52 protein-coding genes and 2 tRNA genes (1 of these 54 running past the window's edge) are annotated in these 57671 nt (G+C 52.4%); 40 read left to right on the forward strand and 14 right to left on the reverse strand.

Annotated elements, in window-relative coordinates; genetic code table 11:
* Positions 1–75: 75 nt before the first annotated feature.
* Together thiE and thiM are read right to left on the reverse strand one after the other, a co-directional pair.
* Positions 76–732 (reverse strand): thiamine phosphate synthase, encoded by a 657-nt coding sequence (thiE, locus tag B5D23_RS05015; protein ID WP_078684326.1) that lies wholly within the window; start codon positions 730–732, stop codon positions 76–78.
* A complete protein-coding gene (thiM, locus tag B5D23_RS05020) occupies positions 732–1562 on the reverse strand; it encodes a hydroxyethylthiazole kinase (RefSeq protein ID WP_078684626.1) in 831 nt (276 codons plus the stop codon). Before thiM ends, thiE begins: the two co-directional genes overlap by 1 nt.
* 104 nt (positions 1563–1666) lie before the next feature.
* On the opposite strand from thiM, the gene B5D23_RS05025 reads away from it, so the two are divergent.
* The 3 genes from B5D23_RS05025 to B5D23_RS05035 are packed head-to-tail and all read left to right on the forward strand — an operon-like array spanning position 1667 to position 3654.
* Positions 1667–2407 carry an urease accessory protein UreH domain-containing protein gene (locus tag B5D23_RS05025; RefSeq protein ID WP_078684327.1) on the forward strand — a complete coding sequence of 247 codons (741 nt, stop codon included), beginning with the start codon at positions 1667–1669 and terminating at the stop codon, positions 2405–2407.
* A 17-nt stretch (positions 2408–2424) separates the two neighbouring features.
* The gene (locus tag B5D23_RS05030) at positions 2425–2841 is read left to right on the forward strand and encodes a MarR family winged helix-turn-helix transcriptional regulator (protein WP_078684328.1); all 417 of its coding nucleotides are present in this window, start codon (positions 2425–2427) and stop codon (positions 2839–2841) included.
* Positions 2842–2862: 21 nt separating this feature from the next.
* Positions 2863–3654 carry a substrate-binding periplasmic protein gene (locus B5D23_RS05035; RefSeq protein WP_078684329.1) on the forward strand — a complete coding sequence of 264 codons (792 nt, stop codon included), beginning with the start codon at positions 2863–2865 and terminating at the stop codon, positions 3652–3654.
* A gap of 64 nt (positions 3655–3718) precedes the next feature.
* Here the strand turns inward: B5D23_RS05035 and B5D23_RS05040 are convergent, their stop codons facing one another.
* Positions 3719–4963, reverse strand: coding sequence for an HD domain-containing protein (locus B5D23_RS05040; RefSeq protein WP_078684330.1), 1245 nt, complete (start codon positions 4961–4963; stop codon positions 3719–3721).
* A 241-nt stretch (positions 4964–5204) separates the two neighbouring features.
* On the opposite strand from B5D23_RS05040, the gene rplM reads away from it, so the two are divergent.
* The 4 genes from rplM to B5D23_RS05060 all read left to right on the forward strand — a co-directional run bounded on the left by rplM (position 5205) and on the right by B5D23_RS05060 (position 9274).
* Positions 5205–5633 (forward strand): 50S ribosomal protein L13, encoded by a 429-nt coding sequence (rplM, locus tag B5D23_RS05045; RefSeq protein ID WP_078684331.1) that lies wholly within the window; start codon positions 5205–5207, stop codon positions 5631–5633.
* Positions 5634–5660: 27 nt separating this feature from the next.
* On the forward strand, positions 5661–6056 hold the full coding sequence (gene rpsI / locus B5D23_RS05050) for a 30S ribosomal protein S9 (RefSeq protein WP_078684332.1): 396 nt from the start codon (positions 5661–5663) through the stop codon (positions 6054–6056).
* Positions 6057–6164: 108 nt separating this feature from the next.
* On the forward strand, positions 6165–7430 hold the full coding sequence (locus B5D23_RS05055; protein WP_078684333.1) for a radical SAM family protein: 1266 nt from the start codon (positions 6165–6167) through the stop codon (positions 7428–7430).
* A gap of 692 nt (positions 7431–8122) precedes the next feature.
* Positions 8123–9274: an iron-containing alcohol dehydrogenase gene (locus B5D23_RS05060; protein ID WP_078684334.1), complete on the forward strand. Its 1152-nt coding sequence runs from the start codon at positions 8123–8125 to the stop codon at positions 9272–9274.
* A gap of 179 nt (positions 9275–9453) precedes the next feature.
* Here the strand turns inward: B5D23_RS05060 and B5D23_RS05065 are convergent.
* Together B5D23_RS05065 and purM are read right to left on the reverse strand one after the other, a co-directional pair.
* A tRNA-Trp gene (locus tag B5D23_RS05065) sits at positions 9454–9530 on the reverse strand.
* A gap of 22 nt (positions 9531–9552) precedes the next feature.
* Positions 9553–10614, reverse strand: coding sequence for a phosphoribosylformylglycinamidine cyclo-ligase (gene purM / locus B5D23_RS05070; protein WP_078684335.1), 1062 nt, complete (start codon positions 10612–10614; stop codon positions 9553–9555).
* Positions 10615–10883: 269 nt separating this feature from the next.
* Here purM and B5D23_RS15010 point away from each other — a divergent pair, with 269 nt between their 5' ends.
* From B5D23_RS15010 to B5D23_RS05080, 3 genes are all read left to right on the forward strand, one after another.
* Positions 10884–11039 carry a hypothetical protein gene (locus tag B5D23_RS15010; protein WP_159445917.1) on the forward strand — a complete coding sequence of 52 codons (156 nt, stop codon included), beginning with the start codon at positions 10884–10886 and terminating at the stop codon, positions 11037–11039.
* A 27-nt stretch (positions 11040–11066) separates the two neighbouring features.
* Positions 11067–12074 carry an AmmeMemoRadiSam system radical SAM enzyme gene (amrS, locus tag B5D23_RS05075; protein WP_078684336.1) on the forward strand — a complete coding sequence of 336 codons (1008 nt, stop codon included), beginning with the start codon at positions 11067–11069 and terminating at the stop codon, positions 12072–12074.
* Positions 12075–12138: 64 nt separating this feature from the next.
* Positions 12139–12215: transfer RNA gene (locus tag B5D23_RS05080), tRNA-Pro, on the forward strand.
* A gap of 169 nt (positions 12216–12384) precedes the next feature.
* On the opposite strand, the gene B5D23_RS05085 is transcribed toward B5D23_RS05080, so the two are convergent.
* A complete protein-coding gene (locus tag B5D23_RS05085; RefSeq protein ID WP_078684337.1) occupies positions 12385–13407 on the reverse strand; it encodes a DUF2939 domain-containing protein in 1023 nt (340 codons plus the stop codon).
* A 403-nt stretch (positions 13408–13810) separates the two neighbouring features.
* Between B5D23_RS05085 and B5D23_RS05090 the strand changes: the two genes are divergently transcribed.
* Positions 13811–15469: an FmdE family protein gene (locus B5D23_RS05090; RefSeq protein WP_078684338.1), complete on the forward strand. Its 1659-nt coding sequence runs from the start codon at positions 13811–13813 to the stop codon at positions 15467–15469.
* Between the two features lie 14 nt (positions 15470–15483).
* Here the strand turns inward: B5D23_RS05090 and B5D23_RS05095 are convergent, their stop codons facing one another.
* Positions 15484–16341, reverse strand: a complete 858-nt coding sequence (locus B5D23_RS05095) for a helix-turn-helix transcriptional regulator (RefSeq protein ID WP_159445918.1) — start codon at positions 16339–16341, stop codon at positions 15484–15486.
* 132 nt (positions 16342–16473) lie between these two features.
* Here B5D23_RS05095 and B5D23_RS05100 point away from each other — a divergent pair, with 132 nt between their 5' ends.
* The 4 genes from B5D23_RS05100 (at position 16474) to lysA (ending at position 21185) form a co-directional block, all read left to right on the forward strand.
* Positions 16474–17559, forward strand: a complete 1086-nt coding sequence (locus B5D23_RS05100) for a linear amide C-N hydrolase (RefSeq protein ID WP_078684340.1) — start codon at positions 16474–16476, stop codon at positions 17557–17559.
* Positions 17560–18085: 526 nt separating this feature from the next.
* On the forward strand, positions 18086–19084 hold the full coding sequence (locus B5D23_RS05105; protein ID WP_078684341.1) for an HD-GYP domain-containing protein: 999 nt from the start codon (positions 18086–18088) through the stop codon (positions 19082–19084).
* 132 nt (positions 19085–19216) lie between these two features.
* Positions 19217–19921 (forward strand): TrmB family transcriptional regulator, encoded by a 705-nt coding sequence (locus tag B5D23_RS05110; protein ID WP_078684342.1) that lies wholly within the window; start codon positions 19217–19219, stop codon positions 19919–19921.
* Positions 19914–21185, forward strand: a complete 1272-nt coding sequence (lysA, locus tag B5D23_RS05115) for a diaminopimelate decarboxylase (protein WP_078684343.1) — start codon at positions 19914–19916, stop codon at positions 21183–21185. Before B5D23_RS05110 ends, lysA begins: the two co-directional genes overlap by 8 nt.
* A 208-nt stretch (positions 21186–21393) precedes the next feature.
* On the opposite strand, the gene B5D23_RS05120 is transcribed toward lysA, so the two are convergent.
* The 3 genes from B5D23_RS05120 to B5D23_RS05130 are packed head-to-tail and all read right to left on the reverse strand — an operon-like array spanning position 21394 to position 28092.
* On the reverse strand, positions 21394–22701 hold the full coding sequence (locus B5D23_RS05120; protein WP_078684344.1) for a mechanosensitive ion channel family protein: 1308 nt from the start codon (positions 22699–22701) through the stop codon (positions 21394–21396).
* Between the two features lie 22 nt (positions 22702–22723).
* Complete coding sequence (locus B5D23_RS05125; RefSeq protein WP_078684345.1) at positions 22724–23770, reverse strand: response regulator; 1047 nt, start codon at positions 23768–23770, stop codon at positions 22724–22726.
* 11 nt (positions 23771–23781) lie between these two features.
* Positions 23782–28092 carry a PAS domain S-box protein gene (locus B5D23_RS05130; protein WP_078684346.1) on the reverse strand — a complete coding sequence of 1437 codons (4311 nt, stop codon included), beginning with the start codon at positions 28090–28092 and terminating at the stop codon, positions 23782–23784.
* Between the two features lie 217 nt (positions 28093–28309).
* Between B5D23_RS05130 and B5D23_RS05135 the strand changes: the two genes are divergently transcribed.
* The 4 genes from B5D23_RS05135 (at position 28310) to B5D23_RS05150 (ending at position 31885) form a co-directional block, all read left to right on the forward strand.
* The gene (locus B5D23_RS05135; protein ID WP_078684347.1) at positions 28310–29059 is read left to right on the forward strand and encodes a hypothetical protein; all 750 of its coding nucleotides are present in this window, start codon (positions 28310–28312) and stop codon (positions 29057–29059) included.
* A gap of 15 nt (positions 29060–29074) precedes the next feature.
* Positions 29075–29584 carry a ribosome biogenesis factor YjgA gene (gene yjgA, locus B5D23_RS05140; protein ID WP_078684348.1) on the forward strand — a complete coding sequence of 170 codons (510 nt, stop codon included), beginning with the start codon at positions 29075–29077 and terminating at the stop codon, positions 29582–29584.
* Between the two features lie 232 nt (positions 29585–29816).
* Complete coding sequence (locus tag B5D23_RS05145) at positions 29817–31220, forward strand: NAD(P)/FAD-dependent oxidoreductase (protein WP_078684349.1); 1404 nt, start codon at positions 29817–29819, stop codon at positions 31218–31220.
* Positions 31221–31399: 179 nt separating this feature from the next.
* Positions 31400–31885, forward strand: a complete 486-nt coding sequence (locus tag B5D23_RS05150) for a hypothetical protein (protein WP_078684350.1) — start codon at positions 31400–31402, stop codon at positions 31883–31885.
* 51 nt (positions 31886–31936) lie between these two features.
* Here the strand turns inward: B5D23_RS05150 and B5D23_RS05155 are convergent, their stop codons facing one another.
* From B5D23_RS05155 to B5D23_RS05165, 3 genes are all read right to left on the reverse strand, one after another.
* Positions 31937–34252, reverse strand: coding sequence for a methyl-accepting chemotaxis protein (locus B5D23_RS05155; protein ID WP_078684351.1), 2316 nt, complete (start codon positions 34250–34252; stop codon positions 31937–31939).
* Positions 34253–34820: 568 nt separating this feature from the next.
* Positions 34821–36848: a methyl-accepting chemotaxis protein gene (locus tag B5D23_RS05160; protein WP_078684352.1), complete on the reverse strand. Its 2028-nt coding sequence runs from the start codon at positions 36846–36848 to the stop codon at positions 34821–34823.
* Positions 36849–36861: 13 nt separating this feature from the next.
* Complete coding sequence (locus B5D23_RS05165) at positions 36862–37311, reverse strand: cytochrome c family protein (protein WP_078684353.1); 450 nt, start codon at positions 37309–37311, stop codon at positions 36862–36864.
* A 448-nt stretch (positions 37312–37759) separates the two neighbouring features.
* On the opposite strand from B5D23_RS05165, the gene B5D23_RS05170 reads away from it, so the two are divergent.
* Positions 37760–38914: a response regulator gene (locus B5D23_RS05170; protein WP_159445920.1), complete on the forward strand. Its 1155-nt coding sequence runs from the start codon at positions 37760–37762 to the stop codon at positions 38912–38914.
* A gap of 52 nt (positions 38915–38966) precedes the next feature.
* Here the strand turns inward: B5D23_RS05170 and B5D23_RS05175 are convergent, their stop codons facing one another.
* Complete coding sequence (locus tag B5D23_RS05175; RefSeq protein ID WP_078684355.1) at positions 38967–39767, reverse strand: 2-amino-3,7-dideoxy-D-threo-hept-6-ulosonate synthase; 801 nt, start codon at positions 39765–39767, stop codon at positions 38967–38969.
* 380 nt (positions 39768–40147) lie between these two features.
* Here B5D23_RS05175 and B5D23_RS05180 point away from each other — a divergent pair, with 380 nt between their 5' ends.
* From B5D23_RS05180 to hemB, 20 genes are all read left to right on the forward strand, one after another.
* Entirely contained in the window at positions 40148–40915 is a 768-nt protein-coding gene (locus B5D23_RS05180) for a fumarylacetoacetate hydrolase family protein (RefSeq protein WP_159445921.1), read from the forward strand.
* Positions 40916–41085: 170 nt separating this feature from the next.
* Positions 41086–41865: a 30S ribosomal protein S2 gene (rpsB, locus tag B5D23_RS05185; RefSeq protein WP_078684357.1), complete on the forward strand. Its 780-nt coding sequence runs from the start codon at positions 41086–41088 to the stop codon at positions 41863–41865.
* Between the two features lie 2 nt (positions 41866–41867).
* On the forward strand, positions 41868–42473 hold the full coding sequence (gene tsf / locus B5D23_RS05190) for a translation elongation factor Ts (RefSeq protein ID WP_078684358.1): 606 nt from the start codon (positions 41868–41870) through the stop codon (positions 42471–42473).
* A gap of 109 nt (positions 42474–42582) precedes the next feature.
* Complete coding sequence (pyrH, locus tag B5D23_RS05195) at positions 42583–43305, forward strand: UMP kinase (RefSeq protein WP_078684359.1); 723 nt, start codon at positions 42583–42585, stop codon at positions 43303–43305.
* A 1-nt stretch (position 43306) separates the two neighbouring features.
* Positions 43307–43861, forward strand: coding sequence for a ribosome recycling factor (gene frr / locus B5D23_RS05200; protein ID WP_078684360.1), 555 nt, complete (start codon positions 43307–43309; stop codon positions 43859–43861).
* Positions 43862–44010: 149 nt separating this feature from the next.
* A complete protein-coding gene (gene uppS, locus B5D23_RS05205; protein WP_078684361.1) occupies positions 44011–44706 on the forward strand; it encodes a polyprenyl diphosphate synthase in 696 nt (231 codons plus the stop codon).
* Positions 44707–44736: 30 nt separating this feature from the next.
* A complete protein-coding gene (locus B5D23_RS05210) occupies positions 44737–45576 on the forward strand; it encodes a phosphatidate cytidylyltransferase (protein WP_078684362.1) in 840 nt (279 codons plus the stop codon).
* Between the two features lie 61 nt (positions 45577–45637).
* Positions 45638–46831, forward strand: coding sequence for a 1-deoxy-D-xylulose-5-phosphate reductoisomerase (gene dxr, locus B5D23_RS05215; protein WP_078684363.1), 1194 nt, complete (start codon positions 45638–45640; stop codon positions 46829–46831).
* 74 nt (positions 46832–46905) lie between these two features.
* Entirely contained in the window at positions 46906–47973 is a 1068-nt protein-coding gene (gene rseP / locus B5D23_RS05220; RefSeq protein WP_078684364.1) for an RIP metalloprotease RseP, read from the forward strand.
* Between the two features lie 21 nt (positions 47974–47994).
* Entirely contained in the window at positions 47995–48801 is an 807-nt protein-coding gene (tsaB, locus tag B5D23_RS05225) for a tRNA (adenosine(37)-N6)-threonylcarbamoyltransferase complex dimerization subunit type 1 TsaB (protein ID WP_078684365.1), read from the forward strand.
* 357 nt (positions 48802–49158) lie between these two features.
* Entirely contained in the window at positions 49159–50055 is an 897-nt protein-coding gene (locus B5D23_RS05230) for a flagellin N-terminal helical domain-containing protein (RefSeq protein WP_078684366.1), read from the forward strand.
* Positions 50056–50209: 154 nt separating this feature from the next.
* Positions 50210–51931: a flagellar filament capping protein FliD gene (fliD, locus tag B5D23_RS05235; RefSeq protein WP_078684367.1), complete on the forward strand. Its 1722-nt coding sequence runs from the start codon at positions 50210–50212 to the stop codon at positions 51929–51931.
* A gap of 18 nt (positions 51932–51949) precedes the next feature.
* Positions 51950–52651: a flagellar export chaperone FliS gene (gene fliS, locus B5D23_RS05240; RefSeq protein ID WP_078684368.1), complete on the forward strand. Its 702-nt coding sequence runs from the start codon at positions 51950–51952 to the stop codon at positions 52649–52651.
* Positions 52652–52905: 254 nt separating this feature from the next.
* Complete coding sequence (locus B5D23_RS05245; RefSeq protein WP_078684627.1) at positions 52906–53973, forward strand: YIP1 family protein; 1068 nt, start codon at positions 52906–52908, stop codon at positions 53971–53973.
* 18 nt (positions 53974–53991) lie between these two features.
* The gene (locus B5D23_RS05250) at positions 53992–54327 is read left to right on the forward strand and encodes a hypothetical protein (RefSeq protein WP_078684369.1); all 336 of its coding nucleotides are present in this window, start codon (positions 53992–53994) and stop codon (positions 54325–54327) included.
* Between the two features lie 96 nt (positions 54328–54423).
* Positions 54424–55098 carry a hypothetical protein gene (locus B5D23_RS05255; RefSeq protein ID WP_078684370.1) on the forward strand — a complete coding sequence of 225 codons (675 nt, stop codon included), beginning with the start codon at positions 54424–54426 and terminating at the stop codon, positions 55096–55098.
* A 57-nt stretch (positions 55099–55155) separates the two neighbouring features.
* On the forward strand, positions 55156–55857 hold the full coding sequence (locus B5D23_RS05260) for a 4Fe-4S binding protein (RefSeq protein ID WP_078684371.1): 702 nt from the start codon (positions 55156–55158) through the stop codon (positions 55855–55857).
* Between the two features lie 242 nt (positions 55858–56099).
* Positions 56100–57281 (forward strand): 12,18-didecarboxysiroheme deacetylase, encoded by a 1182-nt coding sequence (ahbC, locus tag B5D23_RS05265; RefSeq protein ID WP_078684372.1) that lies wholly within the window; start codon positions 56100–56102, stop codon positions 57279–57281.
* Positions 57248–57490, forward strand: a complete 243-nt coding sequence (locus B5D23_RS14910) for a hypothetical protein (RefSeq protein ID WP_144012552.1) — start codon at positions 57248–57250, stop codon at positions 57488–57490. Before ahbC ends, B5D23_RS14910 begins: the two co-directional genes overlap by 34 nt.
* A gap of 62 nt (positions 57491–57552) precedes the next feature.
* Positions 57553–57671: the beginning of a porphobilinogen synthase gene (gene hemB, locus B5D23_RS05270; RefSeq protein WP_200803629.1), read on the forward strand. It continues 877 nt past the right edge of the window; the window shows 119 of its 996 coding nt (coding positions 1–119); its start codon is at positions 57553–57555; its stop codon lies beyond the right edge, outside the window.

Raw genomic sequence — 57671 nt, forward strand, 5'->3', positions numbered from 1 at the left:
ACAAGTTTGAATTTCATTCACGCGAAGCGTGGAGGGAATTCAAACTCGATGAGGATACGTAAGGGAATCATTCCCTTACGCGGGGGTTTGGGGGCGGCGCCCCCAATCTTCCACAGCGCCTAATAATTGCTTCGTCGCGAGACGCGGATCAGACGCGGAGCAAATAGCGGAGACGACGGCGACACCGTCAGCGCCAGCCTGAATAAGCTCTGCGGCGTTGGCAGCAGTAACGCCACCAATGGCGACGAGGGGACGCGACGTGCTGGCGCGGAGATTGCGAAGCCCACCGAGTCCCCACGGGGGAGCGGTATCGAGCTTTGTTGGCGTGGAAAAGACAGGACTGACGCCGTAATAATCGACATCAAAAGCTTCTGCCTCACGAGCCTGCTCAAGGGTCTCGACAGAGAGACCGAGAATCGCGTTGCTGCCAAGGAGCGCACGAGCGTCGGAAGGATGCATGTCTGACTGCCCAACGTGCACACCGTCAGCCTTGCAGGCAAGGGCAACATCAACCCGGTCGTTAATGATGCACTTGGCACCGGTGCCCCGAAGAGCGGCCATGACGGCACGGGAAAGCTCGACAAACTCACGCGTGCTGGTCTGCTTCTCCCGAAGCTGAATAAGACGGGAACCACCCGCAACGGCCTGCTGAACAGTCTCCAAAATTCCACGAGCAGCGCATAGACGGGGGTCAGTGACAAGATAAACCCGCAGATCACATTCCCGAGACATTAGTCTTCCTCCACCTGCACACAGCCGAGCAAATCATCCTCATCAAGAGAATACAGGGCATCATAAAAATGAAGCTGAAGCGTTCCGGGACCAGCGGCGCGTGAAGCGGCCATAGCTCCGGCAGTGCTCATGACATGCATGGCGTGGACCGCAGCGTCAAACGGAGACTCCACAACAGCAAGCATCGCACCGACAAGGCTGGTCGCAGTGCAGCCGAGACCTGTAACGCGAGGCATAAGAGAACTGCCACCAATGACGCGTACGCCACGATCTCCGTCTGTCACGTAGTCCTCTGGACCACTGACACAGACAACGGCCTGCGCTTTGCGAGCCAGCCCCCTGGCAAGCTCTTTGACCTCAAGAGCGGCAAGCTGCGAGTCCACACCTTTTGTCTGTGTGTCTGCACCCTGCGGAGCCTCAATGCCAAGGGCCGCAGCAAGGGCCATTATCTCCGAACCATTGCCTCGTATCACGGCGGGAGAGGCACATTCAATGAGATCAAGCGACGTCTGGGTACGTAAGCGGGAAGCACCAGCTCCAACGGGGTCCAGCACAACAGGGACCTTTTTCGTGCTGGCAATTTCTCCAGCTTTTTTCATACTCTCAATCCACGGAGCGCTCAGCGTTCCAATATTGAGAACGAGCGCCTGTGAAATGGTCAGCATCTCATCCAGCTCCTCTGGAGCGTGCGCCATAAGAGGAGACGCACCAAGAGCGAGGAGCGCGTTGGCGGTGTTGTTCATAACAACAAAATTCGTGATGTTGAGGACAAGAGGTTGCGCTTTTCTGAGCGCAGAAACAGCATTCCAAACAGAACTTTTTTCAGTCATGACAGTACCTTTCTCAGTCTGATCCATATTTTATAAATTTTTGTTTGATACTCAAATAAAACAGGAGTAAGACATTTTGAGTTTCAAACAAAAGGAGTTTCACTATGCTTTCTTCTGTCTTCTGGGTTTCGATTCAAAGCAGCTTTGCAATTGGTCTGCTCCACGGCGTTAACCCCTGCGGGCATTCCTGGCTCGTGCTGACGCCCTTCATCAATCCGCAGGGCAAAGGGTCACGTTTACGAAAAATTACTGCAAGCTTTCTTTTGGGCACAGCACTCGCATGTCTGCTTCTGGGCCTCACACTCGGACAAATTTCTACGTTTATCCCTGCAGGATTTGCAACAGCGATTGAGCAGGGAATCAATATTCTGCTTATCATTCTTGGCCTGACCCTTGTCATCCGCCCCAACTTACTGCACAGTCATGACCACGAGCATTCCTGCTCTCATGGTCACCACCACGAACACGATGCGCAGCATCACCACGAGACTGCGCACGAAGAACACGGCCATGGTGGGCACACCCACAGTCACAGCATTGCGGACAGGGCCAGCGCATGGGGCATGTTTTCCTTTGGATTTATCAACATGCTTGTCCCCTGTCCCACAGCCGCCATCATGTTTTCCTACGCTCTTCAGTCACACTCCCCGGCACTGAGCAGCACTGTTTTCCTGAGCTACGCAATTGGAACAGCGCTCAGTGTAAGCCTTGTCGTGTATGGGCTTCAGCGGGCAGCACACTGGGCATCCTCGCTCAATAAACCGTGGCTTGAGCCTCTTGTCATGCGGCTGGTTGGACTTTTCATCATCTTGGTCGGAGCTTTTGCGCTGGTCTCTGGTCATTGACCATAACGAGCACCGCTATGAAAAATCTGGAAAAATTCACCAATGTTCTGACGGAGTTTTTCGAAAAATTCTCGTCATGGGAGCACGGAGTTGTTCGAAACAGCTCTTTGACGCTTCCCCAAATGCACACCATTGAAATACTGGGAACGCATGGCCGCCTGCGAATGAAAGAGCTGGCAGCCAAGATGGGCGTCACGACCGGGACACTCACTGTTCTTGTAGACAGGCTGGAAGACAAAAAATACGTCGAACGCCTTCCTCACGAGACAGACCGCCGTTCAATCGTTGTGGCCCTCACCGACCGTGGCCGGGAAGCCTTTGAGGAACATCACCGTCTTCATATGCTTCTGACCTCGGAACTGACGCAAGATTTTTCCGAAACAGAACTTGCAAGCCTGTGTGAACTTCTAGAGCGCATGAGCGCACGTATCTAAACCTGACGTATTCGAGTAGTCATGTCTGCACCTGAACTCCAAGGACCACAAGACACAGTGTGCAGAAAGGCATTGTGGGCAACCGTCCTTATTGTCCTGCTTTTCTGTCCTCTGGCATCAGCCAGCACATTAGCCACGGTTGTGTATACCCGCAACGAACCGTGGGCCATGACCCAAAAGGGAACTCCAGCAGGCGTTTCCATCGACATTCTGAAAGAAGCTGCATCCCGGGCAGACATTACATTGAATTTTCTGGAGGCTCCAGCCCGAGAAAAACAGCGCCTGCTTGCACAGGGAAACGCAGACCTGACCGTCAACGTGCGAGAGGGAGACAAGATCCTGCGCACGTGCGAAACAATTACCCCGGCCTACCTCACAGGCCGCCGCTTTGTGATCTATTCACTGCGGAACTCCGTGGGGAACTACCCGCGCTATGAAAAACTGCGCTGGCATTATGTTGGTATTGTACGGGGCAAGACCTACTTTGAGCCGTTCTATTCCGACAGAAGCATCGCCAAAAAACGATTCCGTACCCTGAGCGATGCCTTTTACCGACTCATGAGTCACAATGTTCATGCCGTTGCCGCGTCAGAGTGCGCAGGAGGCTACTGGCTGTCGCAGCATCAGGACCTGAGTCGGCACATATCGCGAACCCCGATTGCCTTTGATGAGTACCGGCCAATGTATATTGGGCTGTCCAAAAAATCTCCGAATCGAAAGGAGTTGCAGACCCAGCTAAGTCAGGCGCTTATCAGTATGCTTCAGGATGGAAGTATGAAAAGTATCCGAAGCAGGTATCATATGGGATTCTAAAAAGACGCAAAAAGCCACGGTCCATCTGGGCCGTGGCTTTCTTTTTTACGCGATAAAAACTGAGCTAATCAAAATCAGCCAACAGCGCGCCAATGTGCAGATTCTCTGAAAGCGCGGTGTTCTCATACACCTGCTTGATGCGCCAAAGGGCCTGCTGAAGCTGACTGGATGATATACCGTTATTCACAGCTGTGTAGGCTTCCACAAAGGCCGCAAGGTTGTCGCAGACCTTAATCAGCGCTCCATCCTTGGGGTCGTTCTCATCCTCAGTGTACTTCTCATTGAGTTCCTTTCGGGACACCTGACGAACAATGTCATCCCGACGAGCCGTGGGGACAAACTCAGAGCCAACCTCGGAGCCAAGGAAATAGCTCAGGCGCTCGGCAATGTCAGGATACCCGCCATCCCGGAGCCGACACAAGACACGGCGTTCAAGCTCACTGTCCTCGTATTCACGAATCAAACCACCAAGAGGTTCTACAGACTGCTTGACCGGCGAAATGATGTCTCTGGTCAGCACCTCTGGCAGGTCATGGAAGAGCGCAGAAAAAAAGTTGTTGACCCGCTGGGCCTCACTTGCGTCCACGACGATGCTGCAAAAATAGGAATAAGCAGCAACGGTAAAGAGATGGCCCAAGACAGACGTCTCTGGAATGCGGGGAGTCTGTGACCAGCGCGTCTGGAACCGGAGCTGCCCACACAAATAGGCAAAGTGCCCCAGAGTGCTTTCTGCACCTTCCAGCAAATCAGGAATACCGAGCAGTTCTCTGTACTGCTCAAGATCATCCTGAAACTTCTCGTCGATCTGCTGCTTTTCGTCATCCCAGACGCCGAGGTTTTTTATGAGACCAAACTCCCAGCTTGAGGCATACTGATGCGAGGCATCCAGAATCTGGGTTGCCAGACTGTCTGGACGTGGGGCAAGAAGCCGTTCTTCGAGCCTGCCCCAGAATTCTGGTCCGACAGGTTGCAATCGAGGGGCAAGTTGTCGCAAAACCCATTCCGTGAGCTGGCGGTAATGCGCCGGGTTTTCCTTGATGCGATAAAAAACGGGCGGCTTTATGTCAGTAATGACCAGACGGTAAAAATACTCCATCAGGCCACCCTCGATAATATCGAGTCCGAGCTTCCGGCGTTCTTCTGGAGACATTCCCCGCGAGTTCAGAACATACAAGGCCCATGCAACCATCATTTTGTGGCCCTGTTTATCAAGCTCACACAAATCTATTGGACGGAGTTTGTCATTCCAGCGTTTCATGTATGCACCGGAAAAAATGAACTGCAAAAGCCCTTTTCTAATGCTTGACATTTTGTCTCCAGAAAGTTTTATAAATTCTGGTCTACGGTATACGTGCCAAAACCGGAGTGCAAGCAGCGGCTTAAAGAATTTTTCAAAAAGCCAGCGTTCAGGGCTTCCCAAACGGAAAAGTTTCGGTTACTTTGTCCGTCCCCGTTATAATTTCGTCGCGCTCTCAGGGATCTTCAACCCCGAGAGTGTCAGATAAGTACTCACGGCACTTCGTTCCGATTGGACGAGGAGAGAATTTACAATGAAAACATACAGCCCCAAGCCTGAGGAAATCACCCACGAGTGGTTCGTGGTTGATGCCGAAGACAAGATTCTGGGCCGACTGGCTACTGAGATTGCTACGCGCCTGCGCGGTAAGCACAAGGCCGAGTTTGCACCCCACGTTGATTGTGGTGACTTTGTCGTTGTTATCAACGCAGAGAAGATCAAGGTTACTGGCAACAAGCTGGACCAGAAGATGTACTACCACCACACCGGCTACCCCGGAGGCATCCGCGAAGCTAGCCTTAAGGTTATGCTCGAGAAGAAGCCTGAAGATGTCATCATCAAGGCTGTCCGTGGCATGCTGCCGAAGAATCGCCTGAGCACACAGTTGCTGGCGAAGCTTAAGGTATACGCAGGGCCTGAGCACCCCCACACGGCTCAGCAGCCCAAGCCCCTGGACTTCTAGTTCGGTACAGCGAGGGAGATAAGCATTATGAGTCAAGATTTCTTTTACGGAACCGGTCGCAGAAAAACCTCTGTGGCCCGCACCCGTCTTTACGACAATGGCACCGGTCAGATCATCGTTAACGGACGTCCTTACGATGAGTTCTTCCCCCGTGCTACCCTGCAGATGATCATTCGTCAGCCTCTTAACCTGACGAAGAACATCGGCAAATTCGACATCAAAGTCCGCGTGAACGGTGGCGGCCAGGCCGGTCAGGCCCAGGCTATTCGCCACGGCATCACTCGCGCTCTGATGGAGTTTGATCCTGAACTCCGCGGCGGCCTCAAGAAGGCTGGCCTGGTTACCCGTGACGCTCGCGTCAAGGAACGTAAGAAGTACGGTAAGCGCGGCGCTCGTGCCAGCTTCCAGTTCTCCAAGCGTTAAACCAGTTTTCGCGCTTCGAATGTCCAAAGGGCGAATTCGCTTTCAGGCGGGTTCGCCCTTTTTCCATATTTCCGCAGTATTTTACTATAGAATAGAGGTCCTTCTGCCATGCCTCCAAAGATTCGGCCAAGCCTGCTGTATGCAGACAAAGACGGCAAAATTTACGACCATCCCGGCCTGTCCATGCTCACCCGACGTGGCGACGAGTTCGCTCAGCCCCGTCCAGACGATCTGACACCACTGCCTCCGGGAAGTGACCTGTTCCTTTTGCCGGGACGCCGGGCCGTTGGCTTTGATGAAGAAACTGGCGAGGCTATCGAACTCGAAGAAAATGCTGTAGCAGCCTTTGTATGCCCAGGCTACACCGTCACAGGCATTGCCGCTTATGACACGGACGAAGACGCGCCCATGCTTTCGCTGGCCGCCTTTGCCGCAGTCGGCTACGCCAATGGCAAATTCTGGGTTGCTGCCAAAAAAGTTGACGAAGACCGCAGACAGGTCTTTGACCACATCCCCAATTCCCGCATTGAGTCTGGCGCGCAGAAACTTCTGCGAACGTACCCAGACAACCGCCTGCTCGGCCACCTTGCCCGCTGCGCCCTGACCTTCTGTTGCCCGGCAGCAAAAAATCTCGCTCTGGGACGCTATGAAGCACCGCTTCCGACCTCCCAGACCTGCAATGCCCGCTGCATTGGCTGTATTTCTTACCAGCCCGAAGACTCTGGCTTTGAGTCTCCACAGAACCGCATCACCTTCCGCCCCACACCGCATGAAGTGACGGAAATCATGGCCCTGCACAACAAGCGCGAGAAAAAGCGCCCGGTCTATTCGTTTGGACAGGGATGTGAAGGCGAGCCGCTGACAGAAGCCAAGCTGCTGACCCAGTCCATCCAGATGTTCCGTGATGCAGGCGGCACAGGTACGGTCAACATCAACACCAATGCCAGCCGCACCGAGACCATTGAGCCTCTGGCCAAGGCAGGGCTGGACTCCATTCGCGTTTCCATGAACAGCGCCAACCCGTCGCTGTACAAGGCCTATTATCGCCCCAAGGGCTATGAGGGTCTGGAAAACGTCAAGGACACAATCCGAGAAGCCAAAAAGAACGGCATCTTTGTTTCCCTGAACTACTTTTTCTTCCCCGGTGTCAGCGACACCGAAAGCGAACTGGGCATGCTTCAGGACTTTGTGACCGACCTCAAAGTCGACTTCATCCAGTTGCGCAACCTGAACCTTGACCCAGAGCTGTACCTGAACCTTGCAGCTCCCTACGTTCCCGGTCCTTCAATGGGCTTTAAGAACTTCAAGCGCCGACTGAAAAAGGCCGCGCCGTGGGTCAACTTCGGATACTTCAATCCGTTCCTTGAAAAATAGCGACACGCGCCACAAAAAAGAGCAGTTCTTTTGGAACTGCTCTTTTTTTATGTTCAAGCAACTTGAAGAATAAGAATTTTGCCTTTTGTATTTTTATACAAGCAATATACTTTTCTTTATTTCAGAAGAATAACCTTTCTTTCTCTCTTGCATTGACACAATCTATCAGTAGCCCTATAGATATTCAAAAGCGAATATGCAGTGTTTAACAGAGATTTTATGTGTAAAAATTTTTTACACTATGTAAAAAAACTTTTAACACAGTATACATCCCTGTATGAGTGCCTTATGCAACCTCTCTGCTGGCACAGCTTTCCCTCTGTTTTACAACGCATTTTCTCTTCTGGTGTATGGTCATGCACCTGTCCGCGTCGTCCCGCATGCGGCATGTGCATCTGGAGCGCCCTTGTGTCCCCAAGAGCGCAACACCCACTCAACCGTTTCCTGTTTTTCTCGAACGGTACTTCTGGTGACCTCAGCCCAGACCTGTACATGACAAAACGCACTCTCTGGTTTTGTAACACAAAAGCCCCCTGTAGGCCTTTTTCTGGGTCCCCTGTCCCGTCTCAAAACCCAGAATACGAAACCACGTGGTTTTCCGCATCGCTGCATTCCCAAAGGTCACCAATGCAGAGGCAAGCCAAGCGCACGCGTTTATTCAAAACAGGCCATAATTCTCTATCGGAGGAACAATGAATCCTTTCACTTTTGAAAGTCCAACGCGCATGTTTTTCGGTGAAGGCCAGATTAAAAACCTTGCGAATGAAATCCCTCTCGATAAAAAAGTCCTCGTCACCTATGGCGGCGGCTCCATCAAAAAAAATGGCGTCTACGACCAGGTCAAAGACGCTCTCAAAAATCACAACTGGGATGAATTCCACGGCATCAAGTCCAATCCGCAGTACGATATTCTCATGGAAGCCGTCGCCAAGATTAAGGCCGAAGGCTTTGACTACCTTCTCGCGGTCGGTGGTGGCTCCGTCATTGACGGCACCAAATTCATCTCTGCTGCTGCCAAATGGAAAGGCGGTGATCCGTGGGACATCCTCACCGATCAGGCCCCTATTTCAGAAACGCTCCCCATTGGCGTTGTCCTGACTATTCCGGCAACGGGTTCCGAAACCAACGTGCTCGCCGTTATCTCGCGCGGCAAAGACAAACTCTGCCTCGCCTCCCCTCTCGTTCGCCCCAAATTCGCCATCATGGACCCCAAAGTCAGCCTCAGCCTCTCACCCCGTCAGGTTGCTAATGGCGTTGTCGATGCCTTTGTTCACGTCATGGAGCAGTACATGACCTACCCGGTTGGTGGAAAAGTACAGGACCGTTTCTCCGAGGGCGTGCTCTCAACGCTCGTCGAAGAAGGCCCCAAGGCGCTCGCCCACCCAGAGGACATGGACGTTCGCAACAACATCATGCTGGCAGCATCATGGGCACTCAACGGCCTCCTTGCCACTGGCGTTCCGCAGGACTGGTCCACACACTGGATTGGTCACGAAATCACCGGCATTTATGGCATCGATCATGGCCGCAGCCTAACAATTGTCTTCCCGGCCCTGCTCCAGTACTGCCGCAAGGACAAAGGGGACAAAATTGCCCAGTTTGGCGAACGCGTCTTTGGCATCACTTCTGGCAGTAAAGATGAACGCATCGACGCCACAATCGCCAAAACCATTGAATTCTTTAAAAGCATGGGCGTACCGACCCACCTGTCTGATGTTCAGCTCAACGAGAGCCACATTGACGAAGTGGTGCAGTACCTCGCCAAGCACAAGATGACCCACATGGGCGAACACGAGAAACTCGGCCCTGAAGACGCCCGAGAGATTCTCAAGCTCGCCCTCTAAAAGCATACAGCATCCCACCTCAACAAAGGGCAGTCCCTTCCACGGCTGCCCTTTTTCTTCCCCAGACTCCAGCCAGCGCCGAGCAAGGCCATAAAAAAAGCAGAACCAGTCAGGTCCTGCTCTCTTGGTCTTTGCCCACAAAAAAAGCCCCCACAAAAGTGGGGGCCTTACGGTCAATGTGGCAGGCCAGGTAGGATTCGAACCTACAGCATCCGGTTTTGGAGACCGGCGCTCTAGCCGTTAGAGCTACTGGCCTGCGCTACGTGATGAGTTTTCCCTCACCGCGCTTGGGCAAAATCCACAATAACCTGTTCTTTGTCAAGCTCTTTTTGATTTTTTATTTCACCAATCATCCAAGCTTTCTCTCCCATGCCCTGGGCACGGTTCATCACGTCTTCGGCAACATCTTCGGAAACGATCAGGATGTAGCCTATGCCGCAGTTAAAAATCTGCAGCATTTCAGGCCAGCTGAGTTCACCCTGTTCTTTGAGCCAGAAAAATACCGGAAGGATATCCCAGCTTCCAAAGTTGATGTCTGCCACAACGCCGCGAGGCAGGATTCTTGGAATGTTGTCATAGAAGCCGCCACCAGTCACATGGCACATGCCCTTTACGTCAATATCGCGGATGATATTGCGGACAGTCTCCACATAGATACGGGTTGGCTCCAGCAGGACTTCCGCCGCGGTACGGTCAGTACCCGGGAAAGGATCATCTCCTTTGAGTCCAGCCTTGTTCACAAGCTTGCGCACCAGTGAATAGCCATTGGAGTGGACACCAGAAGAAGCAAGACCGATAATCTTGTCGCCGGGGCGAATGGACGAACCGTCAACAATGTTGGCATTATCAACAACACCAACACAGAAGCCGGACAGGTCATACTCACCGGGCTTGTAGAAATCTGGCATCTCAGCAGTCTCGCCGCCAAGCAAAGCGCACTGGCCCTGCTTGCAGCCATCAACAACACCAGAAAGAACATTTTCTGCGGTGTCGACGTCGAGCTTGCCCGTTGCAAAATAGTCAAGGAAGAAAAGCGGTTTCGCACCCTGCACCAGAATGTCATTGACACTCATTGCCACAAGGTCGATACCAATTGTATCATGCCTGTTATACTGGAAGGCAAGATTCAGTTTGGTTCCAACGCCATCAGTTGAGGCGACGAGAACCGGCTCTTCCATGTTTGAAGAGTCCAGCTTGAAAAGACCGCCGAACCCACCAATGTCAGTCACAACTCCACCGGTAAAGGTCGAGCTGACCATAGACTTGATCCGGGAAACGAACTCATTGCCGGCGTTGATGTTGACGCCTGCGTCGGTATAGGCCTTTGCCCTGTCTGTCATGGAATGTGCTCCTTGCGGTGAAAACGGCTTGCCGTTTGGGTCGGGAGTCGACTTATAAGAATTTCACAGCCGAAATTCAAGGGAGATTTTACATGATACAGAGTATATCCCTTTTTTATAGGGCTACGATAGTCACAACAGCAGTAGTTTTTTGTCTTTTTCTCACTTTTTCTGGACCTACACCAGCCCAAAGTGGTTCTACCCCTGATACGGCACAACATCGCGAGGACCAGTCCTTCGGCACAGAAAACAGCGATGAGGGCATCATCATGGGACAAGATCCGCGCACGGGTGACCGTGTTGTCCGCTCCAAAGCTCGCGAAACAGACAACGAACCACAGCAGAACTATTCAATGCCTCTGGTCATTGAGCCAGACATTTCTATTTCTCCAAATAAAAGCAGAATCAAAAAGAAGGGTAAATAACAGATCGCAAAAACTAAAGGAGGGGCCATGCGGCAGGCATCCCTGTGGACCACAAGCGACAATCAGACCGTTCTCTGCCAGCTCTGTTCTCATTTTTGCCACATTGATCCCGGCGGTCGCGGACGCTGCGGCGTACGCATCAACCGTGATGGCACACTGTTCACTCTCGCGGACACAGTAGCGGCCATTCACTCTGACCCCGTCGAAAAAAAACCACTCTTTCACTTCTTGCCGGGCACCAAGACAATGTCTTTTGCGGCAATGGGCTGCAATTTTGCCTGTTCATGGTGCCAAAACGCGCCACTCTCCCAGCTCCCGCGTCAGGGCAGCTCTCCTCAGGGGCAATGCATTCGCCCCGAAAAAATCGTTCAGATGGCCCTTTCCGAGGGCTGCGACAGCATTTCCTACACCTATTCCGAACCAACGATTTTCTTTGAACTCATGGAAGACACGGCAAAGCTCGCGCATGAGGCCGGACTCAAAAACATCATGGTCTCAAACGGCTTCCAAAGCCCCCAGTGTCTGCACAGGCTTGGCCCGCTCATGGATGCAGCCAACATAGACCTCAAGGCCTTTGCCGAAGACACCTACGAGCAGCACTGTGAGGCCCGGCTCAAACCCGTTTTGCAAAACCTCAAGCGCATCAAGGCATTTGGCTGGTGGCTTGAGGTGACGACTCTTGTTATTCCAGACCTCAACGACAGCCCAGAAGAACTGGGCGACATTGCCCACTTCATTGCGGAAAGCCTTGGGGTCGAAACGCCGTGGCATGTGTCGCGCTTCCATCCAGACTATCAGATGTCTGACCGGGGACCGACGCCCACATCACGCATTGAGCAGGCCGTCGAAATTGGAAAAAATGCAGGACTCCAGTTTGTTTACGCAGGAAATATTGCGGGACACATGAGCGAAAGCACATTTTGTCCAAACTGCGGAGAAATGCTCATTGAGCGGCGTGGCTACACGCTTGGCAAGCATATCCCCGGTGCTGTCTGTCCGGGATGCGGCGCGGCTGTGGCAGGAGTTTTTGCATAAAAATGCTCTGAGCCAAACTATTTGCTTGCATTGGGTAATGCTTTTCTGTAAACACCTCTTCACACGGGGCGTGGCGCAGCCTGGTAGCGCGCCTGCTTTGGGAGCAGGATGCCGGGAGTTCAAATCTCTCCGCCCCGACCATATGACCGCAAAAAGGCTTACAGTTTTCTGTAAGCCTTTTTTTTGCCTCGCGCACAAAAAATGCCCTCCAAAACAGAGGGCATCTCTTTTTTCATGTTTGGGCAAAAATCTGAGCTACCGTGTGGAAGCCGCAGAAACCCTGCTCAGCTCCCACACGACATTTGACTGCTTATCTCAGAGGCTCGCACTCCAGCACAGTTCCATCACGCAACACGACTTTTCTCACCTCAACCTGAGTATCAAACTTCTTTTTCTTAGAAACAAAAATCGCATTGTCCCTCAGGCTGAACGGATTCAGTTCATGCGTCCAGCGACCCATAAGATCTGTTTTGGTCTTGCTCACTTCTCCCCCAAAAAGAAACGGACCAACGCGCTGGCCTTCTCCGCAGTCCACAACAATCGACAAATGCACAGACTTTGCTTCATGATTTTTCAGTATGACATGCGTCGTGAATTGAATCTGGGTCAGCTTTCCCGTTTCACTATCCGGAATCTTCTTTGCCCATGCCTCTTTGGTGGTCACATAGTGTGCAATCTTTTCGCGCACTTTTTCATTCCGGGCGCTGATCTCTTTATTCAGCTTTTGGCGTTGCAGCTCATTATCCCTTTCAATAATGCTCAAAATTTCCTTGAGATTATCCACCTCTGCAACCTGCCAGTATCCTTCCTTTTTCCGAAGCAAAAGCCGCAGGTCGAAACTGCTTGTCTTATCCGTCGGAGGGACAACGAGCGTCGCATAACTTACGTCTCCCTGCCGCTCTACAGAAGGAAAAGACGTAATTTTCTCTCCAAGCTTCAAAAAATCATTGGCAGCAGATCCCTTTTTCCCCTTCCCTGAGGGATCTCCCTGCTTTTCTATGGCCTGCTCAAGGGCTTGAGTCCAGCCTTGCACAAGCCGTGGCTTCATCATCATGATAAGCGTTGCGCCAAACTCATTGCCAATGCGTTCCAGAGGATTATTGTCCGTATTTTTCGCTTTGGCTTCTTCCACGCTCTGCTCTAAGATATCGTCGACGCCCTTATCCAGAAGCCCTTCGATGTCGACATACTTCCGAAATGATTTCAGGTCGTGCTGAGTCATGGCTTTTCTTGCCTGCAACAAAGAATACGTCGGGCTATTCACCCAGTACCAAAAGCCGACAGATGCGCCCAAAAGGCACACAAGCCCCACGATCAAAAATTTTTTGTTCATCCTTCCAGTCCTTCCCTCTCCCCTCTCACCGTGAATACTTTGCGCCATAGAAACGCTTTTGTGCACCTCAAATCGCCATCCCTCGATACAAGAAGTGCCTTCAAAAACAGTAAAAAACGATAAGCAGATACGATATACGCAGTAACTCGGCAAGCTCTTCATTGATTTTTTATAGCCTAGTCAATTGCTTCCTTCTCCCTTTTCCTGATTCTTCCCGCATTCTGGTCAGTTTTTTCTGCAACACAGACCGTTCAAGACAAGGAAACGCCCACCTTTCCAAAAGCACCGCTTCCGGCCATTGCTCCAGCGCGCAAAATGTGGCAGATAATACACAATTTCCTTTTGCTTCGTGTCCTTCATCCGTGCCGCATACACCGCAGCACACAACGCAAGAAGACAGTTCATGACAAAAGCACAGCCCGCAACACAGCCCATTGGTTCACACAGCTTTGACGAATTCATCGAAATGGCTCGACTTTTTCACAACTATCCTGCTCCGGGCCTGCTCCTTGGTGGCTACATGGTCGAAGAAGCCAAATCGCACATGCCAGAGGGGACCTTATACGAAGCCATTTCCGAGAGTGCATGGTGCCTGCCAGACGCCATACAAATGCTCACGCCCTGCACCACGGGCAACGGCTGGCTACGGGTTATGAACTTTGGCGTCTACGCCATGAGTCTTTATGACAAATACACAGGAAAAGGCGTACGGGTTCGCCTCGATCCGCAAAAGCTCCCACGAGGTTCAGAGCTGCGGGTCTGGTTCTTCAAAGAAAAACCAAAGGCAGAGCAGGACTCCGAGCAACTCCGCCGCGAAATCGGAGAACTTGGTCCGACAGTGCTCAGCACCAGTCCTATCCAGCTTCGCAAGGATCTCATGACCCGCCGAAGCAAGGGGCGCATTGCACTTTGCCCAAGCTGTGGCGATGCCTACCCTTCCGAACACGGCCCAGTCTGCCGAGCCTGTCAGGGAGAATCCCCGTATGATTCCCTCTCTGGGCGCACCGATTCCGTGCTTTTTCCTCTGCCGGAAACCCTGCACACCAAAGCAGCCAGCGCAGCCCTTGGCGAGCAGGCCGAACACGACATGACGCAAATTATACCCGGAGAAAGCAAGGGAGCGGCCTTCCGTCGAGGCCATCGCATTGAGGCCGCAGACCTGTGCAGACTCCACACAATGGGCCGCAACACACTCTACGTCAGCGACGCACCCGCAGGCGAAAACTGGATCCATGAAGACGACTGCGCCACTGCTTTTGCCACAGCCCTCGCTGGGGCAGGCATTGACGCCAACGCCGCACCCCATGAAGGCAAGGTCACTCTTCGGGCCATGCATGATGGTCTTTTCCATGTTGATTCACAAAAGCTCATCGCCTTCAACAGCCTTGATGGTGTCATGGCGGCAAGCCGCTCTGGCTGGACCATCGTCAAAAAGAATGCAGAGCTTGCCGCGACCCGCGCCATTCCCCTCTACCTCCAGCGCCAGACCTATGAGCAGGCCCTTGCGGTACTCCACGGGCGCCCCGTTTTTGAAGTCCTCCCCATGCGCTCCGCACAGGCTGGCGTCCTCATTACAGGGAACGAAGTCTTTCACGGCGACATAGAGGACCGCTTTGAAGAAATTCTTCGCACCAAGCTCACAGCACTTGGCTCCACCCTGCACAAAACCGTTTTTGCTCCAGACAGCCGGGACGCTATTGCACAGGGCGTCCACACCCTGCTCTCAGCGGGGTGCGACCTTATCATCACGACAGCAGGACTCTCGGTAGATCCTGACGACGTGACCCGACACGGCCTCGTGGATGCAGGTGCAGAGCATCTTGTCTATGGTGCCCCCATTCTTCCCGGAGCCATGACACTCGTCGGCACAATACAAGACTTGCCGCTTCTTGGTGTTCCAGCCTGTGCGCTCTTTTTCCAGCGAACCAGCCTTGATCTGCTCCTCCCCCGTCTCCTCGCCGGGCAACAGATAACCCGGCAGGACCTCGCACAGATGGGCGAAGGCGGCATGTGCCTTGGCTGCGCCAACTGCAGTTTCCCCAAGTGTCCCTTTGGAAAATAAAAAAACGCCCCCGCTTACAGGGACGTTCTTCTGTGCTGCAAAAAAGCTTTGAGCGTCTGCTTCTGCCCACTCAGGCCAAGCTTTCGCCGTATGTGTTGCCGATGTGAATTCACACTTTCCCGTGAGATGCACAGACGGTCTGCAATAGCCTTGCTTGAAAATCCCTCCCGGACAAGCTGGGCCAGCTCGATTTCCCGTGGAGTCAGGCCATACTCGGCGAGCCGCCGCTCTGGTTTTTCAAAATAACCGAGACGCCGCTTCAGCGCCGCAACAGCACTCTGCTGTTTCTGCCCTGTGCAGACACTCTCCAACTCCACGATGCAGGGAGCAAGCTCCTGCTGTATGCGTGTGCCATAGTCCTGAACCACCTGAGTCCGATCTTCCTCCCGCAAACGCATCAGCACCCGAAGCGCTGCGTCCCGTTCCTCAAGCTCTTTGCGCAAAACCGCAATCTCGCGTTTCTGGCGTAAAATTTCTGTCACGTCCTCGATAAAGGCCAGCACACCCACCACCGACCCCGTGCGGTTCAAAACAGGAGCCAAATACGAGGTCCAGTAGCTCTCTACAGCTTTTCCCGCCCGCAAATCCCGCAGGCACAAATTGGGGAGACGCACAGGCCGCCGATCATCCCGCGCCTGCCGCATGGCCCGAACAAGCTCGCAGGCCTCTTGCGGAAGATATTCATAATACGGAATCCGGGCGCTCAGCTGTGGAACAGGCCGATCATACTGCGCCAGTATCCGACAAAAGGTCTCATTCCACTGGCTCAGTACAAAATCCTTGTCAAAAAACACGACGGAAACCGGGACATCCGCCTGAACAAGCTCCTGCACACTTTTTTCAGTAAAAGAATCAGCTTCACTCCACAGCATTTCCGCCATTCCCCAAAAGACTCACTATTTTTCTCACCATTTTTTCACCATCGCCTTTTTCCCTGCCTGCGGCATCATTCTCTCGGACACGTATCATATGGCATTCACTGAACATCACACAAGGATACACTCATGAAGAAACATCTTTTGTGCGCAGGCATTTGTGCACTCAGCCTTATCATAAGCGCAGTTTCCGCCAGCGCCTGCACCCTGAGCTACTGGGCACCAGAAAAACAGCATGCCCTGACGGGCCGCAACATGGACTGGTTCTCCGAGATGGGCACCAAACTCTGGATTTTCCCACGCGGTCTTGAACGCAACGGACAGACAGCACAAAATCCCATGCACTGGACGTCCAAATACGGAAGCCTTTCCATCTCTATCTGGGACTGCCTCATTACTGAAGGCGTCAATGAAAAAGGTCTTGTGGCAAACAACCTCTACCTGCCAGAAACCAGCTTTGAAAAACGTAACAGCTCCCAGCCCGGCATGGGCATGAGCATCTGGCTCCAGTATTACCTCGATAATTTTGCCACTGTCGACGAGGCCGTTGCCGCGACAACAGGCAAAGACTTTCAGGTCCAGTCGAGCAAACTGACACTCTTTGGCAAAACAGCAGCGATTCCCCTGCACATTGCCCTGACTGACGCTCACGGCGACTGCGCAATCATTGAGCTGCTGGATGGCAAAACCATCATCCACAGGGAGACAAAGCAGGCCGCACTGACCAACACGGTCTATGCCACACAGAAAATTCTTGCCAAGCAGTATCAGGGACTGGGCGGCAAGCACATGCTGCCCGGAAGTTCCGAGTCAGAAGACCGCTACGCCCGTACAGCGTTTTATTTGACCAAACTTCCGCAGAATGCGTCTTCCCAGCACGCTGTTGCCGGTCTCATGAGCGTCATGCGCAACGCTGCCACACCCATTGGAGCCAACGATCCCAAACGTCCCAACATTGCCATGACTCTGTGGTCAACAGTGACGGACTCCACAACGCAGACCATGTACTTTTCTTCCAGCCTCAGCCCGAACACACTGCGCATTGACCTCAATGCCTGTACGCTGGACAAAGGAGCATCTATTCTGAATCTGGACCCCATGCACACAGCAGACACTCTTGCTGGCGATGTACAGAATGCCTTTGCGCCACACAAAGATATTCCTTTTGTGCAGGCCGGACAGCAGATCACATGGACAGCCCCCAAAACCAAGTAATGCAGAAGATGCGGGCCATCGATGTCTGGTCCGCATCTTCCTTTCTCTCCCGCCGCGACTACAAAAAAGCCAGCGTCCATCCTCGATAAGAAAAAATAATAGGCAAATATATTTTTTATTGGTCATTTTTTATAATGAACCGAAGCCCCCTGCTTTTCCCTTTCCCTGCTTTTTTCTCAAAAGCCCTTTCTCTTTTCCGAGAATTCACTCAGTTATCATGGTTCACAGACATTCACCTAGAGGAGCAATCACTTTCCCTCTGTTTTTACGTTGATTCACAATTTTTAGACTTTTTTTTCATCTTTTTAAAATACTGCTAATGCCTTTTTTCTACAGTACAAAAGTCCATCCCACCATTTCCCTTTTCAGCTCGCCCCCTATACTTTTTTTAACGAAGGTCGTATATCTCCACCGTTTATAGTGGTTTATCATATTTGCTTACGCAAGAAGACACACCCTGCGAACGTGTTTCACTCGGCTGTATAGCCTTCTCTTTTTCTTTTCTTATTCGGACGTGGAAACAATAATGCCCAAAACTGCCATTCGCCCAGAACCCCAGAATTCTGCAGACGCGACCTTTTTTGCTGTCTCCCCCCTTCTGATTTCTCCGGGCTGCATGAGTCATTTTAGCGTCTACTTACGCCAAGACGGTGAATATGTTCTCTACACCTCTGCCGAACAACACTTTACAGAACGGCACAGGCGAAAGCTCTACGATCACGGCGTTACCGAAGTCTATATCAAGGCCCGGCAGTCTGCCTCATACAAGCGCTACCTTGAGGATAACCTCGGTACTATCCTCATGAACGAAAATACGCCGCTTCGGGAACGGGCCAGACTTTTCCACGAGACATCCATCGATATTGTTCGAGAAGCCTACGCCAATCGCCTGCCAGACAACCTGACGCAAAAGCAGGACTTCACGCGCATTGTTGATTTCGTAAAAAAGAGCATGCAGTTTCTGACCCTTGAAAATTCTTTCAAGGCCGTTGGTCAGCTCATTGAGCACGACTACAAGACCTACACCCACTGTATGCACGTTTTTCTGTACTCTTCGGCCATACTCCAAAGCTATGATCTGGACGAAGAGCACCTGATCCAGTGTGGACTGGGGGCCATTCTTCACGACATTGGCAAAGCCAAAATTCCAGAAAAAATTCTGAACAAGCCCGGCCCCCTCACTCCTGCCGAACGCCAGACAATCAATACGCATCCCTTGCAGGGCATTGCCCTGTGCTCACAGGTGCAGCTTTCGCAAACGGCGTATAACTGTATTCTGTTCCACCACGAACGGATGGACGGTTCAGGCTACCCAAGCGGACTCAAGGCCTATGCAATCCCGCTCGAATCCAGAGCTATCGCCATTGCAGACGTCTATGATGCCCTGACCTCTGACCGCCCCTACGCCAAGGCCATGAACCCGTTTCAGGTTCTGCGCTTTATGCGTGACAAAATGTTCTCCGAGCTGGATATTGATATGTACAAACGCTTTGTACAAATCCTCTCGGGTGCAGACCTCATTTAAACACCAACTGACGCCACAGGCCGCACCTCGTAAGGTGCGGCTTTTTTTTGCACAAAAAACACAAAACTCGTTGACATCGATTTTCAACGAGAATAGTAGTACTCAGAAGAACTACTACTGGAGAAACGCACAATGGATTCAACATCAGCTCTGAAATTTTTCGGTTTTACCAAGCAGGAAGCCGTGGTGTACACCACACTGCTCCGCTATGGTCCCCAGACCGGATACGAAGCAGCAAAGAACGCAGGAATCTCCCGTTCCAATGCGTACGGAGCGCTCGCAGGGCTTTGTGAAAAAGGTGCAGCCATGAAGGCCAGCGGAGACGCCAAAAGCTATAGCGCAGTTCCCGGCAAGGAACTTATTCGCAACCTTCGCCGCCAGTGTGACAAGACTCTCGACGTTCTCGAAAAGAGTCTACCCGACCGCCAGGAAACCGAGGCTCCCTACCTGACTGTTTCCGGCTTCGAAAATGTTGTGGACAAAGCCCAGAATGTTTTGGACGAGGCAGAGCATCACATCTATGTCTCGCTCAACAGCCATGAGGCCACACTTCTCCACGACGCACTGTGCCGCGCCACAGCACGGGGACTCAAGACCGTTATTGTTTCGGACACTGACCCCAATGTCCCTGAGTGCATTTATCACTTCTTCCCGAAGGATGCCGGGCAATTCAACATCATTGCCGACACTTCCACAGTCCTGACCGGAAGTCTGGATCCTGAGCTTTCTTCCCAGTGCCTGTATTCAAAAAACACCAATCTCGTCCGCCTGATGCGCGAGGCATTTGTTAATGAGCTTGAGCTCATTCGCCAGCGCGAGGAGAAGTCCAATGAGTGAATCAGTACACATCCACGGCAGCTACACTGAAGACAGCAATTTCTTTGGCGACAGCACCCCTTTTGAACTTGTACGCCGTCATGGCAGCCCCCTGTACGTCTATAATGAAAACGTCCTGCGCGCCCGCTGCCGAGAACTCAAGGAACTTGTTGATTACGAAAAGTTCCACGTCAACTTCTCCGCAAAATCTAACAGCAACCCAGAATTGCTCAAGATTGTTCGGAGTGAAGGACTGCGTGTCGACGCCATGAGCCCCGGTGAAATCACCATGGACGAAATGGCTGGATACGCTGGTGAAGAAATTTTCTTTATCTGCAACAACGTCTCTGCCCAGGAGCTTCGTTTTGCAGCTGACCACAAGGTCCGCGTTTCCGTTGATTCCCTTTCTCAGCTGGAACTTTACGGACAGGTCAACCCCGGTGGCAGAATTGCCATCCGCATCAACCCCGGCGTTGGTGCTGGCCACTGCAAAAAGGTCGTCACAGGCGGCAAGGAAACCAAGTTCGGCATCTCCCCAGCCGACAAGGACAAGGTTCTTGCCATCTGCGAACGCTATGACCTCACGCTGATTGGCATCAACCAGCACATTGGTTCCCTGTTTATGGAAGGCAGTGCCTACCTGCAGGCCGCAGAAACCATGCTCTCCATCTGCGAGGACTTTGGCGAACTGGAATTCATCGACTTTGGCGGTGGCTTTGGCGTGCCGTACAAAAAGCTCGAAGGACAGGGACGTCTCAACCTCAGGGAGCTTGGGCAGGGCCTGAGCGAACTCATTCGCAACTGGACCGACAAAATGGGCTACCGTCCGGAAATCATGGTTGAACCGGGACGGTACATCACCGCAGAGTGCGGCGTGCTCATCGGCGAAGTACATGCCGTCAAGTACAATGCAGAAACCTGCTACGCGGGCACAGACCTCGGCTTTAACGTGCTTGCCCGCCCCATGATGTATGACTCCCATCACGATATTGAACTTTATCGCCGCGGTGACGAGCCTTTTGATGCTCCGCACCCGGTAACCGTTGTGGGCAATATTTGCGAATCTGGCGACATCATTGCCAAGGGACGCGAACTGCCAACTCCCAAGGAACGCGACATCATGGTCGTGCTGGATGCAGGCGCATACGGCCACGTGATGAGTTCCAACTACAACCTCCGCCTCAGACCGGCAGAGGTGCTGATCGAATCTGGCAACACTCCTCGGCTCATACGTCGAAGGGACAACCTCGAAGACCTGCTTGCACCCTACCGGGTCGCGGTTTAGCGTCTTACACTCCCTGCGGTTCTTCCTTCCCCATCACACTCCCAAGTTTAAGGAAGGACCTGCAAACGACAAGTGCCCCCAATGCTTTCCCCAAGCGTTGGGGGCACCTGCGTTTTAAACACTTTTGCACAGCCAGCCCTCCCGCTTTTGCCACAAAAAAGCCCCGCACTCGGCGGGGCTACTCTGCCAGTTCAATCCTGACCAACGCTTATTTCTCAGAGGGAAGCACCATTCCACTTCGGATGTGCAGGTCACGCTGCGGATACGGAATTTCAATCCCGTTTTCCTGAAAGCGGTCCCATATCGCCAAAAGCAAATCACTTTTGACATTCACAATGCCGTTTTGTGGGTCACGAATCCAGACACGCAGCTCAAGGTCCACAGAACTATCGCCAAAGCCCATGAGCCGACAGACAGGCTTGGGAAAAGCCTGAACCCGGTCGTGCCCAGTCGCGGCATCAGTCATCAACTCCATCGCAACTCGCGGATCAGCATCATACGAAATGCCAACAGGCACCTTGAGCCGGACATTGGTATCCGAAAATGACCAGTTCACGACCTGATTCGTAATAAGGTCTTCATTTGGAATCAAAATTTCTTTGCCATCACGGGTCAGGACAGAGACAAAACGCGCCCGAAGACTCGTAATGTATCCATACACAGTCCCGACTTCCACCACATCACCGGGCTTAATGGATTTATCCATGAGCAGGATAAAGCCACTGATGAGGTTGGCAGCGACCTTTTGCAGACCAAAACCAACGCCAACACCGACAGCACCAGAGAAGACAGCAAGGGCGGTCAGGTTAATTCCCACACTGGACAGGGCAATGATGACAATCGCCACCAGTGTCACTATCCGCATGAGCTTGCCAAAAAGCACCCGTGCCGAAGGTGTCAGCTCCGACACCTTGGAGAGCTGTACCTCAATGGCTTCGGCCAGTGCCATCCCGCCTCGATACAGCACAAACATCAAAACAAGTGCCTTCAAAAAAGACAGTGTGGTGATGTCTGAGCCGCCAACGGAAAAGCTCGCACTATCCAGAAAGTCAACAATGTCGTCGAGGAAACCAAGGGTGTTCAGGGCCGCAGCACTCCACGCCACAAGCGCAAAGAGCCGCCCAAAAAAGCGAGACAAAAACAGGAAGGAGGCAAGGCGAATAACAATCCACGCCCCCAGCAAATTTTCGCCAAGCACAAAAAGGCCGTGCGACAGGTCCAGCGCCTTGGCAATGCCAAGGGTGAAGCCAATCAGCAAAAAGGAAAATACAGGAGGAATCAGCTTGAGCAGAGTCAATTTCAGGCGGAGCCAGACTCCAGCCCCCTGCTCAATGCTCGGCCAGCGGCGAAGTACAAGGCGCTGTGTCACAATCCCCAGCCCCCAGCTCAGCACCAAAAGTCCAAGCACAATGCCGCCCTGAATCAGGGTCGCAAGATTCAGGACATTCACATTAAACCAGCTGACGAGCTTCTGGACATATGCCAGCAGCACCTCAAAATCGATAAGTTTATCCATAAAAAGCGTTCAGAATCCTTGTTTAAACCGGGAAACTCACCACATACTGTGTTCCATTGTCTCGTTCGACCTCAATACTCCCTCCCACCTGTGTGACAAGACTTCGCACAAGTTCCAGCCCAAGGCTTCCTGGGCTTTCCAAAGAAATACTTTCAGAGAGGCCAACACCATTGTCCGAGACTTTCAAGATATACTCAGGTTCCCGCTTATGGAACTCGACTCGAATTTCTGAAACAGTCTCGCGCTCCCGTCCCTCAGGGAACGCAAAGCGAAGGGCGTTAGACAAAAGCTCATTCAGGATAAGCCCAATAGGCATGACCTTGTCTGGCTCCAGAAAGAACTCTTCAACATCAAGTGTAATCGTCACGTCGGTTTCAGGAGGGAATGTGCTTTCGACCGCCTCATCAATGGCTTCAAAATAATCACGACAGTTAATCTGCTCGTCGTTATCTGAATCATGAAGGGCTTCATGAATTTTGGCAATAGCGACCACACGCCCGCGCACGGCCTGCAAAGCCTGCGCACATTCCGGAGAAAGGCTGTGCATGGCCTGCAAAGAAAGCAGCGCATTGATCATATTCAGATTATTCTTGATTCTGTGGTTCACTTCCTTGAGCTGAAGCCGCCGGTCCTCAACAGTGTGCTTGAGACCGTTCATCATGGAGTTAAAACCACGTTCGACCTTTTTCTTCTCCAGAACAATCTCAACCATAGCCTTAATCTGGTCATTGGAACTAGGCTTTAAAATATAACCGTACGGATGCACCCCTTTTGCACGGTTCACATGAGCATCGTCCCCATACGCAGTGAGGAGCACCACGGGGATATCCATCGTTGTCTGAATAATGCTACAGGCCTGAATGCCGTCGATATCACCGGGCATAACCACATCCATCAGCACGATGTCCGGTTGCAGGACATTGGCCAGCCGAACAGCATCCCTGCCGCTCGACGCTTTGCCCACGACGTCATAGCCAAGAGCCGTCAGCATTTCCTCTAGCTGGGTGATTATGACGCCTTCATCGTCAACGACAAGAACTGTATGCCTGCCCACATCCATTCTTTTCATCAGTGACCTCCCTACACATCATTACCGAATGTCACGGTAATCTCTGTCCCATTGTTCGATCGCATTTCCAGGCTGCCCCCAAGCTGGAGCGTCACAATATTTCGCATCAGCTTGAGGCCAAGGGACTTGGCGTGTTCGTAATCAAAATTCTCGGGGAGTCCCGGCCCATTGTCTTTTACGCGCAACTGAACACAGTTTTCTTTCAGATTAATGAAGGCCACCCGCAATTCGTTTATCTTCCCCGAGCCTCGGAAGGCATGCTTAAATGCGTTGGACAGCACTTCACTCAAGACGAGTCCACAAGGTATTGCAAGATCAAGAGGCAGACGTATGTCATCCATCTGCTCATAAACAGGAGTAAAATCCTTTACTCCATACATTCTGGCAAGCTGCGTCATGAGCAGCTGCACATAGTCAGCGATTTTGATGTTCTCCAAGTTTCCGCAGCTATAAAGCTGGAGGTGCACCACAGACATGCTGTGAATCTTTCCCTGAAGATCCCGCATGATGTCCGACGACGAGGGGTCCTTGACCCGTCGGGCGGCCATATCCAGCAGGCTGGAGATGACCTGAAGATTGTTCTTTACCCGGTGATGAACTTCCCGCAGGAGCAATTCTTTCTCCCGCAACGAATCCCGGATACTTGATTCATTCTGCTTGGACTCCGTGATGTCGATGCTCACTCCTGCCAGATAAATTTCTGCTCCGTCCCTCACCGTGGACGCCCGCTCACGAATCCAGCGTATTGCCCCATCGCGGCAATGCAGGCGATATTCAAGCTCATAGCTTTGTGCAGAACGGTCTGCATACACGTCAAAGACACGCTCCCGGTCTTCCGGTTCCAGCGCCTCTTCAAAAGCCTGCTCCATCTTGCGAACGCCATCATGCCGCCCAAGCCACTTGTTCAGCGCAGGACTAAAATATTCAAAATTTCTGCGCCCAAGACGCGAAATCCAAAAGGCTTCACCCACAGTTTTCGCAATGAGTTCAAAACGTTGACTGCTTACGCGCAGGGCCTGTTCCATGCGGGAACGTACAACAGCATGCCCAAGCATTTTGGCGGCAGCATTCAGGGCCTCAAGCTCAGGAGAGTACCAGATTCTTCCGGCAGAAACAGCACCCAAAGCCAAAGTTCCCCACCATGCCTTTCCTGCAAATACAGGAATCAACACAATAGAGCCAATGTTTTGTTCAAGAAAGAGAGAAGATGTACGCGAAGAAAATTGTGACGTCTTGGAATGAAAAATTTCGCCCTGCATCAAAACGTTGACGATGCCGTCATTATCATCATGGTAAACACCGACATCATACTCCGTCCCTATCCGAAGCGGCTTAACAGAAAGAGCATTCCACCCTGCATACAAACTATACTTTAATACTTCACTATGATGGTTCTCATTTTCGTTTCGCAGGATAAAGACCCGCTCCACTCCTGCGGCATCACCAAGTCGTTCCAAAACCTCTGGCAGCCCAGAGTCCCAGTCCGCGACCTGCAAAAAGCGTTCAGAAGCAAAGCCCACAGTTTCCAGAACAGCATCACGCCGGAGCAGAGTCCGCTCCATGCGCTTCCGCTCAGAAACATCACGCATAATGGTCATCACCACACTGCGCCCACTCAGATCAAATGAATGGGATGACAGCTCGGCAACAATTTCCTCTCCAGAGGCATCATGAAGCCGCCGCTCATAGAGCTGGCGAGACCCTCGCACTATGGAAAATGCCCCCACGTAATGCTCCGGGTCCATCCCAAGAAGCTGCGGCTTGGTATAACCCAGCAGACTGCATGCCTTGGCATTAACTTCAAGAAAGCGTCCCGGTGCATCCTCAGAGGGGGGAGTATGCAAAAGCAGCGCATCAGAGGCATGTTCAAAAAGCATTCGAAACTTGAGTTCATTCTCTCGCAATGCCTGCTCAAAACGCTTTCTGGAACTAATGTCTGTCAGGACACTGCCAATGCCCCAGGTTTCTCCGCGCGCATCCCGAAGCGGAAACTTGGCCGTCAAAAATGTTCGTTGCCCAAGCGGGAGATTCATTGTCTGCTCAAATTCCAGACTGCGCCCAGTACGAAGAATATATAAATCCTGCTCGCGGCAGTCCCTGTACAGTGACTCAGGAATGTATTCCTGCAAAGACAACTCCGAGACATCAATATCTCGCGGTATCCCCATAAATCGCCGCCAGCTTCGGTTGACCAAGAGGATGTTCAGATCAACGTCCTTGAATGAAATTCCGGCAGGCGAATACTGCATAAACTTTCTGAGCTGCTGGTCCCGACGCTCCAGCTGGCTTTCAGCCCGCATCCGATCCGAAATATCCAAAACCAGCGTGCTGACCCAGGTTCCTCCAGCAAGAGCTGGCACAGCAGATGCGGTGACCCGAACCCAGACATAGCTGCCATCCTTTCGCCTAAAGCGCTTCTCAAGATCATAATTCCGAAGTTCACCAGAAATGAGCTTCTCATACAGTTCTTTGTTACGCCGCAGTTCGCGAGGATGCCCTACGTCAGAATACCGCAGTGCAAGCAACTCGTCGCGCGAATATCCTGTGAGTTCACAAAAGCACTGGTTCACATCCTGAAACACGCCTTTGCCATCTGTTCTGGTCATGCCCACGGCGACCCGCTCAAAGGTTGCCTGATGCTGGAGTTCCCGCTCCTGCATCAATGCCTTTGCCCGCATCCGGTCATCCTCGGCGGCAATGGCAGAGGCAATCATGGCCACCATGCACTCATCCTGATAATCAGGTTCAAAATCATCCCGAAAATACAGGCTCAGAGCACCAAGGGCCTTTTCTCCAGACATAACGACCATGCCCATGTACGTCTTTGCTCCAAACTGCTGCACAAAGCTGTCTGTAGAAGCGTATGCGCTCTGGCCCAGATTCCGCACAAGACACAGACGGTCCGCAAGACGCTGAAGAATGACATCCGTTGCCAAATGTCCGCTTGCAGGACTTTTCACGGGGGTATTGGGCGACACATTCCATCCCACCCGCAAAAAAAGCTGTTCACCTCGCAGAGAATTATATGACGCAAAGTCTGCGCCCAGGACAGAGCCGCAGAGTTCCACCAGCTTTTCAAGGTTGGTGCGATGATTTACCCCCAGTCCCAAAAGCGTCTGGACAAGATTCTCCATCCGCCGCTGGAGCGTGCGTTCAGAGGTCACATCAACGCTAATTCCAAGGCAGGCTGGTTTGTGGTCATAGACAAAGGGAATCAGACTGGTCTCAAAAATATGCCCCTTGAGCATGCTGCATTCAATGTCGACCTTGTGCCGAGGCTCATTCGAGAGCACAACCTTGCGGCTGAGTTTTGGAAACTGGCAGTCAGAATCAACACAGGGAGAATAGTCCGAGATACGGGTCCCAACCAGATGCTCAAAATTTGCATGTCTGATTTTTGAAGAATGCTGGTTCACAAAAAGGTAGCGACCATCAGCATCACAGGCAAAAATGGCGTGAGGGACAAGGTCGAGAACCTTGCGCAGAGTTTTTTGACTCTCCTGCAATTCCTGCTGAGCCTTCACCTGCTCGGTAATATCAGAAAGGAATTTGAGGATAGCAGACTGCCCCCGCCAGCGAATGCGCATAGACCGAATGCGAACCCATTTCTTGCCACTGTTTGGCGTCAGCAGCTGGGTCTCAAAATCCGGCCGGTCGGCCTTGCCAACCAGACGGGCATGATGAGCAAGGCGAACAGACTCCACGCATTCGGGAACCACAAAGTCCAGATACGGCTTCCCCACCATCTCGGAAACAGAGCATTCAAGCAGACGGGCGGCACCGGGGTTGGCAAAAACCACGGTTTCGGCATCAGCGACAAGAATTGCCTGACTCGAAACTTCGGAAAGATGAAGAAAAGGTTCAAGGGCAAGAGATTCACCATTGGAAAGGCAGGGAATGCGCTCTGGGCGCAAAAAAACAATAAGATATTTTTCTCCAGAAGCGGGGTCCAGATGCACACGCTTATCGCAGCGAAGATGCCGTTCCGAGCGGCCCCACGTCTGAAAGCAGCACAAATCATTGACGGGTTCCTCCGCCAAAACAGCCCTGTCGTGGGCTTCCATTTGCATCCCGGCCTCAGCGCCAAAAAGTTCTGCTGCGCGCCGCCCAATAATCTCATGAGCAGACCGGTCCAAAAGCTTTGCTGCCGCTGCATTGACAAAGACATATTCATACGCAGAGTTTTTCACAAAACATGGCTCTGAAAGACCATCAAACAACGCAAAAAAAATCCTGTTTTGTGTCTCAGTTGGCAGCTGAACATTCGCGTCCGCCTGCCACTTCAACCCAACTCTATCCGCGTCCTTCTGCGTGTTGTCCACTCTTCCCCCAGTGAAGACTAAACTCCCGACAAGGTGTCAAAAAGTCTCCTATTATTCTGGACCAATAGCACACAAAACGCGGCAATCACAAGCATTACATTTACAAAATCCATCGCCCCACATGCTGGACGCATTCCAGAACATATTATACAGATTGTAAGACAGAAAAAAGAGACCTTCACACCGTGCCACTGCACTTCGAGGAGCAATGCAACCCATGAAAGAACTTATTCATTTTCCAGACATGGGAACATGGTCTTTTGTTCCCGGCACCGAATCAGTTCGCATGCAGTCGTTCTCACCCAGCACAGAGGATGATGGGTGCACCTGCTACCTGTTGGAAACGCAGGACTACATTATTGGCATCGACCCAGGCCTCCCAGAGCCTCAGATTCAGAACTTTCACAGCCTGCTTCGAGATCTGATTGACGAAAAAAAACGGCCAGTAAGCCTTTTCTATACCCACTGGCGGGATGGCATTTTTGACGCATCCCTGAATCTTGGTGCCGACATTGCGCTCCACGCAACAGCCCTGTGTCACGCCTTTGCCCAGGACGACCCGCCAGAAGCACAGGAATTTTTTCAGCGTTTTGGAAACAGTACCGGACTGTTCTGTGGGCACGGCTCTGCCTGCGTCTACCGCTCACTGCTCACGCCCGCTGGCGAACTGGAAGCCCTTGCGATTCCGCTCACCGCTGATGCCGGGCTTCAAATTTATCAGACTCCGGGGCTGCAAAGCTGTGCCATCAGCCTTCGCGTCAAGCACGCCCTGTTCATTGGGAATCTCCTTGGTGAACAGGAAACGCAGGCACATGCAGGCCCTGATTCCCACATTTATCGCCAGACCCTCGGAAAAATGGTCTGGATTATTGAGCAGGCGAACGTTACAGAAGTGCTCCCCGCGTACGGGCCACGCCTGACCGCTGACGAAGCTGTCCGGCGCATGCAGGCCCGTATGGGAAAGTGACTGACTGGAGAAAGAATGAACGAATACGACGAGAATGAATATACCGAGCGCAAAAGCAAAAGCCAGCTTAAGCGGGAGATGCTTGAGTTGCAGGCCCTTGGCGAAGCACTTTGCGCCCTGTCCACAGAAATTATCAAGCGCCTGCCCATCCCCGAAGACATTCGGGCCGCAGCGCTTGAATCAAAAAGTGTCACCAAGCACGAAGCCCGTCGCCGCCACATGCAGTACATGGGACGACTGGTGCGTGAATCCAAGCAGCTTGACGAGTTGCGTGAGGTGATGAAGCGGCTGGAAGACAAACACAGTGGCGAATCCCAGCAGTTCAAGCGCATTGAAAAATGGCGCGATCGTCTTGTTGCTGGTGAGATGGACCTCATCGAGGAAATCCTTGCTGAGTATCCCGATGCCGACCGTCAGCGCCTGCGCCAGCTGGCCCGCAATGCCGCGAGTGAAATCAAAAAGAACAAACCACCCAAAAGTTCCCGCGAGCTTTTCCGTACCCTGCGGAAAATCACACAGCAGTAAACGAAAGCAGAGCACACGCTCTGCTTTTTTTATGACACAACGCCCTGCAAAAATTCCTGCCTACGCACTCTTTTCACCTGCATTTCAAGCTCTTTTTTCGCTTCATGAAAAAAGCTGTTTTTTCTGTTGCTTTTCCTTTTTAAACGTGCAAATGACAATTAAGGGTTTTGCGCGCAATGTTCTGCACTGTGCGTAGTACTCCATTAGAAAAACCCTTTTTATGGAGAGTGGAATGGCTTCTCAAAACGAAAACAAAAATTATGACGTCATTATTGTGGGCGGCGGTCCTGCTGGACTCTTTGCCGCATACTATCTTGCAGAGCACTCGGACCTCAGCATTCTCATCCTTGAGAAAGGCAAGCAGCCTCTGAGCAGAAAGTGCCCCATTGGCAAGGGTGACGATTGCATCAAGTGCAAGCCCTGCAACATCCTCTGCGGCATGGGCGGCGCTGGCCTCTTCTCCGACGGCAAGCTGAATTACATTCCGATTCTGGGCAAGACCGACCTGACACAGTTCATGCCTCTGGCACAGGCTCAGGCCCTGATTGACGAAACAGAAGAAATATACAACGCCTACAACATGGACGGTAAGGTCTACCCCACCGACATGGCGGCTGCCAAAAACATCCGCAAAGATGCCATGAAGTACGGCGTTGACCTCCTGCTTATCAAGCAGAAGCACCTTGGCAGTGACAAGCTGCCCCACTACATCAACGACATGGTCGAAGACCTCAAGAAGAAGAACGTCACCGTAAAAACTTCTGAGGAGGTCAAAGACATTCTCGCTGATGGCGATCAGGTCACTGGTGTTGTTACCAAAAAGGGCGGCTGCTACTACGCACCCAACGTCATCATGGCTCCCGGCCGTGTTGGCGCAGACTGGGTTTCCCGCGTTGTGCAGAGCCACGGCCTGAACGTGACCCAGCGCGGCATCGAAGTTGGTGTTCGTGTCGAGGTTCACAACGAGATCATGCGTGACCTCTGTGACATCGTTTACGACCCGACCTTCTTTATCCGCACCCAGAAATACGACGACCAGACCCGTACCTTCTGTACGAACTTTGGTGGCTTTGTTGCTCTGGAAAACTACCAGGACTTTGTCTGCGTGAACGGACACGCAAACATGGTTGAGAAGTCGGAAAACACCAACTTCTCTTTCCTGTCCAAGGTCGTGCTGACCGAACCCGTGACGGACAACCAGGCATATGGTGAATCCATTGGCCGTCTGGCGACCATCATTGGTGGCGGCAAGCCTATCCTCCAGCGCTTTGGTGACCTCAAGCGTGGCCGCCGCAGCACATGGACCCGCATCAACAACAGCTACGTTGAGCCGACCATGAAGAACGTCACCCCCGGTGACATCGCAATGGCTCTGCCTGAACGTATCGTGACCAACCTCGTGGAAGGTCTCGAAAAGCTGAACCTCGCTGTTCCCGGCGTTGCAAACGACGAGACCCTGCTCTACGCACCGGAAATCAAATTCTTTGCAACTCAGGTTGAGACCTCTGACCACCTCGAAACCTCCATCAAGGGCCTGTTTGTGGCCGGTGATGGACCGGGCGTTGCTGGTAACATTGTCTCCGCCAGTGCAACGGGCATCATTCCTGCCAAGGAAATTGTCCGCCGCTGCAAATAAGCGAGAACATCTCCGCACAGACAGGGAAGCTCCTATGGGGCTTCCCTTTTTTTTGATCATCACCGTGCGCCCATTGCCCCAGACTAGCGCTCCTGCTAAACTGGCGCAGGTTTAGAGGTGTCACACACCGTTTTTCTTTTTTTGCTACTGCCGCATACGGCAAAGGAGCCAGTCAGCACATGTCGCAAGCCACGCAGATTTCATCACCTGCGCTCAAGGCCCTTGTTGAGACAACAGAGAAGGCAAAGGAACTTGCCCGCGAAGAAATCAAGGCCCTGCGCAAGGACCTGCTATTTTTGGAACGCCAGCTCAACAGCAAAAAAACACCTCCACCAGATGAGGTCCCGCTGCACGACATTGTTCACGGCGCGATGGAAATTTTTAAGGCAGGCTCACTGGCCATGGAAAACGAGCGTATGCTCGCTGGCATGAAAGACGCCGTTGAGCGTTCCCTTTCTGAGGACTTCCTGCTCGGCAACGGGGCAACCCTGCTCAAGGAACCCGCCGGGTGGCACTGGATCTCTCCCAAAGGGGTCATGCACTTTCTCGGGAGCGGCGAAGAGCCGCAAAAAGCTGTCGCCAAACTCAAAAGACATCTGCCCAGAAAGCCAAAGGCCCAGCCCGGAGCTGAAGAGGCAGAAGCTCCTGCAACTCAGGACGCATAAAAAAAGCGCCGTGGCATCATGCGACGGCGCTTCATTTTTGTCTGGTGCAAACTATTTCTGCATTTCTTCAATAATTTTCTTCAGGTGGGCAGCCTGCGTTGCAAGGTCCCGTACAGAACTCATTGATTCAGTCATGGTCCCGTGTGTTTCCATTGCAATCTGGTTGATGCCCTCAGTTGCCGCCGCGATTTCCTCACTCGTGGAAGACTGCTGCTCCGAGGCCGTTGCGATAGCCCGGACCTGATCTGCGGCCTGTTCCACCATATCAACGATTTCCTGTAGCACAACTCCACACTTGTGTGTGACGTCGCGCCCCTGCTCGACCTGCACAGCCGCACTTTCTGCCCCACGAACATTTTCGTTCGCGCTCTGCTGAATTGCATGAATGGACTGTGTGACCTCACGCGTCGCATCCATTGTGCGCTCGGCCAGCTTACGGACCTCGTCAGCTACAACGGCAAAGCCTCGACCAGCATCACCAGCACGGGCGGCCTCAATTGCCGCATTCAGCGCCAGCAGGTTTGTCTGGTCCGCAATATCCTCAATCACATTGACGACCTGCCCAACATTTGTTGCCTGATCGCCAAGATCGCGCATGGATCCACTCAGATTTTGCGCCATATCGCGCAGCTCGTTGGACTTGCTCACAGCGTCCTGCACAACAGTCTTGCCATTTGCAGCATGCTCCTGAACCTTGTCCACAACCGAAGCCGCATCGCTTGCATTCCTCGCCACTTCCAGCACAGTCGAGTTCATCTCTTCCATTGCCGTTGCGACTTCTTCTGTGCGCTTCCGCTGTTCCTCTGCACCAGTACTCGACTGTTCGACCTGCGCCGAAAGCTGTTCCGCGGCAACAGAGACCTGATGTGAAACATGATCGGCATCGCCAGCAGCCCGCACCAGCACTTCGTGCTGCTCACGTACCTGCTGTTCCTGCTCCCGGATTGCCGTCAGATCAATCCACAGAGCCAGCGTCCCCAGTACCTTTCCGTCCATGTCATGGAAAGGCGTCGACGTGACGCTCACATGAAGGGTACGGCCATCAGTCCGTTCAAACGGATATTCTTTTTCAATGCGGCACATATGTTCCAGCGCCTCATCAGACACTGTTGCTTTGCTGGCATCACCAAAGAAAAATTCGCCAGCAGACAGACCATAATATTCTTCCGGCTTTCCCGTCTTTCCGAGCAGCTCGCACATTTCCTGATTGATATAGCTCATTTTACGATCTGCGCCAGTAATCGCACAGGGAATAGTCAAGCCACTGAGCACGCCCTCAGCAAAGCCCAGCTTGTTTTTCAGCTCATCAACCATTTGTGAGATGTTTTCAGCAAGCCCTCGCAGTTCAAACCGAAAATCTCCATCAAGTTCAGCCTGAAGGTCCCCCTCGGCTACGCTTCGGGAAAAGGCTTCAACCTGCATCAAAGGTCTGAATGCATAGTGGCGCAGCAGGAAAAGCAGTCCACCGCACACCACCAGCACCATCATCAGGCCAGCGCCAAGCATGACTGTCCGCATTTCCAGAGCACGCGAGGTCAAATCATCTTCATAGGCTCCAACGGCAACGTACCAGCCTGTTTCAGGCTCCTTTTGGAAGCTCATGACTTTTTTTCGGCCCTGCCATGTGTACCAGATGACCCCTGAATCGTTTTGGAGCGCGTCCTGAATATATGTGTGCTGACTCGAATCCGTCATCTCAAGAGATCTGTCGCCACCATGTCCGATCATCATTCCCCGGCTATCAAAGATAAAGCCGTACCCCTCACGGCCAACCTTCACAGGATCAAGGTATTTGCGGACAAAAATATCCCAGCGCGGATAGATCACCAGCCCGCCCTGTGGCTTTTTATCATAGTCCAGAACAGGTGTTGCCACAGCAAAGGCCAGTCCACCATCTTCTGTTTTATTAATCGTCCCAGAAAAAAAGCGTTTCTGCCCCTGTTTGACAACAGCATTCAAGATTTCCGGCTCAATTTTGCGAGTATGGCGGAGGCTTTTCCCCTCTGTATTAACACCCGTTACGATTTCGCCTTTGGCATTAAACACAAGGATGGCAGAGCATTCCGAATGCGCTTTCAGTATATCTCGGTAAGCTCGGAAAGCCTTGCTCGCGCCGTAGGAAGACACGAGGCTATTTTGCGCTGTGGACGCTCCCCCCAGGCTCTCCGCAAGGACTGCGGCATTATCAAGGTAGCTCCCAAGGAAACGCACCAGCGCTTCCTGTTCGGCCTGTGCTGTCTGGGTCCCCATTTCCACGGCAAGCGTTCGCGTTGACGTGTTCACGTACCAGATCAGCCCCCCAACAGAGGTGGCGATAACCACCACTGCAAGAAACGATAAAAACGTGTTCAGACTTTTAAACTTCACGGTACCCTTCCCTTCTGTGTGTGAAGCACTCAAATATATATTGGGTGGTTTTTTTGTTGTTAGGGGCGCTGCCCCTAAAACCCTGCAAGGGACGCTGTCCCTTGACCCTGCCCAAGGACGAGGCCCTTGGGAATCCCGCTTTCGCTGGACTATGGGGCTGAGTGGGATGAGAGCAAAGCTCTCCTCTCCATCAGCCCCATAGTCCAGCTAGTGGGCACCCAGTGCGTTCTTTTTCTTTGCGCCTCAACCCTTTCTTTCTGAACGCAAACGTTCAGAAAGAACCTGGTGGTAACTCGCAAAAGAGAAAGAAGCTCTCGACGTTATGCCCAACAAGTTTGAATTTCATTCACGCGAAGCGTGGAGGGAATTCAAACTCGATGAGGATACGTAAGGGAATCATTCCCTTACGCGGGGGTTTGGGGGCAGGCCCCCAACTTCCCCCTCCCACCCATCCAGCCCTCGCGGGCTGGGGCTGGCCCCCAATCTTCACCACCCATCCCAAAAGCCAAAAAAGGGGGCCTCCTGCGGAAGCCCCCGAATCATTATTCTTACACAATGAAGTGGCAAGCTACCCGTTTGATTGCATATCCTCTATAATATTTCTCAGCTGCTGTGCAAGCTGAGCGAGGTCAGCAACGGCCTGTGAGGATTCATTCATTGCGAGAGAGGTTTCGCTCGCGATGCTGTTCACACTTTCTGTAGCGCGGGCAATTTCCTCACTTGTTGCAGACTGCTGCTCTGCAGCGGTAGCAATAGCACTTACCTGATCGGCAGTTCCGTCAATAAGTTTTGTAATCTGAGACAAAATTTCACCAGATTTTTGTGAAACATGCTTGTTTTTTGCAACAAGCTCCGCAGCGTCATAGGTTCCTTTGACGTTTTTCTGCGCGCTATCCTGAATCTGACGGATGGAATCTGTTACTTCCCGGGTGGCCTGCATAGTCCGCTCGGCGAGTTTCCGCACTTCATCGGCCACGACGGCAAAGCCACGACCAGCATCACCCGCGCGAGCAGCTTCAATAGCGGCATTGAGGGCAAGCAGGTTGGTCTGGTCAGCAATATCCTGAATCACAGTGATAACGTCACCGACTTCATTGGCCCGCAACTCCAGATCTCCCATGCTTCCCCGAAGGACTTCGACTTTTTCAGTCACGACATTCGCCATCTCAACGGATTCACTCACAGCAGAGTTGCCATCGCGAGCGGACTGCCGAACCTGTTCAGCAAGCTCTGCGGCTGCTCCAGCATTCTGTGCAACCTCAAGAACAGTCGCATTCATCTCTTCCATTGCGGTCGCGACTTCACTCGTCCGAATCTTCTGCTGCTCAGAACCTTTGCTGGCCTGCTCAACCTGTGCAGATAATTCTTCTGCGGCGGCGGCAACATTGTTGGAAACAGCATCAGCATCCCCCGCAGCCTGCGCAATGGTGTCGCGCTGAGAAACAAGCTGCTGTTCCTGCTGCCGAATCGCAGTTAAATCGAACCAAATAGCCAAGGTTCCGAGAAGAGTTCCCTTCTGGTCATAAAATGGCGTTGAGGTCACAGCAGTGTAAATTGTCCGGCCACTGGGGAGCTGCAAAACACTTTCTTCTTCAATCTGCTTCTGCTCAACAATGGCCCGATGCGAAATGGTCTCCGCAGCCGGGTCGCCAAGAAAGAATTCTCCAGAAACAACACCAACATATTGCTCAGGTCCATGCGACTTCTCCAGATAGCTACACATTGCCGCATTGGTATAGCGAATTGTATTGTCTGGATTGGTAATGGCGCACGGTACGGTAACGCCCTTGAGCACTCCATCAGAAAATGCAAGCTGCTCCTTGAGTCGATCAAGCATTGTCCCAATATGCCCAGAAAGCTGCCCCAGTTCATCCTCAGATTCAATGAGGAAAGCCGCATCGAGATCACCCTGTGAAACCTGAGCTGTCGTCTCGGTAATGTGCTGTACTTTGCGCAAAACCTGAGCACGCAAAAAGAGCAGAACACCGCCGACCATGACAATCAGCCCTGCAACACCAAGAAAGCCAATATTGCGAAGCTGCGAAGACATGGCAGCCATTTGGGGACTGACATCCTGAACAAGCAAAAGCTGTCCCAAAACCTTCTGGGATGCGCCATGACAGTGATGGCAGGACGGGTCATTGGGGATGGACCGGGAATGAACAAAGACAGGATTTTCACCAAGGTCCATAAGACGGGTTTCGACACTGCCACCACTCAGAGCAGCCTTTGACATGCCCATAAGCGCCGGATCGCTGTAGAGTGCGCTCATGTCCTGCCGCTCAGCCTGCCCCTGCGTGGAGTACGTCACGTTGCCGCGAAAGTTTGTAATGTACACCTTGATGTGCGGATAATGCTCCGCAATAAAAGAAAACTGCTCACGCGTGCCTCTGTCGTCACCAATAACCATTGGTTTTTCAATGGCATGAAAAAGCAGTTCCGAATTCTCTGTAATGGCCTGTCCGAGACTCTCGCGGAAGTTTTCTTCCTGCCATGACGCATTGACGAGTGCGAGTCCGGTGAAAACCACCAGACTAATCCCAAGGACAAGAAGCGCGACTTTCATACTCAGCCGCTGACGGATACCTGAAAACATACTGCCCCCCAGGTTAATGTGCACCGCTGTGAATTAACGGCTTGAAACCAAAAGCCCGAACCCGCTCCTGATTGTGGCAGCGCGTGCAGTCCTTCAGCTCTGGAGTCCGACGAATGCTTGCAGGGTCTCCATCTTCGGCATGCTGTGCCCCCGGTCCATGACAGCTCTCGCAACCGACATCAGACAGCTCTGGTGTAGAGGCGTAATCCTGAAATCCGCCTTTGCCATACCCCGTGGTATGGCACTCATAGCAGCCCTGTACCTCCTGTGCAGTGAGATCAGACGCCATGACTTGTATGCTTTCCCATGACTGTGCTTTTTTTGAATGCTGTGAATACCGGCCATACTCTTCTTCATGACATTCTGCGCAGGCTTTTGATCCAACGTAATCTCCAGCCGTCGCAGCCCCTGTCATCACAAAGAAGCTGACAAGAAACAAAATTGATAGAACACATACCCTCATCAACACTCTCCATCTCTGTGTGATGCCTTTTTTCTAAAAAAAGGAAAAGAAACATCACGTGCATGAACATGTCTCATAAATCGACAAGAGAGGTCCCTGTACGCACCTCTGTTTCACAAGATTTGGTACATCAATACCCAAAGCCTGAAAAGGCCTTTTCTCCAACGAGAAAGACTGGTTGAGCATTCAAGGTGAGAATTTTACTTTCTCAGTCAAAATTTTTCGCTGCCTCAAAACTCGCATTCTATCGATGTTTTCTGAGGACGGTCTTTTGTGCAGAAATCTCTACCAGTCTGTTTCACGCTAGATTACTCGGAATGACACAGTAACCCGCATGACAGCTTGCTTATCGGCTAAAATCTCTAGGTTTTTACTCCGAAAGCAAAAAAAACTGCTAAAGCCTCAAAGAAAAATGACCGATGAGTGCATAAGTATCTTTGGAGGACCTATGGATTCGGTTGAAAAAAAGCCCAAGAAAAAAAAGGCCGCATGCACTCTTCTGCTCTCGGCTTCTCCCCATCACATCCAGCGGGACCGCAGCACACTGCACCGACTGGGTATAGAGAACACCGTGGCACAGCAGGAGATTGGCGGCGCCCTGCGCTTTTTGCAAAAGAACCGGGTCTCACTCATTATTTGTGACGAAAGCATAGGTGATTCGCACGGCCTGCATCTTGTGCGTGCCCTGCAAAAAAATACCCGCCTGAGCAAAATTCCACTGGTGTTTTCCAGCACCAACGTCAACCCGCAGGCCGTTTTGCAAGCCATTGCCTCCGGTGCTGGTGGCTACCTTGTCCGCCCGTACTCGATGGACAATTTCAAAAAGCAGCTCCGCCGGGCCATCGAAGGCAAGGTCACAGGGGATATGCGTCAAAAAGCCCGCAAGCAGACGCAGCCGGTCCAGCCTGCACAGATGGAAGAACAGGACCCCAGCGCTCCCCGCCAGATTTCCCGCACAGCACGGCTCCAGAGTTACTGCCGAAAAGGCCGCAAGTGCCTCATAGAAAAAGAATGGAATCAGGCTATTGTTGAATTCCGAAAGGCAATAGCCATTGATGACATGTTTCTCCCTGCCTGTGAGGGACTCATCGAGGCGTGGATGAACAAGGAAAACCGCGCCCAGACAGAAAAATACATCTGCCGGACCGCGGACATTTATCGCCTGAATGGCGAATTTGAGAAGGCTGCAAAAATCCTCAAGGAAAGAAGATACATCGGAAAAGACGAAGAAGCCCTCGTCGAATCAGGGTGTGAACTCGTAAAAAACGGCGACTGGGAAGACGCCGGAGAAGCGTTTCACCGTGCCGAGGAAAAAGCTCCAAATCCGCGCAGTGTCCACGCAAAAATGGCTCGCGCCTGCCAGTTTACCCGCAGGCCAGAAGCTTCGGCCATCCAGCTTGCCAAAGCCCTTGCCAAGGCTTCGGGTGGCCGCTCTGCCAAAGAATGCTTCCATCTTATCTGGGGACCAAGTCCGCGCCGGGCGCGCCCACGGCAGCGAAACAAAAAAGCCCCATCCCACAACCTTTCCACCGGCATATCAGACGCGTGGAAGGTCTTCTGCTACACTGTTCAGGCCTTTCGGCAGGAAGCCCAGAGCACATAAGCTGTTTCCACACTCCCCGGAAACAGCGCTCCGGGAAGTGCGAAACACCGCCCTACGCGTTTTCCAAAAGCTCCATTGCATCATCAACGGACCAGCCGTGATGCACCAGACCATTCATTGCCTTCACCGTCTTGAAGGTATCTTCTGCCTGGAAAATATTCCGACCAATAGACAGGCCACTTCCGCCAGCTTCCAGTGAATCTGAAACCATCTGGAAAAGATCTCGCGGACTGTCGACCTTTGGCCCACCGGCAATCACAACCGGCACACACACGGAGTCCACAACTTTTTTGAAGCTGTCGATGCTGCCTGTGTAGGACACTTTTACGATGTCTGCGCCAAGCTCCATACCCACACGGGCACAATGCGCAACAACATCAGGATCAAAACTGTTTTTGATTTTGGGACCACGAGCGTAAACCATTGCCAGACACGGGATGCCCCACTCTGCGGCACGGGCTGCTGTCCGGCCAAGATCATTCAGCATGGTTGCCTCGGTTTCATCACCAAGGTTCACGTGGACACTCACGGCATCAGCACCAAGGCGAATGGCGTCTTCAACTGTCCCCGTCATCACCTTTGCATTCGGGAACGGAGAAAGAGACGTGCTGGCAGACAGGTGAACAATCAATCCAATATCCGGTCCCTGCTGCCGATGTCCGCAGGGAACAAGCCCCTTGTGCATAAGCACTGCGTTTGCGCCACCTTCTGCCACCTGCGACAGGGTTTCGCGCATGTCGATAAGCCCGTCAACAGGACCGATTGTTGTGCCATGATCCAGAGGTACAACAATTGCCCGACCAGTATTTCGATTAATGATTCGCTCCATGCGAATAGCTTTTCCAATGTGCATGACGGCCTCCTTAAAAATGTCCATACTCGTGATTTCAAACAAAAAAAAGAGGCCGTCGGATAGTCCAACGGCCTCTATGGGTACAAGGGTCAATACGTTCGATTAGAACACAACACACCATGCACCGCAGGCCTTGCCTGTGGCGTAGTAATAATAATATGCGTAAGCGGTGTTGTGATTCTGTATCTTCATGGCGTTTACTGTAGAGACTTGCCGGGAGATGTGTCAAGCAGCTTTTCAGATTTTCACGACACATAAGAAGAGCAGGCTTTTTCGCTGACGATGCTAGAGAGCATACGGCTTTTCTTGCGAGCTTCATGGACGGGAAACTGCCCGACTGCTACAATTCAGTATTCGTCTTTTTTGAGGAGTACTGCACCATGAAAATTTCCAGAGTCATGTTTTCGGGAAGAAGTTTTTATGCCCAGCATCGTGATGGAGCTTTTGTCTGCCTCGACCGCAGGTTAGGACTCAAAGAGGCCATTCCGGAAGATCAGGTGACCCAGCTTCCCCTTGCAGTTCCGTCAAAACTTATTCATTTCGGCCCACCAGCTCCATCCGCCACCTCCCCGCACATTTCTCTTCTTCCACCAAGCGCCATCAATTCTGGACACGAAACCGTGCATATTCCCGACTGCGCAACAGTCAGTTTTGTTGAACCCATGCTTGCCGTTTTTTTTGGCAGACAATGTCACTGCATCAGCCCGGCTGACATGCCCCCATACATCTTTGGATTTTCCTGTTCGATGTCTTTTTCGGCACAAATTCAGGGCCTTACCGAAAATGAAACACTTGCAGCCCATGCCTTTGACGGCTTTGCGCCCATTGGGCCACACATCGAAACCGATATTGAGGCGCCAGAGGAGCTTGTGGCAGCGCTCCAAAAAAACGAGGAAAACGCCGTATCATGCAGTTTTTCACAGCTTGCCTATTCCCCGTATGAAGCGCTCAGCATGATTTCCTCAATTATGACAATCAATCCCGGTGACCTCATCGTGCTTGGGGACCCAAAATGGAAACAGCGCGTCCTCGAAAATGACATCATAACGCTGCATATTCCTGAAATTGGCACGTTGGAGAATTCAGTGCGTTGTGATAAAGCTCTTGCTCACGCAACAGTAACCGCGGTAGCGCCAGATCTACAGTAAGAGGGGCTTCCTGAAGAATTTTCTTCTTGCCATCTTAGCGTATTTTGCGTACAACGCCGCGATTTCAATCCCACACATCCCGAGTCGTCCCTGGGTGCCACACGAGTGTATCGTACTGGTATGGGGCGAGATTTATATGGGATGGAGGAATAAACCCAGGAGGAATCCAAATGGCTTACATTTCTATGAAGCAGATGCTGGAAACCGGTGTCCACTTTGGTCACCAGACTCGTCGCTGGAACCCCAAAATGCGCCCGTTCATCTTTGGTGCCCGTAACGGCATCCATATCATGGACCTTCAGCAGACTGTTGGTCTGTTCCGCACTGCTCATGATTTCATTGCAGAAAAAGTTGCCAACGGTGGCAAGGTTCTGTTCATCGGCACCAAGCGCCAGGCTCAGGAAGCTATCAAGCAGGAAGCAGGTCGTGCTGACCAGCACTTCATGACCAGCCGCTGGCTCGGTGGTACCCTCACCAACTTCCAGACCATCAAGCACAGCATTGATCGCCTGAAGAAGCTGGAGACCATGTTTGAAGACGGTTCCATCAACAAGTTCCCCAAAAAGGAAATCGTGCTGATGACCCGCGAAGTTGCCAAGCTCAATGACGCTCTTGGCGGCATCAAAGACATGGACAAGCTGCCCGCAGTCGCATTCGTGGTTGACCCCAAGCGCGAAGAGATCGCAATCCGTGAGTGCCGCAAGCTCGGTATTCCGATCGTTGCAATCTGTGACTCCAACTGCAACCCTGACCTCGTTGACTTCGTCATCCCCGGCAACGATGACGCTATCCGCGCCATCAAGCTGTTCGCTTCCTCCATTGCTGACGCATGCCTCGAAGGCACTGCCCGTCAGGAAGAGGTTGCTATGGCTAAAGCTGCTGAAGCAGCTGAGGCTTCCAAGAAAGAAGAGACCGCTGAGGCTGACGCCGAAGCTGCAAAGGAGAACTAAGCATGGCTATTACTGCTGCTCAGGTTAAAGAACTGCGCGACAAGACTGGCGCAGGCATGATGGACTGCAAAAAGGCCCTGACCGAATGCAATGCAGACGTTGAGAAAGCAGTCGCTTTCCTGCGTGAGAAGGGTCTTGCTAAGGCTCAGAAAAAAGCTGGCCGTGCTACCTCCGAAGGTTTCATCGGCTCCTACCTGCACTCCAACGGCAAGCTCGCTGTTATGGTCGAGATCCTTTGCGAAACTGACTTTGTTGCCAAGTCCGACAAGTTCCAGGAATTCGCAAAGAACGTTGCTATGCAGATCGCCGCAATGAACCCTCTTTGTGTTTCTCCCGAGGAACTTCCTCAGGATGTCCTGGAAAAGGAAAAAGAAATTTACCTGCACCAGGCAATGGAAGAAGGCAAGCCTCAGAATATCGCTGAGAAGATTGTCGTAGGCCGCATCAAGAAGTACTATAAAGAAGTATGCCTGCTTGAGCAGCCCTTCGTCAAAGACGACAAGCTTTGCATTCAGGATCTCCTGAACGAGCTGGTTGCCGTTCTTGGTGAAAATATCAAGATTGGTCGCTTTACCCGCATCGCAGTGGGCGAAGCTCCCAAAGCCTAGCTTTCTCAAACGGGCCGCAAGGCCCGTTTTTTTTGCCCTTTTTTTAACTTGAGACATCCGGGACAAGTCCTTGAGATGTCAGACTCATTCAACTCAGAAGGTGTAACTTATGAGCAACTTGCGCTACAAAAGAGTGCTGCTGAAACTCAGTGGTGAGGCATTGGCGGGAAAGAAAAATTTCGGTATAGATCCCGAAACCGTCAGCGCGTTCTGCCGCGAGATTGCGGAAGTCGCCCAGCTGGGCGTGCAGGTTGCCCTCGTCATCGGCGGCGGCAACATCTTCCGTGGAATGGCTGCAAGCGCAAAAGGTATGGATCGTGCCCAGGGTGACTACATGGGTATGCTCGCAACCGTGATGAATGCCCTTGCTGTTCAGGACGGCCTCGAAAAAGAAGGCATCCAAACCCGGGTACTGGGCGCAATTTCCATGCAGGAAGTCTGCGAGCCGTACATCCGCCGCAGAGCCATCCGTCACCTGGAAAAAGGCCGCGTTGTCATTTGTGCCGCTGGTACTGGCAACCCCTACTTTACCACTGACACCGCAGCTGCCCTGCGTGCCGCCGAGCTTCATACCGAAGCCATCCTCAAGGCTACCAAGGTCGATGGTGTCTACGACAAGGATCCCATGATCCATTCCGATGCAAAGCGCTTTGACCGCCTGACCTACATTGATGTACTGAACAAACGACTTCGGGTTATGGACTCCACGGCCATCTCTTTGGCTATGGACAACAACCTGCCAATCGCCGTATTCAATCTTTTTGAATCCGGAAATATTAAAAAAGTCGTCTGCGGTGAAAACATCGGAACCGTCGTCGAAGGAGGAGAATAGCATGCAGTCTGTCATGGATGATGCGAAAACACGGATGAAGAAAGCCCTCTCGGCTCTCGATAAAGAATTTTCCAAACTGCGCACTGGCCGCGCATCCACCTCTCTGGTGGATGACATTCTGGTCGACTACTACGGAACCCCTACCCCGCTGAAACAGATCGCATCTGTCGCCATTCCCGACAGCCGCTCCATCACTATTCAGCCTTGGGACCGTGGTGCATTTGGCCCCATCGAAAAAGCCATCATTACGTCTGACCTCGGTCTGAACCCGGTCAACGATGGCAAGCTGATGCGCATTGCCATTCCGCCGCTGACCGAAGACCGCCGCAAAGAGCTGGTCAAGGTCGCAAAAAAGTACACTGAAGACTGCAAGGTCGCTATCCGCAACGTCCGCCGCGACAGCAATGACACCCTCAAGAAGATGGAAAAAGACAAAGACATCTCTGAGGACGATCAGCGCCGTGGTCAGGATGAGGTGCAGAAGATCACCAACCAGATGGTTGAACAGTCTGACAAGCAGTTCAAGGCAAAAGAAGCCGAGATCATGGAGATCTAGCAGGTCTTCTCTGCCGTTTTTTTGTCTGGAACCTGCCGTCTCCGCGCTTTTGTGGGGGCGGCAGGTCTTCCAGTTCTATATGCATTGTATCGAAAACACGGAGAACTCCCCTGACACCTGAACGACTTCCCCGCCACATTGCCGTCATCATGGATGGAAACGGCCGCTGGGCCACGTCTCGCGGACTGTCCCGTAGCGATGGTCACAAAGCTGGAACAGAAGCGGCCAAAGAGTTTGTAACTGAATGCCTGAAGCTGGGTGTTCAGCATGTGACGCTCTATACTTTTTCTCGCGAAAACTGGGCACGCCCCAAAGAAGAAATATCTTTCCTTTTTGATCTTCTTGTTCGCTTTATGCGACGCGAAATGGATGCACTCATCAAGCAAGGCATCCGACTCAATATCTTTGGAGATCTCTCCGAACTTCCTTTTACGACCCGTCAGGCCATCAAAACGGCCGTATCTCTCTCTTCTGGCGGAAGCAAAATGACACTCAATCTCGCCCTCAACTATTCCGGACGAGACGATATTATGCGAGCCTGCAAAGCTTTGTGCAAAAAAAAGCTTGCCCCAGAAGCCATAACAGAACAAGCTCTTGCAGCAGAGCTGTACTCTGCTGGGCAGCCTGATCCTGATCTCGTCATCAGAACCAGTGGCGAGTTACGACTCTCCAATTTCCTGCTCTGGGAATCCGCATATTCTGAATTTTATTTTACAGAAACATACTGGCCGGACTTTGACAGTGCCGAACTGCACAAGGCGCTGGAAGACTATGCCTCCCGTGGCCGCCGTTTTGGTAAAACAGACGCGCAGCTCGCAGAGGCTGAGTCCGGCAAGAACTCCTAACAAAGACGTCATTACGACAGCGCTAGAATCATGAACAGTTCACATAAGAAACGTATTGTTACAGCCGCCGTTCTTCTCCCTGTCCTGATTTGCTCCATCGCGTTCAGAGGCTGGCTCGAAATAGCCCTGCTCGCGGCAATCAGCGTTATCGGGCTGTGGGAATTTTACAGCATGTTCTGGAAAGACGGCCGCCACAGCTGGCTCAAGATTGCTGGCGCTGGCCTTGGTCTCCTCATTCTCTGGGGTGGCAAAACCAACATGCACGGCCTGATTCTGGCAGCTCTTATTGCTGGATTCTGGGTATCCAGCCTGTGGTTCCTCCTGCGCTTTTCCAAGGCACCAGAAGCCCAGACCGAAGAAAATTCTTTTGGTATGGCCTCAGTGCTTGTCACCGGGCTGCTCTATGTTCCGGTTATGCTCCAGTTCCTTTTCAACTTTGAACGTGTTGAAATTGTCGTCGTTCTGGCCGCTGTTATGGCTGCAGATACAGGCGCATTCTACTCTGGCGCAGCATTTGGCGGTCCCAAAATCTGGCCCGTCATCAGCCCAAAGAAAACATGGGCTGGCAGCATTGGTGGCATGTGTGCTTCCATTCTGGTCTGTCTGCTGGCTGGCTGCATTGATGAATACATGCTGGCTGGTGCTGGCGCGGGTCGTCCGTGGTGGATGTGGGCCTGCCTTGGCTTTGGCCTCAATATTTCCTCCCAGTTTGGCGACTTCATCGAATCCGCAGTCAAACGCCGCCTGCGCGTCAAGGACTCCGGCACCCTGCTTCCCGGGCACGGTGGTGTACTTGACCGCATCGACAGCCTGCTTTTGGCCATTGCGACCTATGCAGGTCTGGACGCCATTTTCCATTTTTTTAAATAACGCAGACGCGAGCGTTTTTTCCGTCGCGCCATAGACGAACTTTGCTCCAAAGGCTGGATTCATGACCTATATTTCTCCGCTTACTCCGCACCAGCAGGAGGCACGAAAACTCGTTATTCTCGGAAGCACGGGGTCTATTGGCTGTAGCACCATCAAGGTACTGGCCGAGCATCCCAATCGCTTCGAGGTTCTGGCGCTGGCTGGTGCCCGCAATGCACGCCGACTCGCAGAACAGGCCGCAGCATTGCGACCTCCGTTTCTGGCTGTTCTGACTGACGAGGTTGCCGCAGAACTCAAAGCCCTGCTCCCGGCAGGCTACACTCCGGCAATTCTTGTTGGCCCACAGGCCTATGTTGACCTCGCGCGGATGCCCGAGGCAGACATTGTGCTTGCCGCACAGGTCGGTGCCGCTGGCCTTCCTCCGGCATTTGCCGCAGCCAAGGCTGGCAAAATCATTGCTCTCGCCAACAAGGAAGCTCTGGTCCTCGCTGGGCACCTGTTCCGGCAGGTCTGCCACGAAACAGGCGCAGTGATTCTGCCCGTTGACTCTGAACACAACGCACTTTTTCAGGGCATGTGGGGTCATGACTCCAAAGATATTCGCCGACTCGTGATCACGGCGTCTGGTGGTCCTTTCCGAGGCAAAAGCCTTGAAGACCTCAGGCAGGTCACCCGCGAGCAGGCGCTTGCCCATCCCAACTGGTCTATGGGGGCCAAAATCAGTATTGATTCTGCCACCCTCATGAACAAGGGACTGGAAGTTATTGAAGCCTTCCATCTCTTTGGCCTTCCGCTCGAAAACATTGATGTTGTCGTGCACCCCCAGAGTGTCATCCACTCCATTGTGGAATACGTTGACCGCAGCATGCTCGCCCACATGGGTCCCACAGACATGATGCTCCCGATTGCGTATGCCCTGGGCTGGCCCGACAGACTCCCCCTCTCTCTTGAACCACTGGATCTTGTTGCCCTTGGGCAGATCAGTTTTGAAGCCCCAGCAATGGATATATTTCCTTGCTTGCGCTATGCTTTCGATGCACTGCGCGCTGGTCAGAGCTTTCCTGTGGTACTCAACGCGGCCAACGAAATCGCTGTTGACGCCTTTCTTGGCGGCCGCATAGCTTTTCTTGATATTCCCGCTCTGGTCGAGCGTGCTCTTGAGGCTCACACCGACACCGACGTGACGAGTCTGGATGCCATTCTGGCTCTGGATTCCACAACGCGGGCCACGGTGCGCAGCTGGATCGGCAACTAGCCCCCGGTCGCACTTCTCTGGCCTTCACCCAAACCGGCCATGCGTCTTCTGACGCATCCGCCGAGGCGAGTACTATGCAAGGACCGATTGCTATTATTCTTGTTCTTGGGGCACTGATTTTTTTCCACGAGCTGGGGCACTTTTTGGCTGCCCGTATGCTCGGCATTGGAGTAAAAACATTCTCGCTTGGATTTGGCCCCAAGCTGCTTTCATACAAAAAATCTCAAACCCGCTATCAGCTGTCACTGATTCCCCTTGGTGGCTACGTGCAGCTTTTGGGCGAAAATACAGAAGACGACCTGCCGGAAGGATTCACCCGCGAAGAAAGTTTTGCCCTGCGTCCGCCACTGCATCGAATGGCAGTTGTTGCCGCTGGACCAATCTTTAACTTCATTCTGGCATGGTTCATTTATTCCGGCATCTTCATGTCGCATGGCATGGTCGAGCTGATCCCCAATATTGGTGGCATCCAGCCCGAAAGCTCCGCCGCAGTCGCAGGCATTCAGCCCGGCGACACTGTGACCGCTGTTGATGGGCAGCCTGTCCGCTACTGGCGCGAAATGGCCGATGCCATTGCTGCCAGCGAAGGCAAGGCTCTGGACTTTGAAATTCAGCGCGGTGATGAAACGCTGAATACGAATGTGACTCCGCGCCTGATGAACCGAAAAAACATTTTTGGTGAGACCATCTCGACACCGATGGTTGGCATCAGCGCGTCTGGAAAAACCATTAAAATACCGCTTGGCGTTGGCTCATCTCTCGTTCAGGGAGGCAAGCAGACATGGAACATCACCATGCTGACGCTCAAGGGCATTGGCAAACTGTTCCAGCGGGTTGTGCCGCTCGACACTGTCGGCGGTCCCATCATGATTGCCCAGATGGTGAGCCAACAGGCAAAAGAAGGTCTGGTCAATGTACTGTTCCTGACAGCCATCATTAGCATCAACCTTGGCCTGCTGAACCTGTTCCCCATTCCGGTACTTGATGGCGGACACCTGCTCTTTTTGAGCTACGAAATTGTATCCCGTCGCCCTGTTTCCGAACAGATGCAGGTCATTACAACGCGTATTGGCCTCTTCCTGCTGCTCGGTCTCATGGTGCTTGCAACATATAATGACATCCTGCGCCTGTTCACGAACTAGGCGCACTGACGATACAGAATTATGGGCAAACCCAAGACAAGCTTTCGTTTTCATCGTCCCCAGCTCGTGCTGAACGGGACCGAAGACCGTCTCCAGCTCGTGCTGGCACAGGACGGTGTTGCTGGTACGGCTCAGGAATGGACAGTTCCCGGCCGGGCCATGCAGTTTTTGACCCCCGCACTCAAGGGCATGCTCGACAGCCTGTCCCTGACAACTGCGGATCTTTCTGGAATTGCCTGTGTCCGCGGACCGGGCAGCTTTACTGGCATTCGCATGATTCTTGGCACTGCCCTTGGCATTGCCAGAGCTGCCGAGCTTCCTCTGGCGGGACTCGACTATCTGCCCCTGCTTGCTGCTGGTCCCCAGCCGCTCGTCACGGGCACCGTTGCAGTCCTCACCCATTCCCGCACGCGTCAGGTCTACCTCCAGTGCTTTACAGCACCGGATGGCACCCCGCTTGGCGGACCGCAGCCTCTTTCTCTGGATGCGGCAGGAGAGGAACTTTCCCGCATTGAGGGTCCAGTCTTCCTGCTCGGCTCTGGCCTGCGCCGCAACGCTGAGTTTTTTGCCGAGCTGGAACTCAATCAGGGCACGATCCTTTCAGCACGCTTTGACCACCCTGATCCTGATGTTCTGGCCGAAGCAGCCCTGCATGCTGAATACTCTGACGCGCCAATTGACCCGCTCTACCTGCGGGCCTCTGACGCAGAGGACAATCTGAGCTACATCGCGGGCAAGCGCGGCATCAACGCCGACGAAGCTGCCGAACGGCTTGACCGGGCTGTGCATTCCGTCACAGCACCAAGCTGTATCTCACCGATAAAGTAAAACATCTTGTACACACAAAGGCCGCTATGCATCACACATGGCGACCTTTTCTTTTTATAATTCAATATCATCTCTATCTTTAATCTTTATTTTTTCACTCTATTTCGACTTCTTCATATTTTTTTCTCTTTTTTCTTTCATTCTAAGAGACCTTTTTTCTACACAATATAAAAACACAACATCGCATAACTTGTTTTAAATATATTTTTCGATAAAGAAAGTTCTTTTGATGACGATATGACAGACAAGCGGGTGCACACTGCATCCAGAGTACTCTGGTTGAAAAACCACTTTTTCTTTCCGCCCGGCAAGGACGCCACACGCGGAGGGGACACTGACTTTCAAGGAGGAAAGGATATGTCTCTGGTCATCAATAATAACTTAATGGCAATGAATGCCACCCGGAACCTGAGTTCTGCGTACAGCGATTTGAGCACGTCAACCCGGCGACTGTCTTCTGGCCTCCGAGTCGGAACATCTGCTGACGACGCCGCAGGTCTTGCTGTTCGTGAGCTTATGCGTGCGGACATCGCATCCCTGAATCAGGGTGTGCGTAATGCGAACGACGCCATTTCACTCATCCAGACCGCAGACGGTGCGCTGAGTGTTATTGACGAAAAATTAATCAGAATGAAAGAACTTGCCGAACAGGCAGCTACGGGTACGTACAATTCCAGTCAGCGTCTGGTTATCGATTCCGAATATCAGGCAATGGCATCCGAGATCACCCGAATTGCCAACGCAACGGACTTCAACGGCATCTCACTGCTCAACGGGCATCTGTCCGGCGATACACACGACGGTTCCGACGCCACGGCAACAGGAAAGATGCTGGTCCACTTTGGAACGGCAAACAGCGCAACCGAAGACTACTACTACATCCAGATCAAGACGGCGACAGCAAGTGCTCTTGGAGTGGGACATGCAGCTGGCTCTTCTGCTGATGCATACACCATTTCCACACAGGACGCTGCACAGGGCGCTCTGGAGGCCATCACCAAGGCCATTGAAAGCAAGGATAACATCCGAGCAACACTTGGTGCCCTGCAAAACCGTCTGACTGGTACCATTGAAAATCTGGAAATTCAGTCTGAAAATCTCCAGTCTTCGGAATCCCGCATCTCGGACGTGGACGTAGCCAGTGAAATGACCCAGTTCACCCGAGTTCAGATTCAGGCCCAGTCCGCCGTAGCCATGCTGGCACAGGCGAACACCCTGCCACAGCTGGCTCTCCAGCTCCTTGGCGGTGGGTAAGCGTTCAGACTAAAAAACTGAACCACTGAAACAGCTCATAGACAGGCTGGGTCGCATGCCGTGACCCGGCCTGTTTTTCTTTCTCTTGGCACCTGACTTGCTACTCTCATTGTGAGGAACCACCACCCCGGCAATTTTTTCCGACGAGGCTCTTATGGCTGACAGCACAACATCCATCTCAGGATCATCTGGCTTCAACGTCGTTACTGACGATGACGGCAAGATACATATTGGCAAACTTGGCAACGGTACAGACTTTGACGCCATCATCGATGCACAGATGAAGGCAGAAGGCCTAAACAAAACCAAGCTGGAATCATGGAAGACCGACTGGGAGAAGAAGCTCACCACGGTTCAGGATCTCAACACAAAATTCCTGACCTACCGCAGCAACCTCTCCTATATGGACACCATGGGCGAGTTTTTGACCAAAAAGATCGGCGTTACGGACACAAATGTCCTCTCGGCGACTCCGACTACGGATGCAGAAGAAGGCATTCACAAAATTGAGGTCAATCAGCTCGCGCAAAACCATATCATGACCCAGAGCGCTGGCGTTGCAGACAAAACTGCCGAGATTGTTCCTACGGGAGGCAGCACAGAAACGCTGGAACTGACCTACGGTACTGGCGCGGATGCAAAGACAATGAAAATTGACGTTGCACCCGGCACGACCCTTGAGGGACTTGCGCAGATCATCAACAGGCATCCTGACAATGCAGGCGTTCAGGCCAAGGTTTTGTATGATGGTTCCAAGTATTACATGCAGCTCAGCGGAAAAGATCTGGGGGCAGACAACACCATCAGCATCAATGATGCGAACACAACCCTGGCTGGATTCAGCACTGGTGACTTCACAGAAATCCAGCAGGCACAAAATGCCGAGTTGCGCGTTGACGGCTGGCCCAAGGGCAGCTGGATCGAAAGCGACTCAAATGCAGTCACTGATGCTGTCCCTGGCATCACGCTCAATTTACGTAGCACAGGCACGACCTCAATCGAAATCCAGAATGACTCTAATGCTATCCTGAATCATGTTGCGGACTTCCTCGACATGGTGAACGATATGAAGTCATCCATTAAGGAACTGACAAAATACGATCCCGAAACCAAGAAAGCTGGCCTCCTTCAGGGTGACTACAGTATGTCACTTATAAGCAACCTGCTGAATGAGGTTACATCCCAGCATGGCATCGGATTTAATGGTGATACCGACGCCATTTCCACACTTGCCCAGCTTGGAATCGAGACAGACGCCAAAACGGGGTCTCCAACCTTTGGCATGCTCACTGTTGACGAAGAAGTCTTTCTGAAAAAACTTCGGGAAGATCCGCAGTCCGTCGCAGAATTTTTTGCCGCAGACGGTATCGGAAGCACAGACTCCGGTGACGTGACTTTTTCTTCAAAAATTGACGGCATCACCAAGCCCGGCAAATATGCCGTAAGCTACGACGTTGATGCGGCAGGCAACATTACCAACGCCTTTATTGGCGGCAAGCCAGCCAGTGTTAATGGGCTGACAATCACCGCCGGGAGCGACACGGATGCCAAAGGTGCGGTTTTGACAGTCAACAACCTGACTGCTGGATCGTACACGGCAAATCTTTCACTCAAGCAGGGTAAAGCTGGCGAGCTTCACGATGCCCTCACCGAGATGACAGTCGGCGAGAAGGCAACGTTTAAGGTCCTGACCTCAAACTACACCCAGATGGTGGAGAATCTGACCAAACAGATCAGTGATGAGGAAACACGACTTAAAACCTACGAAAAAAACCTTCGGGAAAAGTATAGCCGACTGGATAAAACCTTGGCTGAATATACCTCCATGCAGAAGACGCTTGACGATCAGCTCAAGCAGCTTAATGCTGGCGACTAAAAACACAGGGGAGAACGAATGCTGCGAGGCGCACAGGCGTACCTGAAGACGCAAGTAAGCACCGTTTCAAAGGGAGAACTGCTGCTTCTGCTGTATAGCGGAGCAATCAAGTTTTTGAGACAGGCAAAGATCAAGATGGCCGAGAAAGACTATGCCCAGAAAGGCATTCTTATCTCTCGGGCAATGGATGTCATTTCGGAACTGGACGAAAGTCTGAATACAGACAAGGGCGGCGAGATTTCGCAGCGCCTGCATGATCTGTACTTTTTCTGCAACACGCGCCTCTTGCGCGCGAACATGGACATGAAACCCGAATACATTGATGATGTTATCCGCATTCTCGATGGTCTTCGTGGCTCCTTTGCAGAAATTCAGGGCAAGCCAGCTCCGGCAGAAAGCGAACCAGCGCCCGCGCCACAGCCACCTGTTGAAAACCGTGCTGAAAAGCCTCAGCCCAGTGCACCAGAACAGCCTGAAAAAGCTCAGCCCCAACCCAAAGCACAGGTTCCCAAAAGCTCTGCTGCGAGCTTTGAAGCCATGCTTGGGACGGTAAAGCCGCCCACAGGGAGCGCTCAGGCAAGCCAGCTCAAACCCAAGCCCACCGTTCCCCAGCCTCAGCCTGCGGGGAAAAGTGCAGCGGGAACGGCTGGTCCCAAGTTACGCCTGCTGCGCCCAAGTCGCAAAGGCATGCCTGGCACTTATGGACCCTCTGGGAAATAATCTCCCCCAGTTCCAAAGTACGAGATAAAGTAGACACGACGCCTCTGCTATACAGAACTCCTGTTTTGTATGACAGAGGCGTTTTCCATTCAGCCCCAAAGCGCTCAAGGACGCAAAAAGCCCGCCGTTCAACACAAAAAATAGATAAGAAAATCAAACAGCAGCATCTCCTCGCAAAAGGGTGCAACCCCTTGAAAATCAACTTTTGAACAGGTATTGTGGATAATTAAATCCAAGCGAAAAAGGATTCCCTTATGAAAATAACGTGCCCTCACTGCGACTATGCCCGCGAAGTTCCTGATGATAAAATCCCAACAAAGTCTGTTCGAGCCACCTGCCCCAAATGTGGGAAAAAATTTCAGTTCCGTGCTCCAGAATTTAGCTTTGATGATGAACTCAAGCAGAACGAGACCCCACAGGCACCAGCTGAGGGCGTCAAAACCGTCAAAATTTCTTTGAGTGAAGAAGAAGTCGCAGCGGATGAACATTCTGTCGCAAAAAAGCAGCAGGAGCATGAGGACGTCGAAGACGAGCTGAACCCGTCCAAGCCCCAGAGCATGCAGGAAACAGAAGAAATCTGGGACCGCCTGAACAGCATGGACGGCGAAGAGGATGAAAACCGGGCCTACCGTGAGCGCTGGCAGGAACAGCAGGAGTTCCGCCCAAGAGAAAGCAGCACACAGGCAAGCTCTTCAGTTCCCTTTGAGAATCTCGAAGAGCATGGCTTTTTCAATGGCCTGATTGAAACCATCAAAAAAGTCAGCAAGACTCCTACGGAATTCTTTTCGAAAATGCCCCTTGCTGGCGGCCGGAAAATGCCCCTGATCTTTTACATTCTTTTGGGTGAATTTTCGGCACTGTGCCAGACCATCTGGCAGGTGCTTGGGTCCATTCTTGGCATCAATGTTCTGGTCGCGCTTGGCCCGCAGCCCGCTGGAAACTCGGAGCCTGGACCGGAATCTTTTGCCATTCTTTTGGTCCTTCCGATTCTTTTATTTCTTTTCAGTCACATCAGTTCGGGTATACTGCACGGAACAATTCGCCTGCTGCACAAGAAAAACCAGCCATATGAGGCAACGTACAGAGTCATTTGTTATTCCTGTGCGCCAACTGTTCTTTCAGTTTTTCCTGTGATAGGTGCTATTGTAGGTTCCGTCTGGAGTCTTGTTCTCACTTACAAGGGCCTGAAAAAAGTCCACGGCATGAGCGTGGGCAAAACAATCAGTGTTCTGCTTCTCCCGTTCCTCGCACTCATGATCCTGTCGATGATTGTTTCTTTCCTGATCGCCATGTGGTTTGCTGTCAACACAGGATCAATTTAGCCGTCCCTGAGGTGACGCATGTTTGATGCTCTGAAAAAACGCCTGAAAGATTTCCTGGATTCAAAAGTCCTTGAGGATGACATTGCACCCCAGACTTTTCTGGAGCTGTCCAATGAACTCCTTGAGCTTGCGGATGCAGCGTCGAACTTCTGGCACAACGAACCTCAGTTCCAGCAGCGGGTGCAGCGAATCCGCACCGAAATGGAGCAGCTTGAGTCTTTGGCTTCCAAGCCAGAATTCAAACGCCTGTCCCCACAAAAGCGGCTGGAACTGCGGGAAAGTCTGCTTGCGTCCCGCGAGCAGCTCCTTGAGGCAATGGGCACAGTTCCTGCCCCAACCTCCACTCTTCAGTAGCTCTCCTTTTTGCGGCACGTATCTTGCTGTCTTTTTTCTGTCCGGAAGCTCTCCACAAGGGCTTCCGGGCAAAACGCAGCAAGGAGTATCCCGCTTATGAATCCCCGCATTTCTGTTTTGGCCGCATGCATGGCCCTCTTTCTTCTGTGTTCCTGCGCTGGAGACTTTGATCTCTCTGGCCCCGGCACAGTCTACCTGGACGAAGAAGTCAAAAGCTCAGACGTCCAGCGTATGGTCCAGCCCAAAAACCACCCCATGCGGCCTTTGACGGCGCTTATGCTTCCTTTGCGCGTTGACCAGAAAATGCGGGACAGAAGCTACCTCGGCATGGAACTTTCCCGCATTGTCTGGCAAAGCATGCTCGAAGTTCAGGCCTTCCCAGCCCTGAGCTTTGCAGAAGATTCTGCGCTTCGAAACGACTTTGCTGCGGCGCAGTCCGTTGCCATAAGCCAGGGCGCCGACCTCATTATCGGGGGAGAAATTACTCACATTCTTGATGGCGGCACAGCAGGACAAACACAAGTTTCCATGCGCATCCGCGTGTATGACGCCACCACAGGAACACTTATCTGGTCTCTGGCACAGGCTGGCCAGATTATCCCGGGGCAAACCCGCGACTTTGTCTTTTATCGCCTGAAATCACGGCTTCCACTGTCCCCGGTCCAGACTGTTGTCGGCAGCATGGCCCAAAGCATGGGTGAAATCATCCGGGACTGGAACATGCCTCAACCCAAAGACGACGCCAAAGAATCGCCAAAACCTGCTCTCTAGTTCGGATTTTTGACACAGGTCAAAGAACCGGGGGCAGGTGTCTGGTACAGAAAATTTATGAAGCACACACATTCCAGAATGACACAGGTCCCCGGTGACGGTTTTTTCATTGAAGCATGCCGAGGAGCACAGTCCTGCCCCATGCAGGCCGTTTCGGCTCCAGAACTTCTTGAAAATGTCCAGCAGGTTTTGGCAGAAGCCAAAATCGGCGAACGACTCCGCAGCATGTATGGTGACGCCCCGCTCTTTCACCACATGCTCAAACTCTCCATCTCGTACTGTCCTAACGGCTGCTCCCGCCCGCAGATTGCCGATATTGGTCTGCTTGGCGCGGCAAGTCCCGTCCTGACCAGCTCCGACTGTATTCAGTGTGCAAGCTGCCACAGCTCCTGTCGCGAAGGTGCCCTTTCTATTGATACTGAGGGAACCGTCACGAATATCGACATGGAGCGCTGTGTTCGTTGCGGCGCCTGCATCAGTGCCTGCCCCTCCGGAGCCATCCAGCCCGGAGCCACTGGATTTCGCCTCCAGCTTGGCGGCAAACTTGGACGCCATCCCAGACTGGCGCTCGAAGTTCCTTTTATCTTTGCCGCAGAATCGATTCCTGATCTTCTTGAGCATGTCATTTCCACAATCTACTCTTCTCTTCGCCCCGGAGAGCGCTTTGCAGACTGTGTCGACAGGCTCGGCATAGACACCATTAGCGATGGTCTGAAAAAATTTTCCTGTGAGATACCTTCACAAAGCCGTAAAAAATAACGTAAAACCACAAGGTCTTGCACCGAGTCTCTTTTGGCATCCCCGCATCAGGTCCTACCAGGTTTGACACAGCCTATTTCATAGCTAAATACTAGGCATCTCAAACCCCAATTGCGACTTTGACTCTCAGTGCTGTTAGGTCTATGTTGCGGGGCATCCGCGTCGGGCACCCGACGATAGAACAGATTCATCCGCCGCCGCTCTATCCGGGGCCTTACGGCGAACCCATACGGAGGTAGTTCATGATAGGTATCTCAAAACTGTACTGTGGTGCTGTGGAAGCATCTGACGCACTGCGTTACGGCCGGGAATCCGGCAAGCTTCCTTCCCACCTTCTGCAGTTTTCCAAAGATAAAAAGCCCGTCGTGGTCTGGAATATGACCCGCCGCTGCAACCTGAAGTGTGTGCATTGCTATGCTCAGGCTGTGGACCCGAACGGTAAAGACGAAATCAACACCGAACAGGGCAAGACCATCATCAAGGATCTTGCTGAATACGGTGCCCCGGTTATGCTCTTTTCCGGTGGCGAGCCTTTGGTTCGTGAAGACCTCCCCGATCTGGCAAAATATGCCACAGAACAGGGCATGCGCGCTGTTATTTCCACCAACGGAACACTCATCACCAAGGAAAAGGCTGCCGAGCTGAAAAAAATCGGCCTGTCCTACGTTGGTATTTCCCTTGATGGCGGTGAAGAGATTCACGACAAGTTCCGTCAGGTACCCGGTGCCTTCAAACGTGCCATCCGTGGTATCGAAAACTGTAAGGCCGAAGGCCTGAAAGTTGGTCTGCGCTTCACCATCAACAAGCGTAACCAGACCGAAATCCCCAAACTTTTCCAGCTGCTGCGTGACCTCGAAGTCCCGCGCATCTGTTTCTACCATCTGGTTTACTCCGGCCGTGGTTCCGAACTGATCAAGGAAGACCTCGATCATCAGGAAACCCGCGCAGCCGTAAACCTGATCATGGACGAGACCCGTCGCTGCTACGAAGATGGTCTGGAAAAAGAAGTCCTCACCGTCGACAACCACGCAGACGGCCCGCTCGTCTACCTGCGAATGCTGAAGGAAGATCCCAAGCGTGCTGAAGAAATCGCACAGCTTCTCCAGTTCAATGAGGGCAACAACTCCGGCCGCGGCATTGGCTGTATCTCCTGGGATGGCAAAGTCCACGCCGACCAGTTCTGGCGGAATCACACCTTCGGAAACGTGCTTGAACGCCCCTTCTCCGAAATCTGGGATGACCCGAATATTGAACTCCTTCACAAGCTCAAGGACAAGAAGCAGTATGTGAAGGGAAGGTGTGCAACATGCAAATATCTGGGTATATGCGGCGGCAACTTCCGTGCCCGAGCAGAAGCCTACTACGGGGATGTCTGGGCAACGGACCCCGCATGTTATTTAACAGACGACGAAATCAGGCCGTAAGGCACAACTTCTACGCACTGCGCAGCAAGCGAGCTCTTGTCGTTCTGAATCAGGCCATAGCAATCCATCAGCGTCGCTGCACCAGCATCATGGAGCAGCGCGAGGAACTGGAAAACAAAAAGCGCTTTGCTCTTCGAGAAGAAGAAGCAGCAAAACGCCGGAACTATCACAAGATGATAGAACTTGCTCAGGGCCACTCTCATCATTAAGTCATGCTCACGCCGGGATGCGCTCTTGCGCATCCCGGCGCATTTGTATCAGGAGGAAAATCATGGACCTGCCAAAATTCCACCGGGGCCGCAGACTCCGCACCAGCACCACCATTCGGGATCTCGTACGTGAAACCGTCGTCCGCCCCGAAGACCTCATGATGCTGTATTTCGTCGTTGA

The organism is Desulfobaculum bizertense DSM 18034, from assembly GCF_900167065.1.
GTDB classification, from domain to species: domain Bacteria; phylum Desulfobacterota; class Desulfovibrionia; order Desulfovibrionales; family Desulfovibrionaceae; genus Desulfobaculum; species Desulfobaculum bizertense.

Bases quoted from the DNA above. Each gene is read 5' to 3' on its own strand.
- thiE (WP_078684326.1), bottom strand. From the start codon at position 732: ATGTCTCGGGAATGTGATCTGCGGGTTTATCTTGTCACTGACCCCCGT.
- thiM (WP_078684626.1), bottom strand. From the start codon at position 1,562: ATGACTGAAAAAAGTTCTGTTTGGAATGCTGTTTCTGCGCTCAGAAAA.
- B5D23_RS05025 (WP_078684327.1), top strand. From the start codon at position 1,667: ATGCTTTCTTCTGTCTTCTGGGTTTCGATTCAAAGCAGCTTTGCAATT.
- B5D23_RS05030 (WP_078684328.1), top strand. From the start codon at position 2,425: ATGAAAAATCTGGAAAAATTCACCAATGTTCTGACGGAGTTTTTCGAA.
- B5D23_RS05035 (WP_078684329.1), top strand. From the start codon at position 2,863: ATGTCTGCACCTGAACTCCAAGGACCACAAGACACAGTGTGCAGAAAG.
- B5D23_RS05040 (WP_078684330.1), bottom strand. From the start codon at position 4,963: ATGTCAAGCATTAGAAAAGGGCTTTTGCAGTTCATTTTTTCCGGTGCA.
- rplM (WP_078684331.1), top strand. From the start codon at position 5,205: ATGAAAACATACAGCCCCAAGCCTGAGGAAATCACCCACGAGTGGTTC.
- rpsI (WP_078684332.1), top strand. From the start codon at position 5,661: ATGAGTCAAGATTTCTTTTACGGAACCGGTCGCAGAAAAACCTCTGTG.
- B5D23_RS05055 (WP_078684333.1), top strand. From the start codon at position 6,165: ATGCCTCCAAAGATTCGGCCAAGCCTGCTGTATGCAGACAAAGACGGC.
- B5D23_RS05060 (WP_078684334.1), top strand. From the start codon at position 8,123: ATGAATCCTTTCACTTTTGAAAGTCCAACGCGCATGTTTTTCGGTGAA.
- purM (WP_078684335.1), bottom strand. From the start codon at position 10,614: ATGACAGACAGGGCAAAGGCCTATACCGACGCAGGCGTCAACATCAAC.
- B5D23_RS15010 (WP_159445917.1), top strand. From the start codon at position 10,884: ATGGGACAAGATCCGCGCACGGGTGACCGTGTTGTCCGCTCCAAAGCT.
- amrS (WP_078684336.1), top strand. From the start codon at position 11,067: ATGCGGCAGGCATCCCTGTGGACCACAAGCGACAATCAGACCGTTCTC.
- B5D23_RS05085 (WP_078684337.1), bottom strand. From the start codon at position 13,407: ATGAACAAAAAATTTTTGATCGTGGGGCTTGTGTGCCTTTTGGGCGCA.
- B5D23_RS05090 (WP_078684338.1), top strand. From the start codon at position 13,811: ATGACAAAAGCACAGCCCGCAACACAGCCCATTGGTTCACACAGCTTT.
- B5D23_RS05095 (WP_159445918.1), bottom strand. From the start codon at position 16,341: ATGCTGTGGAGTGAAGCTGATTCTTTTACTGAAAAAAGTGTGCAGGAG.
- B5D23_RS05100 (WP_078684340.1), top strand. From the start codon at position 16,474: ATGAAGAAACATCTTTTGTGCGCAGGCATTTGTGCACTCAGCCTTATC.
- B5D23_RS05105 (WP_078684341.1), top strand. From the start codon at position 18,086: ATGCCCAAAACTGCCATTCGCCCAGAACCCCAGAATTCTGCAGACGCG.
- B5D23_RS05110 (WP_078684342.1), top strand. From the start codon at position 19,217: ATGGATTCAACATCAGCTCTGAAATTTTTCGGTTTTACCAAGCAGGAA.
- lysA (WP_078684343.1), top strand. From the start codon at position 19,914: ATGAGTGAATCAGTACACATCCACGGCAGCTACACTGAAGACAGCAAT.
- B5D23_RS05120 (WP_078684344.1), bottom strand. From the start codon at position 22,701: ATGGATAAACTTATCGATTTTGAGGTGCTGCTGGCATATGTCCAGAAG.
- B5D23_RS05125 (WP_078684345.1), bottom strand. From the start codon at position 23,770: ATGAAAAGAATGGATGTGGGCAGGCATACAGTTCTTGTCGTTGACGAT.
- B5D23_RS05135 (WP_078684347.1), top strand. From the start codon at position 28,310: ATGAAAGAACTTATTCATTTTCCAGACATGGGAACATGGTCTTTTGTT.
- yjgA (WP_078684348.1), top strand. From the start codon at position 29,075: ATGAACGAATACGACGAGAATGAATATACCGAGCGCAAAAGCAAAAGC.
- B5D23_RS05145 (WP_078684349.1), top strand. From the start codon at position 29,817: ATGGCTTCTCAAAACGAAAACAAAAATTATGACGTCATTATTGTGGGC.
- B5D23_RS05150 (WP_078684350.1), top strand. From the start codon at position 31,400: ATGTCGCAAGCCACGCAGATTTCATCACCTGCGCTCAAGGCCCTTGTT.
- B5D23_RS05160 (WP_078684352.1), bottom strand. From the start codon at position 36,848: ATGTTTTCAGGTATCCGTCAGCGGCTGAGTATGAAAGTCGCGCTTCTT.
- B5D23_RS05165 (WP_078684353.1), bottom strand. From the start codon at position 37,311: ATGAGGGTATGTGTTCTATCAATTTTGTTTCTTGTCAGCTTCTTTGTG.
- B5D23_RS05170 (WP_159445920.1), top strand. From the start codon at position 37,760: ATGGATTCGGTTGAAAAAAAGCCCAAGAAAAAAAAGGCCGCATGCACT.
- B5D23_RS05175 (WP_078684355.1), bottom strand. From the start codon at position 39,767: ATGCACATTGGAAAAGCTATTCGCATGGAGCGAATCATTAATCGAAAT.
- B5D23_RS05180 (WP_159445921.1), top strand. From the start codon at position 40,148: ATGAAAATTTCCAGAGTCATGTTTTCGGGAAGAAGTTTTTATGCCCAG.
- rpsB (WP_078684357.1), top strand. From the start codon at position 41,086: ATGGCTTACATTTCTATGAAGCAGATGCTGGAAACCGGTGTCCACTTT.
- tsf (WP_078684358.1), top strand. From the start codon at position 41,868: ATGGCTATTACTGCTGCTCAGGTTAAAGAACTGCGCGACAAGACTGGC.
- pyrH (WP_078684359.1), top strand. From the start codon at position 42,583: ATGAGCAACTTGCGCTACAAAAGAGTGCTGCTGAAACTCAGTGGTGAG.
- frr (WP_078684360.1), top strand. From the start codon at position 43,307: ATGCAGTCTGTCATGGATGATGCGAAAACACGGATGAAGAAAGCCCTC.
- uppS (WP_078684361.1), top strand. From the start codon at position 44,011: ATGGATGGAAACGGCCGCTGGGCCACGTCTCGCGGACTGTCCCGTAGC.
- B5D23_RS05210 (WP_078684362.1), top strand. From the start codon at position 44,737: ATGAACAGTTCACATAAGAAACGTATTGTTACAGCCGCCGTTCTTCTC.
- dxr (WP_078684363.1), top strand. From the start codon at position 45,638: ATGACCTATATTTCTCCGCTTACTCCGCACCAGCAGGAGGCACGAAAA.
- rseP (WP_078684364.1), top strand. From the start codon at position 46,906: ATGCAAGGACCGATTGCTATTATTCTTGTTCTTGGGGCACTGATTTTT.
- tsaB (WP_078684365.1), top strand. From the start codon at position 47,995: ATGGGCAAACCCAAGACAAGCTTTCGTTTTCATCGTCCCCAGCTCGTG.
- B5D23_RS05230 (WP_078684366.1), top strand. From the start codon at position 49,159: ATGTCTCTGGTCATCAATAATAACTTAATGGCAATGAATGCCACCCGG.
- fliD (WP_078684367.1), top strand. From the start codon at position 50,210: ATGGCTGACAGCACAACATCCATCTCAGGATCATCTGGCTTCAACGTC.
- fliS (WP_078684368.1), top strand. From the start codon at position 51,950: ATGCTGCGAGGCGCACAGGCGTACCTGAAGACGCAAGTAAGCACCGTT.
- B5D23_RS05245 (WP_078684627.1), top strand. From the start codon at position 52,906: ATGAAAATAACGTGCCCTCACTGCGACTATGCCCGCGAAGTTCCTGAT.
- B5D23_RS05250 (WP_078684369.1), top strand. From the start codon at position 53,992: ATGTTTGATGCTCTGAAAAAACGCCTGAAAGATTTCCTGGATTCAAAA.
- B5D23_RS05255 (WP_078684370.1), top strand. From the start codon at position 54,424: ATGAATCCCCGCATTTCTGTTTTGGCCGCATGCATGGCCCTCTTTCTT.
- B5D23_RS05260 (WP_078684371.1), top strand. From the start codon at position 55,156: ATGAAGCACACACATTCCAGAATGACACAGGTCCCCGGTGACGGTTTT.
- ahbC (WP_078684372.1), top strand. From the start codon at position 56,100: ATGATAGGTATCTCAAAACTGTACTGTGGTGCTGTGGAAGCATCTGAC.
- B5D23_RS14910 (WP_144012552.1), top strand. From the start codon at position 57,248: ATGTTATTTAACAGACGACGAAATCAGGCCGTAAGGCACAACTTCTAC.